General features: G+C 74.6%; 53 protein-coding genes, 1 tRNA gene and 1 pseudogene (1 of these 55 only partly in view). 29 read left to right on the forward strand and 26 right to left on the reverse strand.

Going from position 1 to position 57,166, the window contains the following annotated elements; all coding sequences use genetic code 11:
* Both purB and DMP15_RS00570 read right to left on the reverse strand, forming a co-directional pair.
* Positions 1-905, reverse strand: the 5' portion of a protein-coding gene (purB, locus tag DMP15_RS00565; protein WP_337825336.1) for an adenylosuccinate lyase. The gene continues 523 nt to the left of window position 1, outside the view; the window shows 905 of its 1,428 coding nt (coding positions 1-905); it begins with the start codon at positions 903-905; its stop codon lies beyond the left edge, outside the window.
* A 53-nt stretch (positions 906-958) separates the two neighbouring features.
* A complete protein-coding gene (locus tag DMP15_RS00570) occupies positions 959-1,543 on the reverse strand; it encodes a TetR/AcrR family transcriptional regulator (RefSeq protein WP_073575818.1) in 585 nt (194 codons plus the stop codon).
* A 222-nt stretch (positions 1,544-1,765) separates the two neighbouring features.
* On the opposite strand from DMP15_RS00570, the gene DMP15_RS00575 reads away from it, so the two are divergent.
* From DMP15_RS00575 to DMP15_RS00585, 3 genes are all read left to right on the forward strand, one after another.
* On the forward strand, positions 1,766-2,821 hold the full coding sequence (locus tag DMP15_RS00575; protein WP_073575938.1) for a threonine aldolase family protein: 1,056 nt from the start codon (positions 1,766-1,768) through the stop codon (positions 2,819-2,821).
* 354 nt (positions 2,822-3,175) lie between these two features.
* Positions 3,176-4,132, forward strand: coding sequence for an ATP-binding cassette domain-containing protein (locus DMP15_RS00580; protein ID WP_253068550.1), 957 nt, complete (start codon positions 3,176-3,178; stop codon positions 4,130-4,132).
* Positions 4,129-6,279 carry a YhgE/Pip domain-containing protein gene (locus DMP15_RS00585; protein WP_337825337.1) on the forward strand — a complete coding sequence of 717 codons (2,151 nt, stop codon included), beginning with the start codon at positions 4,129-4,131 and terminating at the stop codon, positions 6,277-6,279. The genes DMP15_RS00580 and DMP15_RS00585 overlap by 4 nt, the downstream gene beginning before the upstream one ends.
* A gap of 7 nt (positions 6,280-6,286) precedes the next feature.
* On the opposite strand, the gene DMP15_RS00590 is transcribed toward DMP15_RS00585, so the two are convergent.
* From DMP15_RS00590 to acs, 7 genes are all read right to left on the reverse strand, one after another.
* Entirely contained in the window at positions 6,287-7,405 is a 1,119-nt protein-coding gene (locus DMP15_RS00590) for an aminotransferase class I/II-fold pyridoxal phosphate-dependent enzyme (RefSeq protein WP_202416648.1), read from the reverse strand.
* A 166-nt stretch (positions 7,406-7,571) separates the two neighbouring features.
* Entirely contained in the window at positions 7,572-7,781 is a 210-nt protein-coding gene (locus tag DMP15_RS00595) for a hypothetical protein (protein ID WP_139282823.1), read from the reverse strand.
* Between the two features lie 198 nt (positions 7,782-7,979).
* Positions 7,980-9,248: a phosphoribosylamine--glycine ligase gene (gene purD, locus DMP15_RS00600; protein WP_337825338.1), complete on the reverse strand. Its 1,269-nt coding sequence runs from the start codon at positions 9,246-9,248 to the stop codon at positions 7,980-7,982.
* A 50-nt stretch (positions 9,249-9,298) separates the two neighbouring features.
* Positions 9,299-10,249, reverse strand: coding sequence for an alpha/beta fold hydrolase (locus DMP15_RS00605; RefSeq protein ID WP_337825339.1), 951 nt, complete (start codon positions 10,247-10,249; stop codon positions 9,299-9,301).
* A 6-nt stretch (positions 10,250-10,255) separates the two neighbouring features.
* Positions 10,256-10,777, reverse strand: a complete 522-nt coding sequence (locus DMP15_RS00610; protein WP_073575814.1) for a phage holin family protein — start codon at positions 10,775-10,777, stop codon at positions 10,256-10,258.
* Between the two features lie 133 nt (positions 10,778-10,910).
* Positions 10,911-11,336 carry an alternative ribosome rescue aminoacyl-tRNA hydrolase ArfB gene (arfB, locus tag DMP15_RS00615; RefSeq protein ID WP_073575813.1) on the reverse strand — a complete coding sequence of 142 codons (426 nt, stop codon included), beginning with the start codon at positions 11,334-11,336 and terminating at the stop codon, positions 10,911-10,913.
* 73 nt (positions 11,337-11,409) lie between these two features.
* Positions 11,410-13,386: an acetate--CoA ligase gene (gene acs, locus DMP15_RS00620; RefSeq protein WP_337825340.1), complete on the reverse strand. Its 1,977-nt coding sequence runs from the start codon at positions 13,384-13,386 to the stop codon at positions 11,410-11,412.
* Positions 13,387-13,722: 336 nt separating this feature from the next.
* Here acs and DMP15_RS00625 point away from each other — a divergent pair, with 336 nt between their 5' ends.
* Positions 13,723-14,475, forward strand: a complete 753-nt coding sequence (locus tag DMP15_RS00625; protein ID WP_073575811.1) for an oxidoreductase — start codon at positions 13,723-13,725, stop codon at positions 14,473-14,475.
* Between the two features lie 1,044 nt (positions 14,476-15,519).
* On the opposite strand, the gene DMP15_RS00630 is transcribed toward DMP15_RS00625, so the two are convergent.
* Positions 15,520-16,470, reverse strand: coding sequence for an HAD family hydrolase (locus DMP15_RS00630; protein ID WP_083658677.1), 951 nt, complete (start codon positions 16,468-16,470; stop codon positions 15,520-15,522).
* 673 nt (positions 16,471-17,143) lie between these two features.
* Here DMP15_RS00630 and ssd point away from each other — a divergent pair.
* The 7 genes from ssd to DMP15_RS00665 are packed head-to-tail and all read left to right on the forward strand — an operon-like array spanning position 17,144 to position 22,097.
* The gene (ssd, locus tag DMP15_RS00635; protein WP_073575935.1) at positions 17,144-18,235 is read left to right on the forward strand and encodes a septum site-determining protein Ssd; all 1,092 of its coding nucleotides are present in this window, start codon (positions 17,144-17,146) and stop codon (positions 18,233-18,235) included.
* A complete protein-coding gene (locus DMP15_RS00640; RefSeq protein WP_073575809.1) occupies positions 18,232-19,389 on the forward strand; it encodes a TadA family conjugal transfer-associated ATPase in 1,158 nt (385 codons plus the stop codon). The genes ssd and DMP15_RS00640 overlap by 4 nt, the downstream gene beginning before the upstream one ends.
* Entirely contained in the window at positions 19,383-20,204 is an 822-nt protein-coding gene (locus DMP15_RS00645; RefSeq protein ID WP_073575808.1) for a type II secretion system F family protein, read from the forward strand. The genes DMP15_RS00640 and DMP15_RS00645 overlap by 7 nt, the downstream gene beginning before the upstream one ends.
* Entirely contained in the window at positions 20,201-20,914 is a 714-nt protein-coding gene (locus DMP15_RS00650) for a type II secretion system F family protein (RefSeq protein ID WP_139282820.1), read from the forward strand. The genes DMP15_RS00645 and DMP15_RS00650 overlap by 4 nt, the downstream gene beginning before the upstream one ends.
* Positions 20,915-20,972: 58 nt before the next feature.
* Entirely contained in the window at positions 20,973-21,173 is a 201-nt protein-coding gene (locus DMP15_RS00655) for a DUF4244 domain-containing protein (protein ID WP_073575807.1), read from the forward strand.
* Positions 21,151-21,666, forward strand: coding sequence for a TadE family type IV pilus minor pilin (locus DMP15_RS00660; protein ID WP_073575806.1), 516 nt, complete (start codon positions 21,151-21,153; stop codon positions 21,664-21,666). Before DMP15_RS00655 ends, DMP15_RS00660 begins: the two co-directional genes overlap by 23 nt.
* Positions 21,663-22,097 (forward strand): Rv3654c family TadE-like protein, encoded by a 435-nt coding sequence (locus tag DMP15_RS00665; RefSeq protein ID WP_073575805.1) that lies wholly within the window; start codon positions 21,663-21,665, stop codon positions 22,095-22,097. Before DMP15_RS00660 ends, DMP15_RS00665 begins: the two co-directional genes overlap by 4 nt.
* A 374-nt stretch (positions 22,098-22,471) precedes the next feature.
* Here DMP15_RS00665 and DMP15_RS00670 read toward each other — a convergent pair whose 3' ends face one another.
* Positions 22,472-25,015, reverse strand: a complete 2,544-nt coding sequence (locus DMP15_RS00670) for a DEAD/DEAH box helicase (RefSeq protein WP_337825341.1) — start codon at positions 25,013-25,015, stop codon at positions 22,472-22,474.
* 367 nt (positions 25,016-25,382) lie between these two features.
* Between DMP15_RS00670 and DMP15_RS00675 the strand changes: the two genes are divergently transcribed.
* The 5 genes from DMP15_RS00675 (at position 25,383) to topA (ending at position 32,910) form a co-directional block, all read left to right on the forward strand.
* Positions 25,383-27,686, forward strand: a complete 2,304-nt coding sequence (locus DMP15_RS00675) for a sodium-translocating pyrophosphatase (protein WP_073575802.1) — start codon at positions 25,383-25,385, stop codon at positions 27,684-27,686.
* A gap of 119 nt (positions 27,687-27,805) precedes the next feature.
* Positions 27,806-28,411 carry a hypothetical protein gene (locus DMP15_RS00680; RefSeq protein ID WP_073575800.1) on the forward strand — a complete coding sequence of 202 codons (606 nt, stop codon included), beginning with the start codon at positions 27,806-27,808 and terminating at the stop codon, positions 28,409-28,411.
* A 74-nt stretch (positions 28,412-28,485) separates the two neighbouring features.
* The gene (locus tag DMP15_RS00685; protein ID WP_062399624.1) at positions 28,486-29,088 is read left to right on the forward strand and encodes a hypothetical protein; all 603 of its coding nucleotides are present in this window, start codon (positions 28,486-28,488) and stop codon (positions 29,086-29,088) included.
* A gap of 75 nt (positions 29,089-29,163) precedes the next feature.
* Positions 29,164-29,754: a hypothetical protein gene (locus tag DMP15_RS00690; protein ID WP_202417815.1), complete on the forward strand. Its 591-nt coding sequence runs from the start codon at positions 29,164-29,166 to the stop codon at positions 29,752-29,754.
* A gap of 231 nt (positions 29,755-29,985) precedes the next feature.
* The gene (gene topA, locus DMP15_RS00695; protein WP_073575796.1) at positions 29,986-32,910 is read left to right on the forward strand and encodes a type I DNA topoisomerase; all 2,925 of its coding nucleotides are present in this window, start codon (positions 29,986-29,988) and stop codon (positions 32,908-32,910) included.
* Between the two features lie 68 nt (positions 32,911-32,978).
* Here the strand turns inward: topA and DMP15_RS00700 are convergent, their stop codons facing one another.
* Positions 32,979-33,452: a GatB/YqeY domain-containing protein gene (locus DMP15_RS00700; protein ID WP_073575795.1), complete on the reverse strand. Its 474-nt coding sequence runs from the start codon at positions 33,450-33,452 to the stop codon at positions 32,979-32,981.
* Between the two features lie 38 nt (positions 33,453-33,490).
* Here DMP15_RS00700 and DMP15_RS00705 point away from each other — a divergent pair, with 38 nt between their 5' ends.
* Positions 33,491-34,441 (forward strand): metallophosphoesterase, encoded by a 951-nt coding sequence (locus DMP15_RS00705; RefSeq protein WP_073575794.1) that lies wholly within the window; start codon positions 33,491-33,493, stop codon positions 34,439-34,441.
* A gap of 37 nt (positions 34,442-34,478) precedes the next feature.
* Positions 34,479-34,552: transfer RNA gene (locus DMP15_RS00710), tRNA-Pro, on the forward strand.
* 53 nt (positions 34,553-34,605) lie between these two features.
* Here DMP15_RS00710 and DMP15_RS30245 read toward each other — a convergent pair.
* Positions 34,606-35,267, reverse strand: a pseudogene (locus tag DMP15_RS30245) (SDR family NAD(P)-dependent oxidoreductase).
* Between the two features lie 9 nt (positions 35,268-35,276).
* Here DMP15_RS30245 and DMP15_RS00725 point away from each other — a divergent pair.
* From DMP15_RS00725 to DMP15_RS00750, 6 genes are all read left to right on the forward strand, one after another.
* Complete coding sequence (locus DMP15_RS00725; protein WP_073575793.1) at positions 35,277-35,789, forward strand: polyketide cyclase; 513 nt, start codon at positions 35,277-35,279, stop codon at positions 35,787-35,789.
* A 57-nt stretch (positions 35,790-35,846) separates the two neighbouring features.
* Positions 35,847-36,179 (forward strand): hypothetical protein, encoded by a 333-nt coding sequence (locus tag DMP15_RS00730; RefSeq protein WP_073575791.1) that lies wholly within the window; start codon positions 35,847-35,849, stop codon positions 36,177-36,179.
* Positions 36,180-36,528: 349 nt separating this feature from the next.
* Complete coding sequence (locus DMP15_RS00735; RefSeq protein WP_020627798.1) at positions 36,529-36,732, forward strand: cold-shock protein; 204 nt, start codon at positions 36,529-36,531, stop codon at positions 36,730-36,732.
* A 103-nt stretch (positions 36,733-36,835) separates the two neighbouring features.
* Positions 36,836-37,666, forward strand: a complete 831-nt coding sequence (locus DMP15_RS00740; RefSeq protein ID WP_073575790.1) for a phosphotransferase — start codon at positions 36,836-36,838, stop codon at positions 37,664-37,666.
* Positions 37,667-37,675: 9 nt separating this feature from the next.
* The gene (locus DMP15_RS00745; protein WP_073575789.1) at positions 37,676-38,254 is read left to right on the forward strand and encodes a GNAT family N-acetyltransferase; all 579 of its coding nucleotides are present in this window, start codon (positions 37,676-37,678) and stop codon (positions 38,252-38,254) included.
* Between the two features lie 120 nt (positions 38,255-38,374).
* A complete protein-coding gene (locus tag DMP15_RS00750) occupies positions 38,375-38,740 on the forward strand; it encodes a DUF4345 family protein (RefSeq protein WP_139282818.1) in 366 nt (121 codons plus the stop codon).
* Here DMP15_RS00750 and DMP15_RS00755 read toward each other — a convergent pair.
* From DMP15_RS00755 to DMP15_RS00790, 8 genes are all read right to left on the reverse strand, one after another.
* Positions 38,683-39,486, reverse strand: coding sequence for a helix-turn-helix domain-containing protein (locus DMP15_RS00755; RefSeq protein ID WP_073575788.1), 804 nt, complete (start codon positions 39,484-39,486; stop codon positions 38,683-38,685). The genes DMP15_RS00750 and DMP15_RS00755 overlap by 58 nt on opposite strands.
* A complete protein-coding gene (lnt, locus tag DMP15_RS00760; RefSeq protein ID WP_073575786.1) occupies positions 39,456-40,940 on the reverse strand; it encodes an apolipoprotein N-acyltransferase in 1,485 nt (494 codons plus the stop codon). Before lnt ends, DMP15_RS00755 begins: the two co-directional genes overlap by 31 nt.
* Before the next feature lie 4 nt (positions 40,941-40,944).
* On the reverse strand, positions 40,945-42,333 hold the full coding sequence (gene mptB / locus DMP15_RS00765; protein WP_073575784.1) for a polyprenol phosphomannose-dependent alpha 1,6 mannosyltransferase MptB: 1,389 nt from the start codon (positions 42,331-42,333) through the stop codon (positions 40,945-40,947).
* Positions 42,334-42,341: 8 nt separating this feature from the next.
* Positions 42,342-44,372 carry a hypothetical protein gene (locus tag DMP15_RS00770; RefSeq protein ID WP_073575783.1) on the reverse strand — a complete coding sequence of 677 codons (2,031 nt, stop codon included), beginning with the start codon at positions 44,370-44,372 and terminating at the stop codon, positions 42,342-42,344.
* Between the two features lie 49 nt (positions 44,373-44,421).
* Positions 44,422-45,663, reverse strand: a complete 1,242-nt coding sequence (locus DMP15_RS00775) for an ATP-grasp domain-containing protein (protein WP_100879327.1) — start codon at positions 45,661-45,663, stop codon at positions 44,422-44,424.
* A gap of 99 nt (positions 45,664-45,762) precedes the next feature.
* Entirely contained in the window at positions 45,763-46,701 is a 939-nt protein-coding gene (gene whiA, locus DMP15_RS00780) for a DNA-binding protein WhiA (RefSeq protein ID WP_073575780.1), read from the reverse strand.
* Between the two features lie 106 nt (positions 46,702-46,807).
* Positions 46,808-47,002: a hypothetical protein gene (locus DMP15_RS00785; RefSeq protein ID WP_139282816.1), complete on the reverse strand. Its 195-nt coding sequence runs from the start codon at positions 47,000-47,002 to the stop codon at positions 46,808-46,810.
* 140 nt (positions 47,003-47,142) lie between these two features.
* Positions 47,143-47,856 (reverse strand): TetR/AcrR family transcriptional regulator, encoded by a 714-nt coding sequence (locus DMP15_RS00790; RefSeq protein WP_161152206.1) that lies wholly within the window; start codon positions 47,854-47,856, stop codon positions 47,143-47,145.
* A gap of 187 nt (positions 47,857-48,043) precedes the next feature.
* Here DMP15_RS00790 and DMP15_RS00795 point away from each other — a divergent pair, with 187 nt between their 5' ends.
* Positions 48,044-48,982 (forward strand): NADPH:quinone oxidoreductase family protein, encoded by a 939-nt coding sequence (locus DMP15_RS00795; protein WP_073575932.1) that lies wholly within the window; start codon positions 48,044-48,046, stop codon positions 48,980-48,982.
* Positions 48,983-49,086: 104 nt separating this feature from the next.
* Positions 49,087-49,941: an excalibur calcium-binding domain-containing protein gene (locus DMP15_RS00800; protein ID WP_083658646.1), complete on the forward strand. Its 855-nt coding sequence runs from the start codon at positions 49,087-49,089 to the stop codon at positions 49,939-49,941.
* Here DMP15_RS00800 and DMP15_RS00805 read toward each other — a convergent pair.
* Positions 49,893-50,498: a class I SAM-dependent methyltransferase gene (locus DMP15_RS00805; protein WP_073575777.1), complete on the reverse strand. Its 606-nt coding sequence runs from the start codon at positions 50,496-50,498 to the stop codon at positions 49,893-49,895. The two genes, DMP15_RS00800 and DMP15_RS00805, sit on opposite strands and share 49 nt — an antisense overlap.
* Before the next feature lie 48 nt (positions 50,499-50,546).
* Between DMP15_RS00805 and DMP15_RS00810 the strand changes: the two genes are divergently transcribed.
* Positions 50,547-50,978, forward strand: coding sequence for a DUF1707 domain-containing protein (locus tag DMP15_RS00810; RefSeq protein ID WP_073575775.1), 432 nt, complete (start codon positions 50,547-50,549; stop codon positions 50,976-50,978).
* 18 nt (positions 50,979-50,996) lie between these two features.
* Here the strand turns inward: DMP15_RS00810 and DMP15_RS00815 are convergent, their stop codons facing one another.
* Positions 50,997-52,163 (reverse strand): LLM class flavin-dependent oxidoreductase, encoded by a 1,167-nt coding sequence (locus DMP15_RS00815; protein WP_073575774.1) that lies wholly within the window; start codon positions 52,161-52,163, stop codon positions 50,997-50,999.
* Positions 52,164-52,322: 159 nt separating this feature from the next.
* On the opposite strand from DMP15_RS00815, the gene DMP15_RS00820 reads away from it, so the two are divergent.
* Entirely contained in the window at positions 52,323-52,913 is a 591-nt protein-coding gene (locus DMP15_RS00820) for a TetR/AcrR family transcriptional regulator (protein ID WP_073575772.1), read from the forward strand.
* 12 nt (positions 52,914-52,925) lie between these two features.
* On the opposite strand, the gene DMP15_RS00825 is transcribed toward DMP15_RS00820, so the two are convergent.
* Positions 52,926-53,336, reverse strand: a complete 411-nt coding sequence (locus DMP15_RS00825) for a hypothetical protein (RefSeq protein WP_073575771.1) — start codon at positions 53,334-53,336, stop codon at positions 52,926-52,928.
* 75 nt (positions 53,337-53,411) lie between these two features.
* Here DMP15_RS00825 and DMP15_RS00830 point away from each other — a divergent pair, with 75 nt between their 5' ends.
* On the forward strand, positions 53,412-55,250 hold the full coding sequence (locus DMP15_RS00830) for a prolyl oligopeptidase family serine peptidase (protein ID WP_337825344.1): 1,839 nt from the start codon (positions 53,412-53,414) through the stop codon (positions 55,248-55,250).
* Here the strand turns inward: DMP15_RS00830 and arsC are convergent.
* Together arsC and DMP15_RS00840 are read right to left on the reverse strand one after the other, a co-directional pair.
* Positions 55,247-55,591, reverse strand: a complete 345-nt coding sequence (gene arsC / locus DMP15_RS00835; protein ID WP_100879322.1) for an arsenate reductase (glutaredoxin) — start codon at positions 55,589-55,591, stop codon at positions 55,247-55,249. The genes DMP15_RS00830 and arsC overlap by 4 nt on opposite strands.
* Before the next feature lie 68 nt (positions 55,592-55,659).
* Entirely contained in the window at positions 55,660-57,117 is a 1,458-nt protein-coding gene (locus DMP15_RS00840) for a catalase (protein ID WP_073575767.1), read from the reverse strand.
* Positions 57,118-57,166 lie beyond the last annotated feature (49 nt).

Raw genomic sequence — 57,166 nt, forward strand, 5'->3', positions numbered from 1 at the left:
CGCAGGATCACCATGAGGCCGTTGATGCGTTCCGCGGAACGCGCGTTCATCTTGTGCGGCATGGCGCTGGACCCGACCTGGCCGGGGGCGAAGCCCTCGGTGGCGAGCTCGGCGCCCGCCATCAGCCGGATCGTCGTGGCCAGCGACGACGGCGCCGCCGCCAGCTGCACCAGAGCGGTGACGACGTCGTGGTCGAGCGAGCGCGGGTAGACCTGCCCGACGCTGGTGAACGCCTCGGCGAACCCCAGGTGGGTGGCGACGCGCTGCTCCAGCTCGTCGAGCTTCACCGAGGCTTCAGTGTCGCCGCCCAGTAGATCCAGCATGTCCTGGCTGGTGCCCATCGGGCCCTTGATGCCGCGCAGCGGATAGCGCGAACGCAGATCCTCCAGCCGGGCGTGCGCGACGAGCAGCTCGTCCGCGGCGGAGGCGAACCGCTTGCCCAGGGTGGTGGTCTGCGCGGCGACGTTGTGGCTGCGCCCGGCCATGACCAGCTCGGCGTACTCCGACGCGCGACGCCCGAGCCGCGCCAGGACCGCGACGGTCCGGTCGGCGACGAGCTCCAGCGACAGCCGGATCTGCAGCTGCTCCACGTTCTCGGTGAGGTCGCGGCTGGTCATGCCCTTGTGCACGTGCTCGTGGCCGGCGAGGGCGTTGAACTCCTCGATGCGGGCCTTCACGTCGTGCCGGGTGACGCGCTCGCGGGCGGCGATCGAGCCCAGGTCGACCTGCTCGACGACGGCCTCGTAGTCGTCGACGACCGACGACGGCACCTCGATGCCGAGGTCGCGCTGGGCGCGGAGCACCGCGATCCACAGCCGTCGCTCCAGCTGGATCTTGTACTCCGGAGACCAGAGGCGGACCAGCTCGGGGCTCGCGTAGCGCGCGGCCAGCACGTTGGGAATCACGTGGCGCGATGATAATGGCTGGTGGGGGCCCTGTGACCGGCGGGAGCGCGGCCTCACACCCGGGGCAGGGACTCCAGCACCTCGTGGAGCGCCTTCCGGCCGACCGCGCGCGGGTCGGGGTCGGCCTCGATCAGCGCGGTGAGCACGACGCCGTCGACGAGCGCGGTGAGCCTGCGAACCTCCCCCGGCCCCGGGCGACGGCCGGTCGCGCGGGTGAGCGCCTCGTCGAGCAGGGCGTCGAACTCGACGCGCTGGGCGCGCAGCAGCCCGGCCAGGAACGGGCGCCGGCCGGACCCGATCAGCCGCTCGAACCGGCCCAGGACGGCGTCGAGGCCGTCGGTGCGCGAGCGCGGCCCGAGGAGCAGGTCGAGCACGATCTCGGCCGGGTCGTCGCGCCGGGCGAGGCAGTCGTGGGCGTCGGCCAGCTCGGTGTGCGCGAGCCGGTCGAGCGCGGCGGACACCAGGTCCTCCAGCGAGGAGAAGTAGTAGGTCGTGGCCGCCAGCGGCACCCCGGCGCGCTCGGCGACGGCTCGGTGCCGGATCGCGTCGAACCCGCTCTCGGCGAGCAGCTCCGCGGCCGCCGCGACGAGCAGGGCGCGGCGACGCTCACCCTTCTCGGTCTGCTTCGGGGCCGCCATCGCCACATAGTGCCAAGACGGGGCCCGTCCGGACGAGTGAGATACCGGACTCGACGCCCAGGTCGGACGGGGTGACCGTGACCGTTTCGTGACCCTGCCGTTCTCACCGCCGCGGGGATGGAACACACTGGTGGTGTGCGTCCGTCACCCAGAAGCCGCTGGTCACCGCGCGGTGGTGCGCGCGGGGCGGCGGCCGCCCCGGCCCCCGGCGAGCCCGTCGACCTGCGATCGGACACCGTCACGCTGCCGACCGAGGCGATGCGCCGGGCGATGGCCGAGGCCGAGGTCGGCGACGACGTGCTCGACGGCGACCCCACCATGCGCGAGCTGGAGGAACGGGTCGCCGGCCTGCTCGGCGCCGCCGACGCGCTGTGGACGCCCACCGGCTCGATGGCGAACCTGATCGCGCTGATGAGCAGGCTCGGCCGCGGTGACTCCTTCCTCGCCCCCCAGGGCGCGCACGTGCTCGACTTCGAGCTGGGCACGGCCGCGTGGCTGGCCGGCGGGATGCCGCGGCCGCTGCCGCACGACGCGGGCCCCGGCAAGGTCACCGCGTCCGCTGTGCGCCGGGCCGCCGCCGACGACGGCTTCTACGCCTCCCTGCGCCCGGTGCTGCTGTGCCTGGAGAACACCCACAACTCCGCGGGCGGCACCGTGACCGCACCGGAGGAGCACGCCTCCGTCGCCGCCGCGGCGCGGGCCGCCCGGCTCTCGGTGCACCTCGACGGCGCCCGGCTGTGGAACGCCGCGGTCGCGCTCGGGGTCCCGCCGGGCGCGCTGACCGTCGGCGCCGACACGGTCGCGGTGTGCCTGTCCAAGGGGCTCGGCGCGCCGGTCGGGTCGGTCGTCGCGGGGTCGGCGGAGTTCGTCGAGTACGCCCGGCGGCTGCGCAAGATGCTCGGCGGCGGCGTCCGGCAGGGCGGGGTGCTGGCCGCGGCCGGGCTCGTCGCGCTGGAGGACATCGACCGGCTCGCCGAGGACCACGACCTGGCGACGCGGCTCGCCGCCGGACTGCGCGAGCGCGGCTGGCGGGTCCGCGAGCCGCAGACCAACATCGTGCTGGTGGACGTGGCCGACGTGCGCGGCACGATCGCCGCGTTCGCCGAGGCCGGTGTCCGCGCCGGCGCCATCGCGGGCAAGCTGCGGCTGATGACCCACCGCGACGTCGGCGACAAGCACATCAAGGCGGCGCTGGACCGGATCGGCGAGGTCGGCCCGTCCAGCACCGGCTCCCCCGGCGGCCCTGCGCCGCTGCCCCGCACCGCCCTCGGCGGCTGAACCCCCGGTCCCACCCCGCGCCGCCCTCCGCCGGCGCTCCGGGTCGCCCTCCGTCCCCGGCACCGGAGCGCCCGGGCCGGGCGCTCCGGACGTCGCTCGTCGCCGCCGTCACAGTGTCGCGCCGGGTCAAGTCACTGTCGTCCGAGGTCAAGTCGGCCCGCACGATCGGGTCCACACTGGGCGACGGCCGGACGCCGGAGCAGGCGTCGGCCTAGGCTTCCACCGCCGTCGCGCCCGTGCGTACGCACCGCCGGGCGCCGGTGGCTCCGACCCACGACCGGCGCCGGTGAGCTGCGCGGACCCGCGATCGCCGGGTGTCGTGCGGCCCGGGGCGCCCAGGACAGCAGGACCGTCATGACCAGCTCCGCCCCCTCGCCCGCACCCGATACCGAGGCCACCGCCGTCCCCGAGGGCGCCCCTGCCCCCGAGGCCGCGCTCGTCGCCGAGGGCGTCGCCGTCGACGGCACCCACGGGGTGTTGCTCGCGTCGACCTCGCTGCGCACCGTCCCCGGCTCGGTGCTGCTGGTCGCGGGCACCCCCGGCTCCGGGCACACCGCGCTGGCGCTGGCGCTGGCCGGGCGGATGCGGCCCGACCACGGCACCGTCACCCTCGACGGCGACGACGACCCGCGCCGCCTGCGTCGCGCCGTCGCCGTCGTCGACACGCCCGGGGTCAGCGAGCCGGAGCCGGTGCTGCCGCTGCGGACCGTCGTCGGCGAGGAGCTGGCGATGGCCGGGCGCGGCACCACCCCGCGGGCGGTGACCGAGTGGCTGGGCGCGCGGGGCGCGCAGACCTGGGTGCGCTCGCGGTTCGAGGACGTGCCCGCGCCCGTGCGGATCGGGCTGATGACCGCGCTGGCCGCGTCCCGGCCCGGGGTGCGGGTGCTCGTGCTGACCGCGCCGGACCGGCACGGCGGCACCCCGGTGACCTGGTGGCAGGTCGCCTCCGAGCACGCCCGCGCCGGGTTCGCCGTCGTCGTGACCTGCACCGAGGGGTCGGCGGCGCTGCTGGGGGTGCCCGCGGTGCGGCTCGGCGGGGGCGACGCCGGCGCGCTGCCGGAGCCCCCCGGGCGGCACAGCAGGCCCGAGGACCCGACGGGGCCGCTGACCGTCGTCGCACCGCAGGGGGCCGACGACCTGCCCCAGGGCTGGACCCGGCGGCTGCTGCGCCGCCGCCCCGCCGGGACCGCGGACGCTCCGCCGCCCGGCACCGGGGAGCCCCCGCGGGACGCGGGCACGGCGATCCTGCCCGGGGCCGACCTCACCCCCGGGGCCACCGACGGCGACGAGAGCACGGAGCGGACCTCATGAGCGCGATCAGGATGGCGATCAGCGAGCTGCGGCGGATCACCGCCGGGCGGCTGCCGGTCCTGGCCGTGCTCGCGCTGCTGATGATCCCGATGCTCTACGCGGGCTTCTACCTCTACGCCAACGGCGACCCCTACTCCCGCCTGGACCAGGTGCCCGCCGCGCTCGTCGTCGACGACGCGGGCGGCACCGACGCCGAGGGGAAGGCGCAGAACGTCGGCCAGGACGTCGCGACGGAGCTGACCGACTCCGGCTCGTTCGACTTCCACCGGGTCTCGGCCGCCGAGGCCGACCGCGGTGTCCGCGACAACGTCTACACCTTCGCCGTGACGATCCCGCGCGACTTCACCGCGGCCCTGCAGTCCTCCGGCGAGTTCACCCCGCGCCAGGGGATCCTCGTGCTCACCACCAACGACGCCAACAACTACCTGGCCCGCACGATCGCCGACACCCTCACCACCCGGGTCCGCGAGTCGGTCGCCAAGGAGGTCGGGACGCAGGCCGCGGACCGGTTCCTCACCGGCTTCTCCACCATCCACACCAGGACCCAGGAGGCCGCGGACGGCGCCGGGAAGCTCGCCGACGGCGCGGCCACCGCCCACGACGGGGCCGCCCGGCTGGCGTCCGGCGCCGGTGAGCTGGCGACCGGGCAGCGCACGCTCCTCGACGGCGCCCAGCAGCTCGCCGATGGCGCGGGCGAGCTCGCGACCGGAGCCGGGACCCTCGCCACCGGGGCGGGCACCGCCGCGTCCGGCGCGGACCGGCTGTCCGCGGGCACCGGGGAGCTCGCGACCGGGCTGGGCACCCTGCGCCAGGCCACCGCCGACCTGCCCGCGCAGTCACGGCAGCTGGCCGACGGCGCCCGCCAGGTCGCCGACGGCAACGCGCAGCTGGCCGCGGCCGGGGACCGGGTCGCGCAGGAGAGCGCCCGGCTGGCCGACCAGCTCGACGCCGCCGACGGCACCATCGCCGCGAACCTGCGCGAGCGCGGGTTCACCGACGAGCAGGTGCAGCAGGCCCTGGCCGCGCTGTCGACCGCGAAGCAGCCGCTGGTCGACGGCAACGCCCGCGTCCAGCAGGTGTCCGGGCAGCTCGACCGCCTCGGTTCCGGCGCGGGGCGGGTCGCCGACGGCGCCGAGCAGCTCGCCGCGTCGGCCCCGCAGCTCAGCAGCAGCATCGCGAGCGCCGCCGACGGCGCCGGGACCCTGCGCGACGGCGCGACCGAGCTGTCCGGCGGCGTCCGGAAGCTCTCCGACGGCGCCACGCAGCTGTCCACCGGCGCCACCGCGCTGCGGACCGGGGCGGACCGGCTCGTCGCCGGGGAGCGCACCGCGGTCGACGGGACCGACCGGCTCGCCGACGGGGCGCGCCGGCTCGACTCGGGCACCGGTGAGCTCGCCACCGGCGCGACGCGGCTGCACGACGGCCTGGCCTCGGGCCTGGACGACATCCCGAACCCGGCCCCGGGCGTCCGGGAGGCCACCGCCGCGAACATCGGCGACCCCGTCGCCACCCGCGACGTCGCCTACTCCCAGGCCGACACCTACGGCGCCGGGCTGGCCCCGTTCTTCATGGCACTTGCCACCTGGATCGGCGGCTACGTGCTGTTCCTGCTGGTCCAGCCCCTGTCCCGACGGGCGATCGCGGCCGGGCAGAGCCCGCTGCGGATCGCGCTGGGCGGCTGGATCCCGGCCGGCCTGCTGGGAGTCGTGCAGGTCACCGGCATGTACGCGGTGGTGTCGCTGCTGCTGGGGATCACCCCGGTGCACCCATTCGCGACGCTGGCGCTGCTGTGGCTGACCTCGATGACGTTCACCGCGATCGTGCACGCCCTCAACGCCCTGCTCGGCGCGGTCGGGCAGTTCCTCGGGCTCGTCCTGATGGTGCTGCAGCTCGTCTCGGCGGGCGGAACGTTCCCGTGGCAGACCATCCCCGGGCCGCTCTACCCGGTGCACCACGTGATGCCGATGGGCTACGCCGTCGACGCACTGCGCCACCTGATGTACGGCGGTGAGCTGGCGGGTGTCGTCGGGACGGCGGTGCCGGTGCTGCTGGTCTGGTTCGCCGGGGCGCTGGCGCTGGCGACGTTCGCGGCATACCGCAAGCGGGTGTGGACGGCGACGGCGGTGAAGCCCGAGCTGGTGCTCTGAGGCCGGCTCAGACCCAGGCCCGCAGCCGCTCCAGCGCCTCGGTGATGCCCTCGGGCGTCCCGGCGCCGGAAAAGCGGATGTAGGCGCCGCCGTCGACCGGGTCGAAGTCCTGCCCCGGTGCGACGGCGATGCCGGTGTCGGCGAGCAGCCGGTAGGTCAGGGCCATCGAGTCCTCGCCCTCGCGCAGCAGGTGCGCGATGTCGGCGTAGACGTAGAACGCGCCGTCGGCGGGGGCGAGCCGGGTGATCCCGAGCCCGCGCAGGCCGTCGAGCAGCAGGTCCCGGTTACGGCCGTAGCGCACGACGTGGGAGTCGGCCTCGGCGTAGCTCGCCTCGTCGAACGCGGCGAGCGCCGCGTGCTGGGGCAGCGCGGGCGGGCAGACGGTGAAGTTGCCGGCCAGCCCCTCCACGGTGCGGCGCAGCCGCGGCGGGCACACCAGCCAGCCGAGGCGCCAGCCGGTCATCGAGAAGTACTTCGAGAACGAGTTGACCAGCACGGCCTCCCGCGAGGTCTCCCAGGCGCTGCTCGTCGCGGGGCTGCCCGGGAACGTGATGCCGTGGTAGATCTCGTCGCTGACGAGCTGGATGCCACGCTCCTCGCAGTACGACGCGAGCGCCGCCAGCTCGGCGGGGTCGAGGACGGTTCCGGTGGGGTTCGCCGGGCTGGCCACGATCAGGCCCTTCACCGGCTCGTCGAGCGCCTCCAGCATCTCCACGGTGGGCTGGAACCGGGTCGCCGGCCCGCACGGCAGCTCGACGACCTCGCAGCCCAGCGCGGCGAGGATGTTGCGGTAGCAGGGGTAGCCGGGGCGGGCCATGGCGACGCGGTCACCCGCGTCGAACGCGGCGAGGAAGGCCAGCAGGAACCCGCCGGAGGACCCGGTGGTGAGCACGACGTCGCCCGGGTCGACCTCCAGCTCCCGGGTGCGCCGGTAGTGCCCGGCGACGGCCTCGCGCAGCTCCGCGATGCCGGGGGCGACGGTGTAACCGAGCACCTCCGACTGCACCGCGGCGACGGCGGCCGCGCGCACGGGTTCCGGCGCCGGGGTCGACGGCTGCCCGGCCGAGAGGTTGATCAGGTCGCCGTGGGTGCGGGCCCGTTCGGCGGCGGCCGCCCAGACGTCCATGACGTGGAACGGGGCGACGGCGGCACGGGCGGCGACGGTCAGGCGGGTCACGCCGCCGAGCCTAGGCGGCGGCCCGGCACGGGACCGGACCGCGCGCCCGGGCGGGAGCCCACTCCCGGGCGCGCGGTCGGTCACGAACCGGGGCGGGCGCGGGGCCCGCCCGGTGTCACTCGGCCTCGAAGCCCAGGGCGTCGACGACGGCGCCGATCTGCGCGTCGGTGTCGGCGACGGTGTCGTCGAGGTACTCGGCGACCGGGGTCAGCTCGGCCGCCTGCGCGGTGCCGGTGAGCGCCAGGGCGGCGAGCGGCGCGGCGACGACGCCACCCACGAGGGCGAGGGCGCGACGACGACGGGCCTGCTGGGGAGCGTGGGCCATGGTGATCCTCCTGTGGTTCAGGGACACGGGCTGTGTCCCTGTGCCACAGGACGATTCCTCGACGAACCGGTGGAGATCAAACCCTGGTGTCCGGTTTTACCGGCTCTTCATGATCATCGAACAATGAGGTACGGAGGCCCAGGTCAGGCCATTCGGACTATTGGGGTTACGCCATACGGCGGTAACGCCCGCGCAACGTCAGGCCTGCGCGACGGGCACGCTGACCTCTCCGCGCTCGGCCTTCAGCCCGATGTCGGTGCGGTAGTGCGAACCCGCGAGGCGGACCGGCTCCAGCCGGGCGTAGGCCTCGGCCCGGGCGGCGGCGAGGTCGGAGCCGGTGCCCACGACCGACAGGACGCGCCCGCCGGAGGAGACGACCGCGCCGTCGTCGCGGCGACGGGTACCGGCGTGCAGCACGCCCTCCCCGTCGGCGCCGCTGATGACGTCACCGAGCCGCGGGGTGGCCGGGTAGCCCTCCGCGGCGACGACGACCGTCACCGCCGACCCGTCGGCCCACTCGATCGCGGACTGGTCGGCGAGGGTGCCGGTCGCGGTGGCGAGCAGCAGCTGCGACAGCGGGGTGCGCAGCAGTGCCAGCACGGCCTGGGTCTCCGGGTCCCCGAAGCGGCAGTTGAACTCGATGACCGCAGGACCCTGCGAGGTCAGCGCGAGACCGGCGTAGAGCAGCCCGGTGAACGGGGTACCGCGGCGCACCATCTCCTCGGCGACCGGCGCGACGACCCGGGCGACCAACTCCTCGGCGAGGTCCTCGCCCGCCCAGGGCAGCGGGCAGTAGGCGCCCATGCCACCGGTGTTGGGGCCGGAGTCGTCGTCGCCGACGCGCTTGAAGTCCTGCGCGGGCAGCAGCGGCACCACGGTGGCGCCGTCGACGAGGCAGAACAGCGACGCCTCGGGCCCGTCGAGGAAGGACTCCAGCAGCGCCGGGTGGCCGGCGTCGAGCAGCCCGAGGGCGTGCGCGCGGGCCACCTCGATGTCGCCGGACACGACGACGCCCTTGCCCGCGGCCAGCCCGTCGTCCTTGACGACGTAGGGCGGGGTGAACACCGACAGCGCGGTGTCGAGGTGCGCCGGGTTGTCGACGACGACCGACGAGGCCGTCGGCACCCCGGCCGCGCTCATGACGGCCTTCGCGAACGCCTTGGACCCCTCGATCCGAGCCGCCTCGGCGCTCGGACCGAAGCAGGGGATGCCGGCCTCGCGCACCGCGTCGGCCGCACCGTTGACCAGCGGGCCCTCCGGCCCGACGACCACCAGGTCCGCCTGCCAGGTCCGCGCCACGTCGACGACGGCGCCGTTGTCGGTGACGTCGAGCCCGAGCTGCTCGGACACCGCGGCCGTCCCCGCGTTGCCGGGGGCGACAGCGAGCGCCGTCACCTCCGGGTCCTGCGCCAGAGCCACGGCGATGGCGTGCTCTCGCGCACCGCTTCCCACGATCAGGATCCGCACGGTGGCCGAGCGTATCCGTGCACGTCGGACGACGGGGAACCGGTGTCCGCTCAGCCGTCGCAGCGTCGCAGGTGGGCCCCGATCAGCGCGGTGACGTGGGTAGGGTGCTCCTGCTGCGGGAAGTGCCCGGTGGCCGGGAGCGTGTGGTGGGTCAGCCCGGCGCCGGCGAACCGCTCGTCGCCGCGCATGGTGGTGTCGAGCACGCACGGGTCGTCGGCGCCGTGCACCTGCAGCACCGGCACCCCGACCGGCCGGGAGAGCTCGCGGGCGAACCGGCGGCCGTCGGGGCGCACCTGGGAACGCATCGACCAGCGGTAGTACTCGAGGCTGCAGTGGGCGACGGTGGAGATCCGCATCGCCTCGGCGTTGCGGGCGACGGCGTCGGCGAAGTCGGTGGTGGCGGCCCACTCCGGCCCCGCCCACGCCCGCATGATCCGCCCGACCCGGGCGCCGCCGTCGGCACGCAGCGAACGTTCCGGCAGCCGCGGCAGCTGGAACCCGGCCATGTAGCGGCTCGCGCGGCCCTGCCCGAGCGGATCGCGCAGCACCGCGTCGCGCATGACGACCGGGTGCGGCGCCCCGAGCCCGGTGAGCGAGACGACCAGCCGCGGGTGCAGCGTGGCGACCGTCCAGCCGATGGCGGCACCCCAGTCGTGCCCGACGACGTGGGCACGCGGCTCCCCGAGCGCCCGGATCAGCCCGGCGCAGTCACCGGCGAGGGTCCACAGGTCGTAGCCGCGGGGCGTCTTGTCGGTGTCGCCGTAGCCGCGCAGGTCGGGCGCGACGACCCGGTAGCCGGCGTCGCCGAGGGCGAGGAGCTGGTGGCGCCAGGTCCACCAGAACTCCGGGAAGCCGTGCAGCAGCACCACCAGCGGGCCGGTCGGCGGGCCGTACTCGGCGAGGTGGATGCGGATGCCGTTGGCCGACACCGCGCGGTGCGTCCACGGACCGGGCACCCGGACGACCGAGGGGTCGGGCGGGGTACCGGTCGTCGCGGACACGCCGGATCAGCCCGCGGCGGCGTGCCGCCCGGAGGTGCCGTCGGCGATCTCGCGGACGTTGTCGCGGTCACCGCGGTGACCGCGCTGGGCGAGCACCTGGGCGGAGTCCTTGAGCGAGTCGATGGTGCGCTCCGGCTTGCGGATCTTGCGGACCCGCAGGTAGCCGAGGAAGCCGAACAGGCCGGCGACGAGCAGCATGAACAGGAACGTGATCCCGAAGCCCGCGGCGCGGTTGAGCCACAGCGACAGGAACTCGGCCAGGGTGAAGAACAGGTAGAACAGGCTGAACAGCCCGACCACCGCCGCGATCACGAAGAAGACGCTGCCCTGCACGCCCTTCTTCACCTCGGCCGTGACCTCGGCCTTGGCGAGCTCCACCTCCGACCGGACCAGGGTGGAGAGGTGAGTGGTGACGTCCTTCGCGAGGGCACCGAGGGACGCGTCGCGCGGCCCCGGCTCGTTGGTGAGCGGGATCGAGGGCAGGACCGGCGGAACCTCCGCGTTGCCCGACTGGCTGTTGCTGGCCACCGTCTTCCCTCCTGCTGGTGCACTCGCCTGCCCGGGGCGCTGGGGATCCCCCGGACGGCCGTCGTTCGGTGAGCCGCCATCGTGCCACGGGGCCCGGCGACCCGCTCGGCTGCGCCACGCCGGGGACACGGCCTCACTCGTCCGGGCGGCCGCGCAGTTTCTTGATCTGACCGCGCCGGTTCTTGGCGTCGAGCCTGCGACGCTGCGAACCGCGCGTCGGACGGGTCGGGCGACGGGTGCGCGGGCCCGCCGCGGTCGCCTCAGCGAGCAGGGTCGCGAGCCGCCCGCGGGCGGCCTCGCGGTTGCGGAGCTGGCTGCGGTGCTCGGAGGCGACGACGGTGAGCACGCCGTCGACGAGCCGGTTCGCCAGCCGTGACAGGGCGCGGTCGCGCAGGTCGTCGGGGACGCTCGGCGAGGCCGCGAGGTCGAAGGACAGCTCCACCCGCGAGTCGGTGGTGTTGACGCCCTGCCCACCGGGCCCCGAGGCACGGGAGAACCGCCAGTGCAGCTCGCGGGCGGGCACGACGAAGCCCCGCCGCACCTCGATCGGGTCGTCCACACCGACCAGTGTCGCCGATCGGCCCCGGGTCCCGTGCGGTGAGCACGGGCCCGGGGCCGCCGGGACCGGAGGGTCAGTCCTCCTTGGACTCGCTCATGCCGGACGAGATCAGGTCCATCACCGACGAGTCGGCGAGGGTCGAGACGTCGCCGACGTCCCGGTTCTCGGCGACGTCGCGCAGCAGGCGGCGCATGATCTTGCCGGAGCGGGTCTTCGGCAGCTCCTCCACGACCAGGATCTGGCGCGGCTTGGCGATCGGGCCGATCTCCTTGGAGACGTGGTCGCGGAGCGCCTTGATGGCCTCCTCGCCCTTCGCCTCGTCCTTCGACGCGCTCCCGCGCAGGATGACGAACGCGACGATCCCCTGGCCGGTGGTCTCGTCGGAGGCGCCCACGACCGCGGCCTCGGCGACCGTCGGGTGGCTGACCAGCGCCGACTCCACCTCGGTGGTCGAGATGCGGTGCCCGGAGATGTTCATGACGTCGTCGACGCGGCCGAGCAGCCAGATGGCGCCGTCGTCGTCGTACTTGGCGCCGTCACCGGCGAAGTAGTAGCCCTGCTCGGCGAAGCGGGACCAGTAGGTGTCCTTGTAGCGCTCGGTGTCGCCCCAGATGCCGCGCAGCATCGACGGCCACGGCTTGTCGAGGACCAGGTAGCCGCCCTCGCCGTTGCCGACCGGGGTGCCGGTGTCGTCGACGACCGTGGCGGAGATGCCCGGCAGCGCACGCATGGCCGAGCCCGGCTTGGTCGCGGTGACGCCCGGGAGCGGCGCGATCATCTGCGAGCCGGTCTCGGTCTGCCACCAGGTGTCGACGATCGGGCAGTTCTCCTTGCCGATCTTCTCCCGGAACCACATCCAGGCCTCGGGGTTGATCGGCTCGCCGACCGTGCCGAGCACCTTCAGCGAGGACAGGTCGTACTTCGCGGGGATGTCCTCGCCCCACTTCATGAACGTGCGGATCAGCGTCGGGGCGGTGTAGTAGATCGAGACCTTGTACTTGTCGACGATCTCCCAGTGCCGGCCCTCGTGCGGGGTGTTCGGCGTGCCCTCGTACATCACCTGCGTGGCGCCGTTCGCGAGCGGCCCGTAGACGATGTAGGTGTGCCCGGTGACCCAGCCGATGTCGGCGGTGCACCAGTAGACGCTCTCGCCCGGCTTGTGGTCGAACACCACGTGGTGGGTGTAGGCGGACTGCGTGAGGTAGCCGCCGGAGGTGTGCAGGATGCCCTTCGGCTTCCCGGTGGTGCCCGAGGTGTAGAGGATGAACAGCGGGTGCTCGGAGTCGAAGGACTCCGGGGTGTGCTGGTCGGAGGCACCGTCGACGGCGTCGTGCCACCACACGTCGCGGCCGTCGGTCCACGGCACGTCGGTCTCGGTCCGCTTCACGACGAGGACCTTCTCGATCGAGGTGCCCTCGACCGCCTCGTCGGTGTTCTCCTTCATCGGAGCCGGCTTGCCGCGGCGGTACTGGCCGTCGCTGGTGATCAGCACCTTGGCCTCGGCGTCCTCGATGCGCGCCTTGAGCGCGCCCGGGGAGAACCCGCCGAACACGACGCTGTGCAGCGCACCCAGGCGGGCGCAGGCCAGCATCGAGAACACGGCCTCGGGGATCATCGGCAGCTGGATGGCGACCCGGTCGCCCTTGCCGACGCCCAGCTCGGTCAGCGCGTTCGCGGTCTTGGAGACCTCGCGCTGCAGGTCGGCGTAGGTGATGGTGCGGGAGTCGCCGGGCTCACCCTCCCAGTGGATGGCGACGCGGTCGCCGTTGCCCGCCTCGACGTGCCGGTCGGCACAGTTGTAGGCGACGTTGAGCTCGCCGCCGGCGAACCACTTCGCGAACGGGGGCTCCCAGTCCAGGACGGTGTCCCACTTCGTCGTCCAGTGCAGACGGTCGGCCTGCTCGGCCCAGAACCCCTCGCGGTCGGAGTCGGCGCGGTCGTACCAGTCGGCGGTGGCGTTCGCCTGCGACGCGAACTCCTCCGACGGCGGGAACGCCCTGCTCTCGGTGGAGAGTGCGCTGAGCGCAGAACTCTTCTCGGACTCGGCCATGTCCTCGTGTCCTCCTCGACGCGGCGGGTCACTTCGGGCCGGCGTGGCGGCCTCGGGCGCACTCGGTGTGCGCGCACGTGTGCCGTATGACGCTAGTGAAACGTCGTGGCCCGTGCACCGTCTGTCGGGACAGGTACGGACAGGCCACAGGGGCCGCACCTGACCGTCCGCGCAGGTCGGTGGCCACTCCCCGGTGCGTCACGGAGGTTCGCGGGACCCTCGGCGGTGGACGGACGGGCGTCCGGCGGTCGGTGGATCACCATGACCGGTCGTCGAGCGGTCCGCACCGCAGGGGTACTACCCGACGGTAACCCACGGGTTGGGACGATGACGCCCATGGCCCGCCCCGCAGCAGCCGATCCGCTCGCCCCGCTCGCCGCCCTCCCCGGCGTCGCCGAGGCGGTCTCCCGCGCCCGCGACGCGGCCACCGAGGTGCACAACCAGCCGGTCAACCGGCGCGGGTGGCCCGCGACGGCCGCCGAGGCCGCCCTGCGCGCGGCCCGCTCGTCCGCCGCGGTCGACGGTGCCCCGCTGCGGCCGGTCACCGCCGACCACGTCTCGGACCCGGTCCTCGCCGGCGCCGTCCGGATCGCCGACGAGCGCGCGAAGCTCCTCGACACCTGGGGTCGCGCGCCGCTGCAGGGGCTCGCCCGGCTGCACGTCCTGGCCGCGGGCGACCTCGTGCCCGCCGCCGAGCACGAGCAGGTGCTGGGCAGGCCGCGTCCGGCGACGTCGGGACGGCTCGCGGCGCTGGCCGACCTGATCGGCGGGGGCACCTCCGTGCCGGCACCGGTGCTGGTCGCCGTCGTGCACGGCGAGCTGCTGACCCTGGCCCCGTTCGGCACCGCCGACGGCGTCGTGGCCCGGGCCGCGGCCCGGCTGACCGCGATGTCCACCGGGCTGGACCCGCGCGGTCTGTCGGTGCCCGAGGTGGGGTTCCTGCGCCGCACCGCGGAGTACCGGGAGGCCGCGGCGGCGTTCGCGTCCGGGACGCCCGACGGTCTGGCCCGCTGGATCGTCCACACCTGCGCGGAGTGGGAGGCGGGCGGCCGGGAGGGCCTGTCGATCGCCGCCGCACAGTCCGGCTGAGCCCACGGACTCGGCACGGGCCCCGCGCGCCCTCGGTCGAGCCGCTGCACCCCGACCGGGCCGACGCGCTCCGGCCGGGCTCGAACACGACAGAGCCGGGTGGTGCCCCGAGGGGCACCACCCGGCCCGACGTGGGAACCGGCGTCCTGGCGTGCACTACGTGCCGTGTTGTGCGGCCTCGGCGCCCGGCGTCCCGGTTCGCAGGCCCACGACGACATGCCTCCCGCGGCGTGCTCGGCGTGGACGTGATCCGGTTCCCACGTACGGAGCCCGGTCAGGGGAGACGCCTCTTCTCCTCCGAGACGCCTCTGGCCCGGCCGGGGTCCGTGTCTCCTTCGTAGACCTGGAACGTGATGCGGGCAACCCTCGCACCGGGATGCACCGGTTCAGCAGCACAGGGTGACCGTCGACGGCCGCCGGGTGGGTGCACGACGACGCCCGGACGGCGGTCGCGCGCGGCATCCGGGCCGCGTTCCGGACCGACACCGTCGGCGCCGGGTCGCCCACCGCTACCCGCACCGCCACCGCGCTGCCCGCATGGCCACCCCGCTACCCGCACCGGTGCGGCCGGCCCCACCGCCCGCACCGGCACGGCCGCCCCCACCGCCCGCACCGGCACGGCCGCCCCCACCGCTCGCACCGGCACGGCCGGCTACGCCGCACCGGCCGGATTCCGCCACCGAGCCGCACGGCTCCGTCGATCAGTGCATCAGCGCTGTCCGACGGCGATCGGGCAGCAGTCGTGTACTGATCGACGGTCGCTCCTCGGGGCGCTCCGCACCGTCCCGCGCCTCGCCCCCCCGGCAGTCCGCTCACCGCGTGTCGATCAGTACACGAGCGTGCTCGCAGGCTGCCCGGACAGCATCGGCGTACTGATCGACGGTCGCGACGCGGTCGGGTCCGCGGTGGTCGCGGCGGGGACGGGCGGGGGCGCGGCGGGGACGGGCGGGGTCGCGGCGGGGACGGGCGGGGGGCGCCGGACGAGCCGGGCAGCCCGCCGCTCGGCTCGTCCGGCGACGCCCTGCCCACAGGCCGGCCGTCGCGTCAGCGGCCACCGCGGGCGGACCGGGCGACGGCCGCCCCCGCCACCAGCGCCGCGAGCACCCCGCCGACCGCCGCCGCACCGAGCAGCGCCGGGTCCCGCCGGGGCCCGCCCGCGCCGACCCCACCGGTGTCCTCGCCGGCCCCATCGGTCGCCCGCCCGGCGTGGACGCCACCCCGGGCCCCGGCCGCGAACCGGTCGGACAGCCGGTCGCGCAGCCGGAACAGCCGGTCCCGGCGGGAGGCGGCGCGCACGAACGCGAGCACCGGCCACCCCCGCTCACGGGCGATCACCCGTAGCTCCCGGTCCGGGTTCACGACGGACGGCTGCCCGACCGCCTCCAGCAGCGGCAGGTCGGTGATCGAGTCGGTGTAGGCGGCGCACCGCGCGAGGTCGAGTCCCAGCTCCTCGGCGATCTCCCGGGCCGCGACGGCCTTGCCCTCCCCGTAGCAGTAGAACGCGATCTCCCCGACGTAGCGGCCGTCCTCGATGTGCATCCGGGTCGCCCGGAAGCGCGTGATCCCGACCAGCTCGGCGATCGGCTCGACGACCTCCAGCCCCGACGCCGACAGCAGCACGATCTCCGCCCCCTGCGCACGGTGGTGCTCGATCAGCCGGACCGCCTCGGGGTAGACGAGCGGGCCCACGATCTCCTGCAGCGTCTCGGCGACGATCGCGCGGACCCGCGCCACCTCCCAGCCCTGACAGATCAGCACCATCCGCCGGCGCAGGGTGTCCATCGTGGACGCGTCCGCCCCGGCGAGCACGAGCAGCAGCTGAGCCCACGCCCCGCGCAGGACGGTCGAGCGGTCGATCAGACCGGCGCGGGCGAACGGACGCGCGAACGCCAGCGCACTCGACCCGGCGATGATCGTGTTGTCGAGGTCGAGGAACACCGCCCGGGGGCCGGCGGTCCGGTCCGGTGCGACGGGGGCTGTGGAGAACTCGGGCACGACGTCCAGCCTGCCCGAACCGGGACGCGCCTCGTCCCCGGTCCCCGACTCTTCCACACCCCGCCGACCGTCGGCCCCACGACGGGCGCCGCCCGTCCCCGCACCGCCCGGCCGGGGGTACGAGCAGGCCGATGACCGGCAGCGGAGGGTGATCGAACGTACGCGACCGGTCGCCCGGACGCGCCCACCGGTCAGTGGCGGAGTTCACCCCGTCGGGGTCGAGAGCGACGTCGCCGCCGGTACCGGTCGGCGCAGGCCACGGCCGGAGTATGGGCGCGACCGGCATGTTCCGGCTACAGTTGACCGAGCTCGGACGTGGTCCGAGCGGGTTCAGCTCGACCCCCCGGGGCTGAACCGCCCGACGGCCCCCGCCAATCCCCCCTGGCGGGGGTCGTCCTACGTCCGGGGTCGGACGACACGGTCGTGTCGGTCGCCCGCCTCCCCGGTGAGCTGCCCGCCGCTCCGGTTCTGCTCCTCCGTGGCGCGCCCGCGAGGGCCCTCCCCCGTGCTCCATCCTCCCGCACGACACCGACGGAACCCGTGGGTTGTCCACAGGCCGGGCCGTTTCCACGACGTTGTCCACAGGCCGGCGATCGGGGCCGGCGGGGCCCTCCCGGGACCGCACGCTCGACACCGGGGCCCGCACCGGCGGGCCGGTGTGGAGGACGACGCGATGGACCGGCGCTGCCTGATCGTGGCCGACGATCCCGAGCTGCTCGACGCGCTGCTGCGACTCGCCGCGGCAGCCGACATGGACGCCCAGCGCGCGGTCGACGCGGCCGACGCCCGCCGTGCGTGGGCCCGCGCACCGGTCGTGTTGCTCGACCGGGCCGGGGCCCGGCGCTGCGGCGAGGCCGGTTTCCCACGCCGCGACGGCGTCGTGATCACCGTCCCCGGCGAGCCCGCCGCAGAGGACTGGCGGATCGCGGTCGCCCTCGGCGCGGACCGGGTCGTGCAGCTCCCCCAGGGCGAGGCCGGGCTGGCCGGGATCCTCGCCGACGCCCGGGAGCGCGCAGCGGGCGACGGGCGGGCCGGCCGGGTGCTGGCCGTGGTCGGCGGCAGCGGTGGAGCGGGCGCCTCGGTGCTCGCCACCGCCGTCGCGCTGACCTCCGCACGGGCCGGGGAGTCCGCGCTGCTGGTCGACTGCGACCCGCTCGGCGGCGGCCTCGACCTGATGGTCGGGCTGGAGCAGGAGGCCGGGCTGCGCTGGCCGGAGCTGTCGGTCGGCGACGGCCGGGTGCGCGCCGCGTCGCTGCACGCCGCGCTGCCGCGGGCCGGGTCCGGGCGCACCGCGCTGTCGGTCCTGTCCTGCGCGCGCTCCCCGCACGGCCCCGAGCCGGCCGCCGTCACCGCGGTCCTCGACGCCGGTCGTCGCGCGGGCGGCACCGTCGTGTGCGACCTGCCCCGCTACCCCACCGACGCCGCACTCACCGCTCTCGGCACCGCCGACCTGACCGTCCTGGTGGTCCCCGCCGGGCTGCGGCCCTGCGCCGCGGCCGCCCGGGTCGCCGACGTGCTCGCCGAGCACGCCCGGGCCGTGGAGCTGATCGTGCGCGGGCCGTCCCCCGGCGGCATCACCCCCGACGAGGTCGTCGCCTCCCTCGGGCTGCCACTGCTCACGACCATGCGCCCGGAGCGGGACCTCGCCGGTGCCCTCGAACGGGGGCGGACCCCCGGCTCCGGGCGGGGTCCGCTCGCCACCGCGGCCCGGGCCGTGCACGAGCGCCTCTGCGGCACGGCAGGCTCCCGGCGGGCGGCGTCGTGAACCCGCTGGTCGACCGGGTGCGGGCCCGGCTGGCCGACGCCGGCGGCGAGACCGGGCCGGCCGCCGTCGCCGCGGCGGTGCGGGCCGAGTCCGGTGGGGTCGCGTCCGATCTGGACGTCCTCGCCGCGCTCCGCACCCTGCGCCAGGAGTTCACCGGAGCGGGCCCGCTCGACGCGCTGCTGCGCGATCCGGCGACCACCGACGTGCTGGTCACCGCGCCCGACGCCGTCTGGGTCGACCGCGGCGACGGGCTGCGCCGCACCGGCATCACCTTCACCGACGAGGCCGCGGTCCGGCGGCTCGCCCAGCGCCTGGCGCTCGCCGCAGGCCGCCGGCTCGACGACGCGAGTCCCTGCGTCGACGGCAGGCTCCCCGATGCCGGGGTCCGGCTGCACGCCGTCCTGCCACCGGTGGCGGCCGCCGGGACCGCGATCTCGCTGCGGGTGCTGCGCCCCGCCGGACACGACCTGGCCGCGCTCCGGCGGACCGGCACCCTCGACGCGACCGGCGAGGCCCTGCTGCGCGCGATCGTCGCCGCCCGGCTGGCCGTGCTCGTGGCCGGTGGGACGGGCAGTGGCAAGACCACGCTGCTCAACTCGCTGCTGGGCGCGGTCGATCCGGGCGAGCGGCTCATCACCGTCGAGGACGCCGAGGAGCTCTCCCCGCGCCATCCGCACGTCGTGCGGCTGGTCGCCCGACCGCCGAACATCGAGGGCTCGGGTGGCGTGCCGCTGCGCGAGCTGGTGCGTCAGGCGTTGCGGATGCGTCCGGACCGGCTGGTCGTCGGCGAGGTCCGCGGCGCCGAGGTGTGCGACCTGCTGGCCGCGATGAACACCGGTCACGACGGTGGCGGCTGCACCGTGCACGCCAACTCGGTCCGCGAGATCCCGGCCCGGATGCGCGCGCTGGCCGGGCTCGGCGGCATGTCCCCCGCCGCGCTCGACGGGCAGCTGACCGCCGCCGTCCAGGTCGTACTGCACATGCGACGCCGCCCCGGCGCCGGCCGGACGCTCGACGAGATCGGCGTGCTGGGCCGCTCCGACGACGGCACCCCCCGCGTCACGGCCGCCTGGAGCCGCGGCAGCGGGGCCGGACCGGGCCGCGACGAGCTCGCCACGCTGCTGCGCGAGCGCGGGGTCGGTGTGCCGTGCTGAGCACACTGCCCGGGACAGCGCAGGGCGCGGCGGTCCCCGCCCTGCTCGCGCTGGCGGTGCTGACACTGCCCGCGGCGCCGGGCCGATCCCGGTGGCGGGCCCTGACCGGCACCGGGGCCGGCCTCCCGACGGCCCGGCTGCTCGCTCCTCCGTTACCCCTGCTCGCCGCGCCGCTGGGGTGGCTACTCCTGGGCCCCGCCGGTGCGGTGTGCGCGGCGGGGGTGGCCTGGGGTGTTCGGCGCCGGGTCGCCGCACGCCGCGCCGCGGAACGGGCCGGGTCGACGGCGGCCGAGCTCGCCGACGCGCTCGCCCGGGTCACCGACGAGCTGCGCACCGGCGCGCACCCCGCGGCCGCACTGGCCGGGCACGTGCACGACGGGCCGCTCGCCCGCGCCCTGCTCGAGCCGGCGGCCGTCGCCGCACGGATCGGTGAACCGGTACCGGAGGCACTGCGCCGGACGGCGCGAGGGCCCGCCCGGCGCGACGTCGAACGGGTCGCCTCGGCCTGGGAGCTCGCCGACACCCACGGCGCCCCGCTCGCCGACCTGCTCGCCGGGCTGCTCGACGACATCCGCTGGCGGATCGCGCACGGCGCCCGGGTGCGCGCCCAGCTCGCCGGACCCCGGGCGACGGCGTCGGTGCTGACCGGGTTGCCGTTGGCCGGGATCGGTCTCGGGCAGCTCATGGGTATCGCGCCGCTGACCGTGCTGCGCACCGGTCTGCACGGTCCGGCGCTGCTGCTGACCGGGGTCGTCCTCACGGTCGCCGGGGCGGCGTGGGCCGACCGGATCCTGCGTGCGGCGGTGCCGACGTGACCGCGGCCGCGCTCGGACTCGCCGCGCTCGCTCTGGCCGTCGGGGGCGGGCGTCCCGGGCCGGGACGGCTGCGTGGGCTGCGTGCCGTCGTCGGCACGGCTGCGGCCGCGGCGCCGCCCCGCACGGCGGTCCTCGCGGTGCTGGTCCCCGCCGGGGCCGCGCTCGGCGGAGCCCTCGGCGGGGCGGGTGGCGCGGTCGTCGGCGCGGCGACGGGTGGCGGGCTGCTGTGGCTCGGCCGGCGGGCGGCCCGCGGGCCGGCCGCGCTGGTGGACTCCGCGGACCTGGCCGCCGCCTGGGACCTCCTGGCGACGTGTCTGGCCGCCGGTCTCGCCGTCGCGGACGCCGTCGGAGCCGCGGCCCGGCGGCTCGACGGCCCGGCCGGGGAGGCGTTGCGCCGGGTCGCGGGCCTGCTCGCCCTGGGCGCCGACCCCGACGACGCCTGGGCCGCCGCCGGCTCGGTCCCCGAACTCGCCGGGTTCGCCCGCGCGGCGGGCCGGTCGGCCCGTACCGGTGCCGCCCTCGGACGCTCCGCCGCGGCGGAGGCGGCCCGGCTGCGCGCCGGTCTGGCGGACCTCGCCGAGGAGCGGGCGCAGCGCGCCGCGGTCCGCATCACCGCCCCGCTGGGGCTCTGCTTCCTGCCCGCCTTCCTGGTCCTCGGCATCGTGCCGGTCGTGATCGGGCTGGCCGGGGAGGCGTTCGCGCGGTGGTGACCACCGCCGCGCGGCGACCGGGTCCGCACCCCGCGGGCCCCCGACGAAGGAGACACCGATGACCCCCACCCGTTCCCTGCTGCACCGCCGGCTGCGCGCACTCGCCGCCGACGACGACGGTATGTCCACCGTCGAGTACGCCGTCGGCACCGTCGCGGCTGCGGCGTTCGCCGCACTCCTCTACGCGATCGTCAGCGGCGGCGACGTCCTCGCCGCCCTCACCGGGATCGTCCAACGTGCGCTGTCCACGACGCTCTGACCCCCACCGCACCAGCCGCGGTGGTCGCCGCACCATCGGCCGGGCTGCAGCCGTCGGCGCCACGAACAGCCTGGCGAGTTCCCCGGCGGACGACGACGGTGCGGTCACCGTCGAGGCGGCGCTGGCGCTCGGCACCCTGGTCGCGGTCACCGCGGCGGCGGTCGGAGCCGTCGCCGCGGTGGCGGCCGGGGTCCGCTGCGCCGACGCCGCCCGCGAGCTGGCCCGCCAGACCGCACGCGGCGACACCGAACGGGGCCGGGCCGTGGCCGCGCAGCTGGCCCCGGCCGGGGCCGAACCGGAGCTGCGCCTCGACGGCGATCTCGTCGTCGTGACGGTGCGGGTCCGGCCGGTCGGGCTGCTCCCGGTCACGATCAGCGGCACCGCGACCGCCGCGGTCGAACCCGGCGTCACGACCGCCGCGGAACGGTCCGGGGCCCGGGCCGCCCGGCCCGGCGTCACAGCCGGGTCGACCCCACCCGGCGGCGCGTCATGAGCCGCCCGGTCCCTCCGCGCCGGGGCGACGACGCGGGCGTCGCCTCGGTGTGGGCCGCGACGGCGGCGGCGGTGCTGCTGCTCGTCGGCATCGTCGGCGTCGACCTGGCCGCCGCCACCCGCGCCCGGCACGTCGCCTCCACCGCCGCGGATCTGTCCGCGCTCGCGGCCGCCGGCCGGTCGGTGGACGGCACGGCCGCCGCCTGCGCACGTGCCGCCGACCTGGCCGCCCGCAACGGCGCCGAGCTCCTGACCTGCAGCCTCGACGGCTGGGACGCCCTGGTCGAGACCCGGGTCGCCTGGTCGGGGCTGCTCCCGCTGCGCGGTCCCGCGCGGGCGAGGGCGCGTGCAGGCCCGGCTCCCGTGGACACCGGCCCGCCCCCGGCGAGCGGGACCGTGGACGGTTCCGGCCCCACCGCGGAGCCGTCGTGAACTCCCCCGGACGTGATCACGATCTCGGTGAGCGGTCCACGCCCCCGGATGAACGGACGGCGAACCCCGGAGCACGCCGTCATCACGATTGCCTACGACGAACGTCCCAGCGCGACCGCGTTTCGTCGTGGGGGCCTGACCGATCACCGACGTCGCGCGGTCCACATCTGGTCACCGTCGCGACACTCGGGCCTACTGGGAGTCGCAGGGACGGGCAGGGTCCGGTCCGGCCCCGCCACGAAGACCACGCTCCCCAGACAGCGACGACGTCGGAGCGCCCCTGGCGCCCCCGTCCGATGTCGTCGCACGTGGTTGCCACCGGCCCGCCCCCGCCCCCGACGGGCGGGCCGGTGGTACCCCGTCCGGTTCCGCGATCACCGCGAACCGGCCGGGGCACCGCCTTCCAGCGCGGCGAGGACCAGGTCCAGCACCTGCACCGCCCCCGTCTTGTCCAGCGGGTTGTTGCCGTTGCCGCACTTCGGGGACTGCACGCAGGACGGGCAGCCCGTGCGGCACTCACAGTCCCGGACCGCGGCGCGGGTCGCCGCCAGCCACCGCCCCAGCACCTCGTGGCCGCGTTCGGCCAGGCCCGCGCCGCCGGGGTGCCCGTCGTGCACGAACACCGTCGGGAGTCCGGTGTCGGGGTGCAGTGCGGTGGACAGACCGCCGATGTCCCAGCGGTCGCAGATCGCGAACAGCGGGAGCAGACCGATCGCGGCGTGCTCGGCGGCGTGCAGTGCGCCGGGGAGACGGGCCTCGTCGATGCCGGCGTCGGCGAGCGCGTCGGGGTCGATCGTGTACCAGACCGAGCGGGTGTCCAGGCTCTGCGGCGGCAGGTCCAGCGCCGTCTGGTCGAGCACCGTCCCGTCCGGGGTGCGTCGCCGGTAGGCGACGACCTGGCTGGTCACCGTGGTCGCGCCGAAGCAGACCTGCACCGGTCCGTACCGGCGGTGCTCCCTCACCTCGAGCACGGTGACGTCGGAGACCGACTGGGCCTCGGTGCGCCAGTCCGGGTCCTCGGCGTGGACGAGCGCGACGCCGTCGTCGAGGTCGAGCTCGTCGACGACGAAGCTGTCGCCGCGGTGCAGGTACACCGCACCGGAGTGGATCGTGCCCGGGGCCGAGCCGCCGTCGACGGTGCCGAGCATCCGCCCGGTGGCCGCTTCCACCACGGCGACCTGCCCGAGCCCGGAGCCCCGGATGTCGACGTGTGCGGCGGGGGCGTCGCCGGTGTCGGGCCAGAACCAGCCGTGCGGTCGTCGGCGCAGCACGCCCTCGCCGACCAGGGCGTCGAGGACCTCCACCGCGGGGGCTCCTCCGAAGATCTCCTCGACATCGACCGTGGTCAGTGGCATCTCCGCGGCCGCGCACGCCAGCTGCGGCGCGAGCACGTACGGGTTGACCGGGTTGAGCACGCAGCTCTCCACGGGCGCGCCGATCAGCGAGCGAGGGTGGTGCACGAGGTAGGTGTCGAGCGGGTCGTCGCGGGCGACGAGCACGACGAGCGCCTCGTCGGCGGCCCGTCCGGCACGCCCGGCCTGTTGCCAGAACGACGCGCGGGTGCCCGGGAACCCGGCCTGCACCACGGCGTCGAGACCGGAGATGTCGACGCCGAGCTCGAGCGCGTTGGTGGTCGCGACCCCGAGCAGCTCGCCCGACATCAGGTCGGCCTCCAGCGCGCGCCGTTCCTCGGGCAGATAGCCGCCGCGGTATGCGGCCACCCGCGCGGCCAGCTCCGGAGCGATCTCGGCGACCTGGCGCTTCGCACCGAGCGCGGTGAGCTCGGCGGCCCGCCGGGACCGGACGAACGCCAGGGTGCGGGCGTCGGTCAGGACGAGGTCGGCGAGCATCCGGGCGACCTCGGCGCCGGCGGAGCGGCGGACCGGCGCCCCGTTCTCCCCGGTGATCTCGGCGAGCAGCGGCGGCTCCCAGAACGCGACGGTGCGCCCGGCGTGCGGGGACCCGTCCTCGGTGACGGCGACGACGCCGCGTCCGGTCAGCCGGGACGCGAACTCCTCCGGGCGGGCCACCGTCGCCGAGGCGAGCACGATCACGGGGCGCGCGCCGTAGCGGGCGGCGAGGCGCAGCAGCCGGCGCAGCAGCAGCGCCACGTGCGAGCCGAACACCCCGCGGTAGGTGTGGCACTCGTCGACCACGACGTAGCGCAGCCGGCGGAGGAAGGTCGCCCAGCGTCCGTGCCGGGGAAGGATCGACCGGTGCAGCATGTCCGGGTTGGAGAACACCCACCGGCAGTGCCTGCGGACCCAGTCGCGCTGGTCCATGGGGGTGTCGCCGTCGAACGCGGCGGGCCGGACCCCGTCCGGGGCGAGCCCGTCGAGGGACCGCAGCTGGTCGGCCGCGAGTGCCTTGGTCGGGGCGAGGTACAGCGCCGTGGCCCGCGGGTCCTCGGCCAGCCCGGCGAGCACCGGCAGCTGGTAGACCAGCGACTTCCCCGACGCCGTCCCCGTCGCGACGACGACGTCGGCGCCGGAGTGCACCAGCTCCGCACCCTGCGCCTGGTGCGACCACGGGCGGGTCACGCCGCGGGCCGCCCAGGCCGTGCGCAGCGGCTCGGGCGTCCAGCCCGGCCAGTCGACCGGGTTCCCCGCCCGCGCCGGGATCCGCACGACGTGCCGCAACGGGTCGTCGACGGCGCCGACCCCGTCGTCGACGGCGCCGCGGGATTCGTGAGGACGGTCGGAACCGCGGAGACCGTCAGGACCGTCGAAGCCGTCCTGCGCGGCGAACGTCCCGGCACCCGGCCCCGGCCCCGGCGCGTCCGTGTCGGCGGCACCGGACGCCCACGTGGTGTCGGCACGGGCCGGGTCGAGCCCCGAGCCCGCCAGCACGCGACGCAGCAGCTCCACCCCGCGCTGCGACCCGTCCGGGCCCTGTGTGCTCTCCGCCGTCGCTCCCACGACCGACCACGATGGCACAGATGTTCGAACGCTCCGCCGTCGCTCCCGGTGGCCGACCCGGGCCGCCGGGCCGCGGCCGGTCGGATCGCGGAAGTCGTTGCACCGCAGTTGATCTGCAAGTTCCCGGATTGCGTCGCAACATCGTGTGGGATTGATCACTTTTGCCAGTTCGTTACGTCTTGTGATCCCAATCGCACTGAGGGATGCACCACACTCCTAGACTGCACCAGCCCGGTCACCGGTGGACGCCGCCCGGGCCCAGTCGACGCCGACGAGGCCGTCGCCGCCCGGACGGGCCGAGCCACACCGGCCCGTCCCGGCCGCCGGGGACCTCGCCGGCCGGATCCTTTCCACCGGGAGGACACGGATGTCCCAGCCCACCTACCTCGCCCAGGGCCTCGAGCTCGGCGGCGGGGACCTCGCCATCGTCGGCGTGGTCGCGGTGGTCGCCCTCGTCGCCCTGGTCGTCGGCGGTCTCCTGTTGCGGGAGGTGCTCTCCTACGGCGAGGGCACCCCGAACATGCAGGAGATCGGCCGCGCGGTCCAGGAAGGCGCCACGGCGTACCTCAACCGTCAGTTCCGCACGCTCGCGATCTTCGCCGCGATCGTGTTCGTCCTGCTCTTCGCGCTCCCCGCCGAGGACCTCGGCGAACGCATCGGCCGGTCGATCTTCTTCGTCGTCGGCGCGGTCTTCTCCGCGATCATCGGCTACCTGGGCATGTGGCTCGCGACGCGCGCGAACATCCGGGTCGCGGCCGCCTCGCGCGAGACGGGCGGCCGCGAGAAGGCGACCCGCATCGCGTTCCGCACCGGCGGCGTCGTCGGCATGTTCACCGTCGGCCTCGGCCTGTTCGGGGCCGCGATCGTCGTGCTCGTCTACGCCGGCCAGGCGCCCCGCGTCCTGGAGGGCTTCGGCTTCGGCGCGGCACTGCTCGCGATGTTCATGCGGGTCGGCGGCGGCATCTTCACCAAGGCCGCCGACGTCGGCGCCGACCTGGTCGGCAAGGTCGAGCAGGGCATCCCCGAGGACGACCCCCGCAACGCGGCCACCATCGCCGACAACGTGGGCGACAACGTCGGCGACTGCGCCGGCATGGCCGCCGACCTGTTCGAGTCCTACGCGGTGACCCTGGTCGCCGCGCTGATCCTCGGCACAGCGGCGTTCGGTCTGCAGGGACTGCTGTTCCCGCTGATCGTCCCCGCGATCGGCGTGATCACCGCGATCCTCGGCGTCTACCTGACCAAGGCCCGTGCCGGGGAGAACACCCTGCGCGCGATCAACCGCAGCTTCTACCTCTCGGCGCTGTTCGCCGGGGTGCTGTCGATCGTCGCCGCCTACGTCTACCTCCCGGGCACCTTCGGCGAGCTGCTGAACCCGACCGACACCAGCGTCGTCGGCCTCGCCGGCGACCCGCGCCTGATCGCCTCGGTCGCGGTCGTCATCGGCATCGTGCTGGCCGCGGTCATCCTCAAGCTGACCGGCTACTACACCGGCACCGAGGACCGTCCGGTCAAGGACGTCGGCGAGTCCTCGCTGACCGGCGCGGCCACCGTGATCCTGTCCGGCATCTCGATCGGCTTCGAGTCCGCCGTCTACACCGCCCTCGTCATCTCCGCGGCCGTCTACGGCGCGTTCCTGCTGTCCGGCTCGATCGTCGTGTCGCTGTTCGCGGTCGCGCTGGCCGGTACCGGCCTGCTGACCACGGTCGGTGTCATCGTCGCGATGGACACCTTCGGCCCGGTCTCGGACAACGCCCAGGGCATCGCGGAGATGTCCGGTGACGTCGAGGGCGAGGGCGTCGACATCCTCACCGAGCTCGACGCGGTCGGGAACACCACCAAGGCGATCACCAAGGGCATCGCGATCGCGACCGCGGTACTCGCCGCGACAGCGCTGTTCGGCTCCTACCGCGACGCGATCAGCCAGGCCCTGGCCGGGGTGAACATCGCCGCGCAGGACGCCGGGACGGCCTTCGCCTACGAGGTGTTCAGCCCGAACACCCTGGTCGGCGTGATCATCGGTGCCTCGGTGGTCTTCATGTTCTCCGGCCTCGCGGTGAACGCCGTGACCCGCGCCGCGGGCGCGGTGGTCTACGAGGTGCGCCGCCAGTTCCGCGAGCACCCCGGGATCATGGACCGCACCGAGCGCCCGGAGTACGGCCGCGTCGTCGACATCTGCACCCGGGACTCGCTGCGCGAGCTGGCCACCCCCGGCCTGCTCGCCATCTTCGCCCCGATCGCGGTCGGGTTCGGTCTCGGTGTCGGCCCGCTGGCCGGCTACCTGGCCGGTGCCATCGCGACCGGTGTCCTGATGGCGATCTTCCTGGCCAACTCGGGCGGCGCCTGGGACAACGCCAAGAAGCTCGTCGAGGACGGCAACCACGGCGGCAAGGGTTCCGACGCCCACGAGGCGACGATCATCGGCGACACCGTCGGCGACCCGTTCAAGGACACCGCGGGCCCCGCGATCAACCCGCTGATCAAGGTCATGAACCTGGTCTCGGTGCTGATCGCCCCGGCGGTCGTGGTGCTGTCCACCCCCGACGCCAACCCGGTGATCCGGATCGTCATCGCGATCGTCGCCGTGGTGATCATCGCGGCCGCGGTGGTGGTCTCGAAGCGTCGCACCTCGGCGATCACCGACGCCCCGGCCGAGAGCTCGGTCGGCTGACCGACACCTCGCAGGACCACGGCGGCCGCTCGTCCCATCGGGACGGGCGGTCGTCCTGCGTCGCGGGACGATTCGGATACTCTCCGCCGGACGGCAGTGATCACCCCGACGGAGGAGCGATGCGGACATCGCGAGGTCTCGCCGGACTCCTCGTCGCCCCGGCCGTCCTGCTGGCGGGCTGCGGCCCCTCCGGGCCGACCGTCGAGCACTGGACCGAGTCGATGTGCGCGGCCGTGCTGCCCTTCGTCCGCATCGCCGTCGACACCCCCGGTGAGACCCCGGACCCCGCGCAGCGGCTGCGGGCCCTCTCGGACTACCTGACCCGCACCACCCAGGCCGCCGACGGCGCGCTGGGCGACCTGGACCGGCTCGGCCCGGCCCCCGTCGACGACGGCGAGGCCCTCTCCGCACGGCTCCAGGGCGGGCTCGGCGAGATCCGCTCGGCGTTCTCCGGGGCGCGTTCGCGGGTCGACGCCATCGACCCGGCCGACCCGGCCGCGGTGCAGCGCGACCTGCCCGCCGCGCTGGAGCCGCTCGCCCGCCTCGGCGGCACCACCGGCCCCCTCGACGAGGTCACCGGCAACCCGGCGATCGCCTCGGCGTTCCGGGCCTCGACAACCTGCACAGATCTCACCCGGTCGGCGGAGCAGGCCCGCGCCACACCACCGCCCGGCGCACCCGCTGCTGCTCCGAACGGGCCAACCGGGGAGGGTGGAAGCAGCTGACCGGCGACGGCGTCCTACCGTCGACCACTGTCCGTGCCCCGGGCCCCGACGGGCCCCGACCCTGGAGCCCGACGATGGCCACCCCCCGCCCGGCGCGAACCGCCCGGGTCCTGCTCCCCACCCTGCTCGCCGCGCTCCTGGCCGGCGGCTGCGCGTCGAGCGTGGCCGGCACCCCCGCGGCGGACCCGGCCCCGCGGCCGACCGCGGGCGTCGGCGCCGACCCGGTCGCCTGGGGCGACAAGGTCTGCGGCGCGACCCTGGCCTACTACCAGCCGCTCAACACCCCGCCGAACTACGACGGCGCCGACCTCGCCGGCATCAAGACGCGGCTGTCGGAGTACCTCGGCAAGGTCGCGGCCGGCATCGACACCGGCAAGAAGCAGCTGACCGCGGCCGGCGAGTCCCCGGTGAGCGGCGGCGACGCGTGGGCGACCGCGGTGCGCGACATGCTCGACCGGTCCGGCACGACGATCGCCCAGGCCAAGAAGGACGTCGACGCGATCGACCCGAACGACGTCCAGGGCTTCAAGGGCAAGCTCGACGGCGCCCAGCAGAAGCTGCGGACGATCTCCGGCGCCCAGGGCCTGGACAAGATCGGCCCCACCCCGCGGTTGGACAAGGCGTTCGCGACCGCGCCGAAGTGCGTCGCCCTCAAGAAGATCAACGGTCCCGCCTGACCCGGCGCGTCACCCGTCCGGCGCTCCCTGCTGGGCAAGCTCGAACATGCGTTCTATGCTTCGCGGGTGCCGCAGATGTCGCTGTTCTCCGCGGAGGCCCGGCCGGCCGGGCTGACCGACCTGGCCGGGCTGCTCTGCGGGCCCGGGCGGATCGAGCGGTTCGGCGCCGGTGACACGGCCCGGTTCGACGTCCCGCTGCCGATCGAGGGGCGCGAGACGGCGCTGGCCGCGCTGGCGGCGGCCCGCGGCGTCACCCTCGCCCCCGGCGCGTCCGGGATGCGCAGCGCGTTCCGGCGCGACCTGGTCCCGCTGGCCCGCGCCTGGTGCACGCCGGACGGTCGCAAGCAGATCCCGCCGGACTTCCAGCTCGACGGCGCCACGCTCCGGCTGTGGGCGCTCTCCGCGGGCACCCCCGACCTGCGGGGCGGGCACCTGCTGCTGCTCGATCCGCAGGCCCCGTGGACGCACGGCCCGCTGATCGCCGCCGCCACCCGGGCCGGCCTTCCCCCGGCACGGCTCGCCCCGGGGGAACACGGCGCGCCCGGCCCGGCGTTGCGTCTGCACGGAGCGCGCCGACTGGCCCGACTGGTGGAACTGGTGGGCCCCGCGCCGCGGATGACGAGCCCGACCGAGTGGCCCCGGCACCACGGCCGACCGGCCGCCTGACCTGCCGAACCACGGCCGGGTCTACGCTGGCGGCTCGCCCGCTCCCAGTGGCACGAGCCACGACACGGGGCGACGACGGTGTGAGATCGTGCGATCGTCGACCCCGAAGAAGACGCTCAGCGCAACCGTCCCGGCACGCTCCGGGACCGCACGGTGTAACAGTGCGGGGTCGGGAAACGGCTACGACGTCGCAGGGACCGCGACGCAGCCGAGGAGATGAGGTAGGACCACGTGGCAGCAGCGACAACGGGAACGACGGGTTCGGCACGCACGTCGGGGGGCAGCACGCGCAAGCCGACCTCGACGGCGAACGCATCCGGCCGCCCGACGCGCCGCCTGGTGATCGTCGAGTCCCCCAGCAAGGCGAAGAAGATCCAGCCCTACCTGGGCAACGACTACGTCGTCGAGTCCTCGGTCGGTCACATCCGTGACCTGCCGCGCGGCGCGGCGGACGTCCCGGCCAAGTACAAGGGCGAGTCCTGGGCGCGGCTCGGCGTCGACGTCGACAACCAGTTCAGCCCGCTCTACATCGTCACGCCGGAGAAGCGCAGCACCGTCTCGGAGCTGCGCGAGGCGCTGAAGACCGTCGACGAGCTCCTGCTCGCGACGGACCCCGACCGTGAGGGCGAGGCCATCGCCTGGCACCTGCTGGAGACCCTCCAGCCGAAGGTCCCGGTCCGGCGGATGGTCTTCCACGAGATCACCGAGTCGGCGATCCGCGCGGCCGCCGAGAACACCCGCGAGCTCGACCAGCACCTCGTCGACGCGCAGGAGACCCGCCGCATCCTGGACCGCCTCTACGGCTACGAGGTCTCCCCCGTGCTGTGGAAGAAGGTCATGCCGAAGCTCTCGGCAGGCCGCGTCCAGTCGGTCGCGACCCGGCTGATCGTGCAGCGCGAGCGGGACCGCATCGCCTTCCGCTCCGCGGAGTACTGGGACATCGCCGCGACCCTCGACGCCGGGGAGAAGGCCACCCCGCGCTCGTTCGGTGCGCGGCTGCTGCAGGTCGACGACAAGCGCGTCGCCACCGGCCGCGACTTCGACTCGCTCGGGCAGCTGAAGAAGGGCTCCGCGGAGGTCGTCACCCTGAACGAGGCCGAGGCTCGCCGCCTCGCCGAGGGGCTGCAGGACCGCCCGATGGAGGTCGCCTCCGTCGACTCCAAGCCCTACACGCGCAAGCCGTACCCGCCGTTCATGACCTCGACGCTGCAGCAGGAGGCGGGCCGCAAGCTGCGGTTCTCCTCCGAGCGCACGATGCGCAGCGCGCAGCGTCTGTACGAGAACGGCTACATCACCTACATGCGTACGGACTCGACGACGCTGTCGGCGACGGCCATCGAGGCGGCCCGCTCGCAGGCCCGTGAGCTGTACGGCGACGCCTACGTCGCGGACTCGCCCCGCCAGTACACGCGCAAGGTGAAGAACGCCCAGGAGGCCCACGAGGCCATCCGTCCCGCCGGCGAGACCTTCCGGACCCCGGGTGCCATCGCCCGCGAGGTCGACGGCGACGACTTCCGCCTCTACGAGATGATCTGGCAGCGGACCATCGCCTCGCAGATGAACGACGCCCGCGGGACCACCGTGAGCGTCCGGATCGCGGGCACCGCGGGGACCGGCGAGAAGGTCGTGTTCGCGTCCTCGGGCCGCACGATCACCTTCCCCGGCTTCCTCAAGGCCTACGTCGAGACCCTCGACGACGAGGCGTCGGGCCAGCAGGCCGACGACGCCGAGTCCCGGCTGCCCGAGCTGACCGAGGGCCAGCCGCTGACCGCCACCGAGCTGGTGCCCGACGGGCACTCCACCAGCCCGCCGTCGCGGTTCACCGAGCCCGCGCTGGTCAAGGCGATGGAGGAGATGGGGATCGGCCGGCCGTCGACGTACGCGTCGACGATCAAGACGATCCTCGACCGAGGCTACGTCTGGAAGAAGGGCTCCGCGCTCGTCCCGTCGTGGGTGGCGTTCGCCGTCGTCGGGCTGATGGAGGAGCACTTCGGCCAGCTCGTCGACTACGACTTCACGGCCGCGATGGAGGACGATCTCGACTCCATCGCCTCCGGTGACGACTCCCGTGTGCACTGGCTGTCCGGGTTCTACTTCGGCACCGACGGCGCGAGCAGCGGCTCGGAGATCGCCCGGGCCGGGGGGCTGAAGAAGCTCGTCGGATCGAACCTGGAGGAGATCGACGCCCGCACGGTGAACTCGATCCCGATGTTCGCCGACGCGGCGGGCAACGACGTCGTCGTCCGGGTGGGGCGTTACGGCCCGTACCTGGAGCGGATCGTCGACGGCGAGTCCCAGCGCGCGAACCTGCCCGACGACCTGGCCCCGGACGAGCTGTCCGAGGAGATCGCCGAGAAGCTGTTCTCGGTGCCGCAGGAAGGCCGCAAGCTGGGCACCGATCCGGTCACCGGACACGAGATCGTGGCGAAGGAGGGCCGCTTCGGTCCCTACGTCACCGAGCTCCTGCCCGAGCCGGAGGTGCCCGAGGGCGCCAAGAAGAAGCCGGCCAAGCCGAAGCCGCGCACCGGCTCGCTGTTCAAGTCGATGACGGTCGACACCATCACCCTCGAGGATGCGCTGCGGCTGCTGTCGCTGCCGCGGATCGTCGGCACGGACCCGGACTCCGGTGACGAGATCACCGCGCAGAACGGCCGCTACGGCCCGTACCTGAAGAAGGGCACGGACTCGAGGTCGCTCTCCGGCGAGGAGCAGCTCTTCACGGTCACCCTGGAGGAGGCCCTGGAGATCTACAAGCAGCCCAAGCAGCGGGGCCGCGCCGCCGCGGCGCCGCCGCTGCGCGAGTTGGGCGAGGACGCCTCGACCGGTAAGAAGATGGTGATCAAGGACGGCCGGTTCGGCCCCTACGTCACCGACGGCGAGACCAACGCCAGCCTGCGCAAGGGCGACTCGGTCGAGGAGATCACCGACGACCGGGCCTCCGAGCTGCTCGCCGAGCGGCGGGCGAAGGCCCCGGCGAAGAAGAAGACGACGACCCGCAAGCCGGCGGCGTCGAAGAGCACGGCGGCCAAGAGCACCGCGGCCAAGACCGGGACCCGCACCGCCGCGGCGAAGAAGACGACGACCCGCAGCACCGCGGCCAAGACCACGCCGACGAAGTCGACCGGAACCCGGACGCGCACGACCCCGACGACCTGAGACCGGTGACGACGACGGGCCCCGCTCCGGATGATCCGGTGCGGGGCCCGTCGCGTCGGCGGGGCCGGTCAGCCGGCGGCAAGGGCCTTCTTCACGGCGGCGGCGACGCGGCCGCCCTCGGCGCGGCCCGCCGCGGCGGCGTTCGCCTTCTTCATGACCTGGCCCATCTGCTTCATGCCGGGCTTCTCCCCGGTCTCGGACTCCACCTCGGCGACGGCGGCGGTCGCCAGGGCGGCCACCTCGTCGTCGTCGAGCTGGGTCGGCAGGTACCGGGCGAGGACCTCGCCCTCGGCGCGCTCACGCTCGGCGGACTCGGGGCGGCCGCCGTCGGCGAAGGCCTGGGCGGACTCGGCGCGCCGCTTGGTCTCCTTGGTGATGACCGCGCGGACCTCGTCGTCGGAGAGCTCCCGGGCGGTGTCACCGGCCACCTCGGCGTTGCCGACGGAGGTCAGGACGGATCGCAGGGTCGTCCGCACCAGCTCGTCCCTGGCCTTCATCGCGGTGGTCAGGTCGGCCCGCAGCTGCTCCTTGAGGGTGCTCACGGGTCGCCACGATAGTCCCGCGACGTAGGCTGGATCGCGTGAGTATCGCCGGGACCCTCGCCCGTACCGCCGCCGGCGCCGCCCTGCTCGGAGCGTCGGGCATCGGGTACGCGGCGGGGATCGAGCGGCGGCACTGGACGCTGCGCCGGGTCGAGCTGCCCGTCCTCGACGAGGGTGCGCGGCCGCTGCGGATCCTGCACCTGTCGGACTTCCACCTCACGCCGGGCCAGCGCAGCAAGATCCGGTGGATCGCGGCGCTGGACGAGCTCGACCCGCACCTGGTGATCGACACCGGGGACAACCTGGCGCACCCCGACGCGGTCCCGGGCGTGCTGACCGCGCTGGGGAGGCTGCTGGAGCGGCCGGGCGCGTTCGTGTTCGGCAGCAACGACTACTACGGCCCCACCCCGAAGAACCCGGCCCGCTACCTGCGCCGCGGGGACACGAAGCGGGTGCACGGGGCGGACCTGCCCTGGACCGACCTGCGCGCCGCGTTCCGCGAGCACGGCTGGGTCGACGCCACCCACACCCGGCACGTGCTCGAGGTCGACGGCCGGACGGTCCGGATCGCGGGCGTCGACGACCCGCACCTGAACCTGGACCGCTACCCGCGCATCGCCGGCCACGACGCCGACGCCGACCTGCGCATCGGGCTGACCCACTCCCCCGAGCCGCGGGTCCTCGACGGCTTCGCCGCCGACGGATACGACCTCGTCCTCGCCGGGCACACCCACGGCGGCCAGCTGCGGGTGCCCGGCTACGGCGCACTCGTCACCAACTGCGGGATCGACCGGTCCCGGGCCCGCGGGGCGAGCCGCTGGGGCAGCCGGATGCGGCTGCACGTGTCGGCCGGGCTGGGCACCTCGCCGTACGCGCCGGTGCGCTTCGCCTGCCCGCCGGAGGCCTCGCTGCTGACCCTCGTCCCCCGCACGACCGGCCCCGATGCGCGGACGGGAACCCCCGCGCAGGCCTCGGAGGGCATCGGGTAGAGTTCTCCACGGCTCACGGGGAGACCCGGGTGTCCATCGGGGTGTGGCGCAGCTTGGTAGCGCGCTTCGTTCGGGACGAAGAGGTCGCAGGTTCAAATCCTGTCACCCCGACAACACGAAGGCCCAGGTCCGGCGGACCTGGGCCTTCGTCGTGTTCCACGGCCTCACCGGAGGGCCGGGCCGAGCAGCAGGCCGCCGTCGCTCACGTACTCCGAGCCCGTCACGAAGGACGCCGCCGGGGAGGCGAGGAACAGCACCAGCGCCGAGATGTCGGCCGGCTCTCCCAGCCGCGGCACCGCGAAGGGGTCGGGCGAGTAGAAGTCGGCGATGGGGGCGGCGGCTCCGGCGACGGGCTCGGTGATGAACGGCGTCGCGATGACCCCCGGGTGGACGACGTTGACCCGGATCCCGTCGCGGCCCAGCTCGAGCGCCGCGGTCCTGGTCAGGCCGCGCAGCGCCCACTTGGCGGCGACGTACGGCGCGTAGTGGGCGGTCCCCCGGTCCCCATGACGGAACCGATGTTGGTGATGGACCCGCCGCCCGCACGGCGCAGGGCCGGCGTCACCGCCTTGATGCCGAAGAACGCACCGGTCAGATCGATGTCGAGCACACGCCGCCACGTGGACGCCTCGGTCGTCTCGATCGGTGCGGGCGGGTTCTGGACGCCGGCGTTGTTGACCAGAACGGTCAGCCGGCCGAACCGGTGCTCGGCCTCGGCGACGGCCGCGCTCCACGACGGCGCGGTACGCGGTCCGGGCCACCGACCCCGGGTCGTGACGACGACCGCGCGGTTCGTGGCGCGGACGGCGGGCGGCGTCGGGTGCACGATGGACCCGTGATCGGTGACCGCTGGGGCGTGACCGACGCCGAGACCACCCGCCCCTACCCGTGCGACGAGCTCGTCCCGGCCCCCACGCTGCAGGCGTGGCGGGGCGTCTCCGTCGCCGCGCCGGCCGCCGTCGTCTGGCCGTGGGTCGCCCAGATCCGGCTCGCCCCGTACTCCTACGACTGGGTCGACAACTTCGGACGCCGATCCCCGCAGGAGCTCGTAGGACTCCCGGAACCGCAGGTCGGGGACACCTTCACCGCGACCGGCGGACGGCGGCTCGGCCGGATCCTCTCGGTCGACCCCGGCGTGCAGCTCACCGGCAGCGTCCTGGGCGCCGTCATGTCCTACGTCCTCGCGCCGCAGGGGGCGGACACGACCCGTCTGCTGCTCAAGGTCGTCATGGGCGGCACCCGCGCGCTCGCACCGCTGGTGTCGGTCGGCGACCTCGTGATGGCCCGGCGGCAGCTGCTGAACCTGGGACGGCTCGCCGAGCGCCACAGCCGGCCACGGGGTCGTTGACGACACACCGGGCACGGTGGGGTGCGACGACGGGGTGTGATGCGCGATCCTGACGGGATGAGTGAGAACCCGGTAGCGCTCGATCTCGACGACGCGGGACTGGCCGGTGGCCTCCCCCGCCCGGCGCACCAGCTCGACGGGATCCAGGACGTACCGTTCCGCCCGGTCCAGTTCCGCGACAACGACCTCCCGACCGCACTGGAGCGCGCCGCGCAGTGGCTGCGGGAGACCCAGTCCTGGCTGGGCGAGCCGGTCGACGTGATCGCCATCCACCTCGACTACAACGAGGCGTCCGAGGCGGCGTACTACGAGCTCAAGCTGATGTGCAACGAGGAGGACCTCGCCGGGGCACCCATCGCGGTGCGCCAGCGGGCCGCCGCCGACGCCTGACCACACCCCGACGGGTCGTCGCCCCGGCACCGACCGTGCCGGGGCGACGCCCATCCAGTGATCAGAGTCACGCCGAGCATGACGATCAGCAGGTCGCGACCCTCCGGAACGGCCGCGGGAGCGTCTCAGGGCGGACGGCTGTTTGGCCGACACCGGGCCCTGCGGTAGCGTCCTCCTCGGTCACCGTAGTTCTGAGTTTCGTGTCTCAAGCGCGCTCGCAGAATGATGATGCGGGCGGATCCGCTGTCTTTGGTGTAGCTGAAGCTGGCTGCCGTCTGGGAATTCCTCTGACCCGGGCAGCCGCACGACGTGGTTGTTCCGTCCGAAAGCTGCATGACAAGGAGTCACCATGACCAACGGAACCGTGAAGTGGTTCAACGCCGAGAAGGGCTTCGGCTTCATCGCCCCCGAGGACGGCGGCGCCGACGTGTTCGTCCACTACTCGGCCATCGAGGGCTCGGGCTTCAAGGAGCTCCAGGAGAACCAGGCCGTGTCCTACGAGGTCACCCAGGGCGCCAAGGGCCCGCAGGCCTCCTCGGTGTCCCCCCGCTGACACCCCCGCCCGGCCGTGCGGCCGGGCACTGTTCCTCCGTCCGATGGCGGCATCCCCACGCGGGATGCCGCCATCGGCGTCTCCGGGCCGCTAGCGTGGCGGAGTGCCGCTGTCCGCCCGCCAGACCGCGCTGCTGGCGGACCGGTTACCCGGACACGAGGTCGTCGCCGACCACGGCTGGGGTCTGGTCGGGACCACCGTGCTGCAGATCCGCCACGCCGGTGCCGACCTCATCGTGAAGGCCGGCGACGACGCCGACACCCACATCGCCCGTGAGCTGCGCGCCCACCGCGAGTGGCTGGCCCCGCTCGTCGCCCGCGGCCGCGCGCCGGAGCTGCGCCACGCCGACGCCGACGCGAAGCTGCTGGTCACCCGCTACCTGCCCGGGGCCCTGGTGCAGGACACGCCCGCCGAGCACGAGCCGTCGACCTACCGCGGCGCCGGGGAGCTGCTGGCGCTGCTGCACGACCGGCCCGCCGTCGTCGACGAGGGGTACGGCGCCCGGCTGCGCGACACCGTGCTGGCCAGGCTCGGGCGTCCGCACCGCATCGCCCCCGGGCTGCTCGCGCGGCTCCGGGCGGAGGTGGCCGGCTGGTCGACACCGGCGGCCCGGCTCGTCCCCACCCACGGCGACTGGCACCCCCGCAACTGGCTGGTGCACGACGGGGTCGTCGCCGTGATCGACCTGGGCCGTGCGGCGCTGCGCCCGGCGCCCACCGACCTGGTGCGTCTCGCCGCCCGCCAGTTCCGGTGGGACCCGGCGCTGGAGACCGCCCACCACGACGGCTACGGCGGCGACCCGCGCGAGCCCGGCCCGTGGCGCCGGGAGTGGATAGCCGAGGCCGTCGGCACCGCGACCTGGGCCCTGAAGGTCGGCGACGAGCCGTTCGAGGCCCACGGACACCGGATGCTCGCCGAGGCGTTCCCCGACTAGCCTGCGCCGGTGCCCCTCGTCGTCGGTCCGGCCACCTCGTTCGACGACCTCGCGACCCTGCTGGGCCCGAAGCGCGACCCCGACGCGTCGGTCTGCTGGTGTCTCTCGCACCGCCTGCCCGCGGCGACGCACCGCGCCCTGACCGGCCGGGCCCGGGGCGAGTACGTGCGGGAGCTGACGACCCGCGCGGTCGCACCCGGCGTCGTCGCCCACGACGACGGCGAGCCGGTCGGCTGGGCCGCCGTCGCGCCACGCTCCGAGCTGCCGTTCGCCCGCTCCCGCACCATCCCGCACGTCGACGACCTCCCGGTCTGGTCGGTGTGGTGCTTCCGGGTCCGCGCCGGGCACCGGGGCCGTGGCGTCGCGCGTGCCCTGCTCGCCGGAGCCGTCGCGTACGCCCGGGAGCAGGGGGCGCCGGCCGTCGAGGGCTACCCGGTGGACAACCGGGGCGCCCGGGTCGACCTGACGATGGCCTACGTCGGCACCCGCGCGTTGTTCGAGGCGGGCGGGTTCACGTTCGCCGCGGCGACCACCGGGGTGTCCGGCGGGTTCCCGCGGGTGGTCATGCGCCGCGCGCTGACCGGCTGACCCGGCACCGCCCCGGGATCGCGCAGATCCGTGACGGCGGACCGCTTCCGTTCCCGGCAGGCTCGCCCACGTCCTGACGAGCCTCCGGTCGCCGCGGGGTCGCACCGAGACGGAGGAGCGATGATCGTGGTCATCGTCGTGGTCGGCATCTTCTTCCTGCTCATGGGCGGGTACGCGCTGGCCGCGCCGGCCGCGCTGGTCCGGCCGTTCGGGCTGGTGGCCGACGGCCCGGAGAGCAGGTCGGAGGTGCGCGCCGTCTACGGCGGGTTCGGCCTGGCGATCGCGGCCGTGCTCGGACTGGCCCTGGCCGTCCCCGGGCTCCGCATCGGCGTGGTGCTGACCGTCGCCTTCGCGCTCGGCGGGATGGCCGTCGGGCGCGTGCTGTCCCGGATGGTCGACCGGCCCACCGCGTTCTACCCGATCTGGTTCTACGGCCTGGTCGAGGCGGTCGCGGCCGGTGCGCTGGTCGTCGTCGCCGCGACCTGACCGGGCACGACCCGGATGTCGAGCCCCGACCGGAAGAGCCGTCCGGGCGGCAGGCCGAACATCCGGCGGAACGCCAGCCCGAGGTGCGACGGCGTCGCGAAACCGGCGTCGGCCGCGGCCCGGGTGAGGTCCCCGCCGTCGCGCACGACGCCCGCGACGATCTGCATCCGCGCCCACCTGCGGTAGGCCCGCAGGCCTGCCCCCGTCTGCCGGGTGAACAGGCGCGCGAAGTGGCCAGGCGACAGCCCGGCCGCCGCCGCGAGGTCACCGGTCGGCAGGTCCGGGCCGCCGGGCCGGTGCAGGGCCTCGATCGCCCGCGCGATGCGGGCGTCGGGCTCGGCGCGGGCGTCCGGCGCCGTACCGCTGTCGACCAGGATCCGCCGCAGCCCCGGCCCGTCGCCGTCGACCGCGCAGGCGACGAGGTCGGGCTCGGCCGGGTGCCCGGTCACGATCCCGGCGGGCCCGCGACCGGGCTCGAGGAACACGAAGGCCGCCCGGTGCGCGCCGCCGGTGATGCGGTGGCGCAGTCCGGCCGGGACCAGCAGGGTCCGCGCCGTGCGGTCCGGCGCGCCGTCGACGCGCACGGTCAGGTCGTCGTCGACACCGACCGCGAGGCACGCCACCGCACCCCGGTGTGCGTCGAGTCCGAGCATCGGCCCCAGGTGGACGGCCCAGCAGGGCCCCACCCACAGCCGTGCCGGGCCCGCCGCCACGGTCACCGGACGCCCGCCCGCCGGCGTCGCCACCCGAATCCGGCGGCCGCCGCGAGCAGCCCGGCGAGCGCCAGACCGTGCTCGAACCACGCCCCCCAGCGGGTCGCGAACGTCAGGTCGGTGCGCAGCGGCACCTGTTCGACCAGGGTGTCCGCGGTGTACAGCCCGGTCTCGGCGACGACGGAGCCGTCGGGCCGGATCACCGCACTCGCCCCGGACAGCGCCGCGACGACCGCAGCCCGCCCGTGCTCGACGGCCCGCAGCCGCGACATCGCGAGGTGCTGCCAGGTCATCTCGCCCCGCCCGTACCAGGCGTTGTTCGTCGGGATGACCAGCAGCGAACCGCCGTCGGCGACGCCGTCGCGCAGCACGTGGTCGTAGGCGGTCTCGTAGCAGATCGCCGTCGCCATCCGGGTGCCCGCGACGGGCAGCACCGCGGGCGCCGTACCGGGGGTGAAGTCGGCCAGCGCGACGAACGGGGTCAGGTACTGCGTGACCGCCCGCAGCGGGATGCGCTCGCCGAACGGCACGAGCTCCTGCTTGGCGTAGCGCTCCCCCACCCCGGTCCCCGGGTTCCAGACGGCCACCGCGTTCTCGGTGTCGGTCGCGCCCGCCCTGTAGTTGGTGCCGACCAGGAACGGCACGCCGAGCGCGTCGACGACCCGGTCGACCGCCGGGTCGACGCCGTCGGTCGACAGCGAGCTCTCCGGCCACACGACGAGGTCGGGCCGCGGGACCGCGCCGGACCGGACGCGGTCGATCAGCACGGAGGTCTCGGCGAGGCTGTTCGCGCGCAGGGTCCGACCGGCGTCGAACAGGCCGAGCCCGATGTCGGGGGCGTTGCCCTGCACGACCGCGACGGTGCGGGTGCCGTCCTGCGCGTCGACGGGCGGGGTCGGCACCGCGAGCAGCACGAGCACGACCGCCACGACCGGGACGAGGCCGACGACCCGGCGGGGACGCTGCAGGAACGCCGCCACGCAGAACCCGGCCGCGACCACCGCGACCGACACCAGCGGGGCCCCACCGATCGCGGCGAGCGGTAGGAACGGCCCCTCGACCTGCCCGAACGCGACCCGGCCCCAGGGGAAGCCGTTGAGCGGGAACCGGCTCTGCAGCCACTCCTGCGCGGCGAAGGCGAGCGCACCCCACACCGGCGCGGCGGGCAGCCGGGCGGCGAGGGCGACGAGCGCACCGCCGAGCGCCGGGAACCCCGCCATCACCAGCGACAGCCCCACCCACGGGAACGGGCCGTAGTCGCGGCCGAGGAAGTCCTGGATCCACATCAGGTGCGTCAGGTAGAAGGCGAACCCGAACACCGCACCGAGCAGCGCGGCGCGGCGCACCCGGACCCCGGACAGGGCCCACCAGAGCAGCGCGAACGCCACGATCGCGGTCCACCACACGGTGCGCGGCGGGAACGCCAGGTGCAGCAGCACCCCGCCGACGACGACCGCTGCGATCCGCAGCGCGAGTGCCTTCACCACACGGTCAGCATGATCCGGCCGCGGCGCGGGCCCGCGCGCGGGTCCCGGCGGTCACCGCCCCCACCACCGCGACGACGAGCAGCCCGCCCGCGTAGGCGGCGACGAGCTGCATCGGCCGCCCGGAGAAGTCCCCCGCGAGCGGCGGCACCAGCACCGCGAACAGCGCCACGACGCCCGTCAGCGCCGCCCGTGGCCGCCGCGGGAGCGGCACGCAGGCCAGCGGGGTCAGGGCCCACAGCAGGTACCACGGGTGCAGCACCGGCCCGAGCACGACGACGGCGCCGAGCAGCAGGCCGAGCGCCGTCGTCGCACCGGTCCGGCCGCGGGCCTGCGCGACGAGCACCCCGGCGGCGAGGAGCGCGGCGAGCACCGTCCCGGCGGTCCGCGTCGCCGTCAGTGCCGTGGCCGGGTCGGCGCCGAGCACGCCCGCGACCGCCGCGGCCCAGTTGGTGGGCGCCATCCAGCTGAACAGCTGCCCGGGCGCGGAGACCGCGCCGAGCCAGCTCCCCCCGCCGGCGTCGACGGCCGACACCGCTACCGCGACCGCCGCGGCCACCCCCGCGACCAGTACAACCGCCCCCCACCCGCGGGTACGGCCGGGCGCGGACCGGGCCGCGGCGACCGCCAGGACCACGAGCCCGACCGCTGCGGGGGCCTTCACCAACGCCCCCAGCACGACGAGCACGGCGCCCGCGGCGAGCGCCGCCCACGGCCCGCGCAGACCGACGGCGAGACCCACGAGCAGCAGCGCGAGCATCGGGCCGTCGTTGTGCATCCCGCCGACGACGTGCCAGAGCACCAGCGGGTTCGCGACCCCCCACGCCAGCGCCGTCCCCGGTGGGATCCCGTGGGCACGGGCCAGGCGCAGCACCGCCCACCCGATCCCCACCACCGCGACGACGGCGAGCAGCCGGTATGCCGCCACCCCGGCGACCACCCCGTCCCCGGCGACGGCGGCGACCGCCTTCTGCCACAGGTCGGTCACCGGCCCGTACGGCGACGGCGTCTCCCTCCAGTAGCCGTCGACCCGCGCGAGGACCGGCGACCCGGCGGGCAGCCCGGCCGCCGGACCGGTCCGGTGCGGGTCGGCGCCGCCGAGCGCGACCATCCCCTGGGCGAGGTAGCTGTACACGTCGCGGGAGAACAGCGGCGGTGCGACGAGCAGTGGCGTGGCCCAGGCGAGCAGCGCCCGCACCGCCTGCACCGGGAGCACCGGAGCGCGCACCAGCAGCACCCAGGCCACGACGACCAGCCCCGTCCCGGCCACCGCGGCGCCGAGCGCCACCGTCGACCCGGGGCGGAGCACCACCGCCCAGGCGCCGCCGGTCAGCAGCACCGCCCCGGCTGCGCCGAGCGCGGTCGGTGCCGCGACCGGGCGGCGTCGCTCCCCCACGGCCGGGGTCAGGCGGTCGGGGCCGCCGGGCCGTCGGAGGCCTGGAGTGCGCCGGCGGGGAGCCGGTCGGCGCCCCAGCTGCGTTCGATGTAGCCGACGATCGTGGCGATGTCCTCCGCGGGCACGCGCTCGGGCTCCCCGTGCTCCAGCGGGTCGCCGTGGAAGATGTAGAGCCGCGACGCGAACTGATCGAACGGCAGCGACGCCTCGCCGAAGCGTTCCCCGTTGCCCGCCGTCGAGACGACGACGCCGTCGCCCCAGTCCTGCCCGCTGTCGTTGTTCGGGTTGTAGAAGTACACCCGCATCACGTCGTTCGGGTCCGGCGCGACCCGCAGGATGGCGATGGCGTGCCAGCCGACGTAGCGGGCGGCGCTGTCGGTGACCGCGATCCCGGCGGGCTGCGGGTGGATCAGCGGCTGGCCGCCGTTGTACCCGGGGTGGTACCCGGCGTGGAACTGACGCAGGAACGCGTCGAGGTCGGTCAGGTTGCCGGTCCCGACGTCGACGTTGATGTGGAACCCGCGGGCCGCCCACCAGCCGTGGAACTCGGGGTTGACCCAGCGGTGCGGGTCCCCGGGCCGGTCGGAGCAGCGGCGGCCCATCTCGGCGTAGATCCGGTCCAGGTGCGGGACGACGACCAGCGACACCGGGTCGAGGTCGATCGGCAGCTTCTCCGCGACCCCGGCTCCGCTCTCCTGCGACGAGATCCGCTGCCCCTCGAAGTGCATGACGATCTCGTCGTCGCGGGCCGCCCAGACGACCATCTGCAGCAGGTAGTCCGGGTCGTTGTAGGCCCACATGGACAGGGCGCGCGCGGACTGGCAGGTCGGGTTGTCGCCCTGCCCGACGCCGAGCGGCTGGCCCAGCATCGACAGCACACCGGCCAGCAGCCGCACCTCGGGTGCGGGCTCCTCGCCGAACGCGGCGACCAGGCGCTCCCGCGCGGCCGGGCCGATCTCCAGCGCGATCTGGCGCCAGAGCCCGGGCACGACCGGCGGTTCGTAGAGGATGCCGCGGTCGAGCAGCAGTGCCAGGCCGTAGATGCACTGCGCGGTGTGCGGGGTGACGGCCTCCTCGATCAGCCGGTGCACCAGGTCCCGGAAGCGCAGCAGGCAGTTCTTGCCGGTGTCGGACAGGCCGAGCGCCTCGGCGAGCAGGTAGTCGCTCTCGTGGCGCAGGAACTGCAGCAGCTCCGCGTGGTACGGCGACACGAGCCCGGTGTCGTGCATGGCCCGGGCGAACCCGGCGGCCTCGTACTGCAGGCCTCCGGTGTCCATCGCCTCCAGTCGGGAGCGGAAGACGTCGATGCCCGGGTCCTCGCGGCTCGCCTCGGTGGTCCCGAACAGCGCGGTGATCAGCCGGTCGAGTCCCTGCCCGGAGGACAGGTCGACGCTCGGGTCGCCGCGCCACACCGACAGCCGGGTGATCAGCGACGACACCTGGTCGACCTGGATCGGGCGCTGGCGCAGGATCCGCCAGATCTCGTCCACCAGCTTGTCCAGGACGCTGTCGTAGCCGATGCCCTCGGCGATGTGGCGGAACAGGTCGCGGATCATCTGGGCCGTCCGGCCCTCGTGGACCCGCTCCGCCTCGGTCGGCGGGGTGAACAGCAGCTCGAGGTTCATCGCCAGCACCTGGGACAGGAACTGACGGGCCTCGTCGGCAGAGATCGCGGGGTGGTCGTACTCCCCCAGGGCGACCGCGAGCATCCGCAGCTCGCTGGTCGCCTCCATCACCACCGTGTCGGCGACGCCGCTGTGCAGCCCGGCCCCGACGAAGGTCGGAACCAGGATGTCCGGCTGCGCCCAGTCGGTGCCCGCGAACACGCCGGCGTCCTCCAGCTCACGGGCGCGGGCCTGCACGGCGGCGGGCCCTCCGTCCTGCAGCAGGACGCGGCGGAGCTGCTCCAGAACCCTGCGGATCTTCGTCGTCTTGCCGAAGTCCGGGGTCCGGGCCAGGTCCCGGGTGGCGTCGTCGAGCGAGACCAGGCGCCTGTCCAGCACCGAGGTCCCACTCGCGACGTCGACGGTCGGTTTCACACGGCTTCCCTCGTTCGGGCTCCACGGCCAGGGGCGGGGGTACCCGCCCTCAGACGTAGAAATCGAGTTCTTCCTGCTTCTTCAACAGATCGCGCATCCGGTAGGGGTCGTCCCCGAAGAAGTAGAGCAGACCCCAGTGCGTGCCGAACGCGGTCCTCTTCGTCACGGTCTCCTCGACCGGCGACGTGAGGTCGTGCGACTCGTAGTAGTCGTCGTCCTCGGTCTCCTCGGGGATCTGCAGGCTGCTGACGACGCGGCGGCGCGGGTAGACGCCGAAGCAGCCGGCCACGCCGGAGGCACCCTCGACCTCCTTCGGGAAGAAGGCGTCGATCTCCTCCTCGGTGGTCTTCGGGTCGAAGGCCAGCACCATGCCCTGGTAGGCGTTGAAGCCGTAGGAACGCTCGAGCAGCTCGAAGACCTTGAAGCCCGGCGGGCGGTAGGCCACCTCGCCGAAGTACATCTCGCCGTCGGAGGTGACGAAGTACTCCGGGTGTACGAAGCCGAACTCGATGTCGAAGGTCTTGATCAGCTTCTCGATCTGCGCGGTGATCGCGGGCCGGTACTTCTCCAGCTCCGGAGTCGCCGGCACGAACACCGAGTAGCCGAGGGTGACGTACTCGGAGATGTTGAGGAACTTGATCTTCCCGTTGTGCACCCACGCCTCGACGGCGAACTCCCACCCGTCGAGATGGGACTCCATCAGGAGCGGGAACTCCTCGTCCGGGATGTTGTCGATGTCCTCGTAGGTGCGCACCACGCGGTGCCCGAGGCAGCCCGCCTTGTCGAACGCCTTGATGTGGATCGGGTCGTTCGGGTCACCGTCGAGCTTCAGCAGGGTCTGGTTGACGCGCTTGAGGAAACGGACGATGTCGTCGCGGTCGTGGGCCTCCTCGAAGATGCCCACCCGGATCCCGCCGAGCTGTGCGCGACGCTTCATCAGCGCCTTGTCCCGGAGCAGCATCGCCTGCCCGAACAGCCGCGGGTTGTCGAGCAGCACGGAATTGATCGCGCCGGCCCATTCCACGGTTTCCTCGAACAGTGGGATGGCGACGTCGACGCCCATCTCCTGCAAGGTCTCCGCAATCTCCATCGATCGGTCGTTCAGCCGCTCAAAGTTCCACGGGACGTACGGGATCTCGTGTTCCTTGCAGTACTCCTCGGCCCAGTCCGGGGCCACGACGACGTACCGGCGGTCGAAGCGGTCGATCGCCTCCACCGCATTGAGACTCCACCCGAGAAGTGCGACGTATCCCTTTTCTGGATTCTTGGCGGCTGAGTCGGACCGAGGCATGGAAAAGCAACCTCCCGATGTCGACGAATTAAGGCGGCAAATGCTTGAGTCCACACCGTACCCTGAGTACGCCGCAGCGGCGGATCGTGGCGGCGGGACTCAGTCGTCGTCGGGTCCGGCGACACCGGAGAGCCGGACCAGCCTGCGCAGCCGCCCGGCGACCGTGTCCTTCGTCAGCGGCGGGTCGGCGAGACGGCCGAGCTCCGCCAGCGACAGCGACGGGTGCTCCAGACGCAGCAGCGCGGTCTCCCGCAGGTGAGGGGCGACGTCGTCGCCGAGCGCGCGCAGCGCCGCCCGGACCCGCTCGGTCGTCGCGGCGGCGGCCGTCGCCGCCCGGCGGGCGTTCACCGTCTGCAGCGACCCGTCCGCGGTGGTCGCGCCCCGCGGGGCGACCGGGACCCGGCTCAGCACCTCGGCCACGCCCGGCGCGCCGACACTGCGCAGCAGCGCTTCGGCGCTCTCCGGGTCCCGCACGACGACGCGGTGCTCGCTCACCGTCTCCTGCGGCGCGGCGAGCACCCCGAGCCCGCGGGCCGCTCCGACCAGTGCGAGCACGACGGCCGGACCCGGGCAGGTGACCACCAGGCGGACCCGCCCGGCCGGCCGCACGACCCGGCCCCGCGCGATCAGCGCCCCGCGCCACACCCCGGCGGCGACGGCGGGCCCCGCCGCGACGACGGCGGGTGGCAGGCCGAGCACCGGCCGTCCGGTCCGGTCGACCAGACCCGTCGCCCGGGCCAGGTCGGTCCCCGGCGCCGTGACCCGCACCTGGTAGCGCAGGATCGCCCCGCCGCCGGTCACGACCTCGGCCCGCAGCCCGCCGCGACCGTGCAGCGCCCCGAGCTCGGAGCGCATCCGCAGCGCGGGGGCCGGGGCGTCGAACTCGGCGTGGATCGTCGTCCTGCCGTCGCGGACGCCGACCTCCCCCGCCAGACGCAGCTGGGTGACGAGCCCGGCATGCCGGACACCGGGGCGTTCCTCGCGGACCACGCCGAGTTCACGGTGCAGCTCTGCGGTCACGCGCTCCAGGTCGAACACGATCGTCTCCTGCGGATGGGAGGCGGCAGGGCGGGGACACATCCCCCGAGGTGAACCCCGCCCTGCCCGGAAGGGCGGAGCGCCGGGGCGCCCCACCGTGGTGGGATCAGTCCTCGGACGGGTCGGCGTGCATCGGGCAGCGCGGGTCGATACAGGGCCTGCTCTCGGCCCCGGCCCGGAACGCCGCGTTCGCCAGTACCGAGCACAGGCAGCCCTGGGCCTTCGCCCGCGGACCGCCCGGCGCCAGATCGTCGACCGGCACAGGACCGGGCCGGCCCCCGCCGTTAGCCCCCTCGGACATGGCTCCCCCTCCGCACGACTGCGCGCCCGGAGTTCCCCGGCGACGGGGCCCGTGCGCAGATACATCCGGCGGTCGCCACGAGGGTCCGGGACCTGCCGGGGCGGCCGGCTCGCGACGGTACCCTATACGCTGAGTAACGCCTATTTCGGCATGACTCTCACAGGGAGTAGTGATTCGCGACTCAGAGTCAACCCCCGCTGTCGCCCCACCCCCTCGATCTGGGTCCAGATCAGGTCCGTCAGGTGGGTGGTGACGATGTCGCGCCCGGGGGCGTTCCCGGTCGCCCGGCCCCGCAGCCACCACTCCGCGGTCCCCTGGACCGCGCCGACCAGCGACTGCGACCACACCCGGACCAGCTCGGGATCGTCGAGGCCGAGCACCTCGGCGTAGGACCCGAGCAGCCCGGTCAGCGCGGAGGCGATGAACTCCCGGCCGGCGTCGACCACCTCCCCCCGCTGCCCGGGCAGGCGGCGGCGGAACAGCAGGTCGACGCCCGGTGAGTCGTCGAGGAAGCCCATGACCGCGTCGACCGAGTCGTAGATCCGCTTCCAGGCCGCGCACTCCCGGTAGAGGGCGGGCATGAGCCGTTCCATCAGACGGTCGGTCGCGCGCTCCGCCATCGCGTCGAGCAGCGCGGCCCGGTCGCCGAAGTGCCGGTAGATCACCGGCTTGGTCACGCCCGCCTCGTGCGCCACCTGGTCCAGGCCGAAGTCCTGCCCATCGCGGCCCAGCACGACCAGTGCGGCGTCGACCACCTGTTCCCGACGGCGCGCGCGGTGCGCGTCCCAGCGCGTACTGCGGCCGTCGGACCGGAGGTCGTCCGCGGCCCCGGGTTCCGTGCGGTCGGACGACACGCCCACCATGCTCCTCCCTCGGCGGACCCGGCGGGAGGAAGGCCGGGCCCCGGGCGACAGTGGATCACGAAGGCTTCCGGGGCCGCGCCCGCCGCCCCGCCATGACCGCGGCCACACCGACGATCACCGCCGGGCACCCCCGTGCGAGGCTCGCCCACGGACGCAGTGGGCGACGCGAGGAGGCGTGGTGCGACGGGTGCTCTGCCGGGAGTTCGCCGATCCGGAGCGGTTCGAGCTGGTGGAGGAGCCGGACCCGGAGCCGGGACCGGGCGAGGTGCTCGTCGCCGTCGAGGCCGCCGCGGTCAGCTTCGTCGACGGGCTGATCGCCCGCGGCGGCTACCAGCTACGACCGCCGCTGCCGTTCACACCCGGCACCGCGGTCGCCGGGACGACCCCGGACGGCAGGCGGGTCGCCGCCCTGCTCACGAGCTTCGGCGGGTTCGCCAGCCACGTCGTCGTCCCGGAGGAGCGCCTGGTCCCGGTGCCCGACGGGGTCGACGCGGGCGTCGCGGCCAGCTCGATGGAGAGCCACGGGACGATCGCCTTCGCCTTCCGGGACCGGGTCACCGTCCGCCCGGGCGAGTGGGTCGTCGTGCTCGGGGCGAGCGGGGGGATCGGGCAGGCCGCGGTCGACCACGCCCGCGCCGCCGGGGCGCGGGTGCTCGCCCTCGCGTCCACACCGGACAAGCGCGCGGCCGCGCTCGCCGCCGGGGCCGAGGCCGCCGTCGGCTACGACGCCCTCAAGGACACGATCCGCGAGCACACCGGCGGTGGCGCGGACGTCGTGATCGACCCGGTCGGCGGCGACGCCGCGGAGGCCGCGCTGCGGGCGCTGGGCGCCGGCGGCCGGTTCTGTGTGCTGGGCTTCACCTCCGGCGCGATCCCGAAGCTGCCCGCGAACGTCGTGCTGCTGCGGAACCGGACCGTCGTCGGCGTCGACTGGGGCGACTGGTCGCGCACCGACCCCGCCGCGTCGCGGGACCTGGCCGAGGACGTGCTGCGCCGGATCGGTGCCGGGGAGCTGCACCCGGCCCGCCCGCGGGCCCTGCCGCTGGCCGACGCGGCGACCGCGACCCGCGCGTACGCCGAGCGCTCCGCGGTCGGGAAGCTCGTGCTCACTCCCTAGTCATCAACCCTGATGACGGGCGGTAATGGCCGCGTCACGCCCCTCGATAGGCCGTTCGTCGGAGCGGGAGCAGCTCCGGTCGGGCCACCACGAGGGGACCAGTCATGACCGCCACCCAGCCCTGGACGACCGTCGCCGAGCCGGTCCCGGCGACCCGCGGGAACACCCCCGCCACTGCCGGCTTCTGGCTCTCGGTGCTGGGGATGGTGGTCGGGTTCGTGCCGGTGCTCGGCCTGCTGGTCACGGTGCCCGCCGCGCTGCTGTCGCACGCCGGCCGCGCCCGTTTCCGGGCCGGCGGGGCGTCGACGCCGGGCCGCTCGACGGTCGGCATCGTGCTCGGCTGGACGGCCACCGCGCTCTGTGTGCTCATGACCGTCCTCGGGATCGTGGGCGCGGCCACCGCTCCGGTGCGTCCGCTCGCGGCGGCCCCGGCCGCTCCCGCCGCCCCGGCGGCACCGGTGCTGCTGACGGTGCCCAACGTCGTCGGGATGACCGACGTGCAGGCGCGGGACACGCTCCGTGCCGCCGGATTCACCCAGGTCGTCCTCGGCCCGTCGACCGGCTCGGTCGCCGGGGTCGCCGCCGGGACCGTCACCACCCAGCTGCCCGGCCCCGCGGCGCTCGCCTCCGCCGGTGACCCGATCACGATCGGCGAGGCCGCCGCCCCGCCGGTCCCGCCCGCTCCGGTCGTGGTGCCGCAGAGCGCCCCGGTCACCGAGTCCGCCCCGCAGGCCGCGCCGCTGGTCGCCGACACCGACGTCGACCGGCCCTACGTCCCGGCCGCGCCGCAGCCCCTGGTCTCCTCCGGCTCGTCGTCCTCCGGCTCGTCCGGCGGCGGCTCGGCCTACTACACGAACTGCGCCGCGGCCCGCGCCGCCGGAGCTGCCCCGCTGAGCAGCGGCGACCCGGGCTACCGCTCGGGCCTCGACCGCGACGGCGACGGCGTCGCGTGCGAGTGAGCCGACCCACGTGACCCGGTGCCCGGCGGGACCGCCCCGCCGGGCACCGTCGCGTCTCGGGTCGGCCGGGCCGTCACCCCGGCCCCGCCGTCGCCGGACACCGGAACCGGGTCCCAGCCGTTGCGGCGGAGCCCCGACGCAACGGCCGCGGGTGGGGTGCCCTCGTAGAGCACGTGCAGCACCCCGCCCGGCGCGAGCACCCCGCGCAGCACCGCCAGCTCGGGCCCGGGGTCGCGGGTCCAGAACAGGTTGACGTTCAGCGTGAACGCGACGTCCACCGAGCCCGCCGCGAGCCGCAGCCCGGCCAGGTCCGACCGGAGCACGGTGAGCACGCCGTCGTCGACGGCGGCCGCGCAGCGTTCGGTGGTCCGCGCGACGGCGACGGCCGAGCGGTCCACCGCCCACATCGCGCCGCCCGCGACCCGGTCGAGACGGGGGCAGACCAGCGACGCCACGGCACCCGGCCCGCAGCCCACCTCCAGCACCCGGGTGCCCGGACGCGCGCCGACGACGCCGGCCGCGAACCGCGCCCGCGCCGGGACCGCCCTCGCCGCCACAGCGGTCATCCTGGCACGGACCGGGCACCGACAGGCATCATCGAGGAGGTGGACGAGGTGGTGGGACCCGAGCAGATCCGTATCTCCGACGCCGAACGCCAGGCCGTCGCCGACCGGCTGCGCGCCGCCCACGCCGAGGGCTACCTCGACCTCGCCGAGTACGACGAGCGCGTGACCGAGGTCTGGCGGATGCGCACCCGCGGCGACCTGGGCCGGGTGACCCTGGACCTGCCCGCCTCCTCGGCCCCGTCCCGGCGCGACGGCCTGGTGTTCTCCGCGACGGCCGGGGGCGTCGCGATGCGGGTCCTGACGGTCATCTGGCTGTGCATCACCGCCGCGGCCGCCGCCGGGACCTCGGTGCTGGCATTGCTGACCGACCTGAGCCCGTGGTGGTTCCTGGTCTTCTCCGCGCCGACCGGGGCGGTGCTGCTGACGTTGTGGGTGGCGGGCGCGGGGCGCCCGCGGCGCGGCGGCCGGTAGCCGCCGCGCCGGGACCCGTCAGCCGCCCGCCTTCTCCTGCTCGTAGCGCTTGGTCATGGTGTCGACGGCGTCGAGCTGGGTCTGCGCGTGCTTCTCCCGGGTCGAGCTGGCCCGGTCCCTGGCCGCCAGCGTGCCCGCGGCCTGCCCCTGGAACTCGGGCATGACGTGCTGGGCGATGAGCTCGTAGGAGCGCTTGGTCGCGACCGGGTTGGCCCACTCGTGGCCGAGCAGTAGGAAGGCGCCGAACCCGCCGGACTGGTCGACGAGCTTCTGCACCTGCGCCTTCGCGTCCTCGACGGTGCCGATCGCGCCGATCCCGGCGTCGTTGATGAAGTCGATCATCTCCTTGACGTCGCCGCCCGCGACCGCCATCTGCGGGAACGCCGCGACCTTCTGGAAGTAGCGGAACCAGTGCTCGATGCCGTACTCGACCTCGCGGTAGGCCTGTTCACGGGTCTCGGCGACGTGCATGAGGCCGACCAGGCGCCACGTGCTGCGGTCGGGCGCGGGCTGCCCGTGGTGGGCGGCGCGCTCCTCGACGACGCTCCAGTGGTGGGCCAGCGCGTCGAAGCCGTCCTGGGTGAGGGTGGCGCCGATGGACAGCAGACCGACGCCGTGCTGCCCCGCCATCCGCGGCCCGGTCGGGGACGCGACGGCGGCGACCGCGATGTCGAAGCACGGGTCGCTGTAGGGCGCGAGCTGCAGCTGGGCGTCGATCAGCGTGTGGGTCCTGGTCTCGGCGTTCACGACCTCGCCGCGCAGCAGCCGCATGATGATGTCGAGGTTCACCTCGAGCAGCTCACGGGTGTCGGTGGGGTTCAGGCCGATCATCGACGAGTCGGTGGGCAGCGAACCGGGCCCGCAGCCGAGCATCGTGCGGCCGCGGGTGAGGTGGTCGAGCATCACCATGCGGTCGGCCACCCACAGCGGGTTGTGGTAGCTGATGGAGGTGACGCCGGTCCCGAGCTTGATGTTCCGGGTCCGCTCCGCCGCCGCGGCGATGAAGATCTCGGGCGAGGCGATGATCTCCGAGCCCGCGGAGTGGTGCTCGCCGATCCACGCCTCGTCGAAGCCGAGCCGGTCCAGGTGTTCGACGAGCTCCAGGTCGCGCTGCAGCGCAAGGGTGGGGTTCTGCCCGGGCTGGTGGAACGGGGCCAGGAAGGTGCCGAATCGCAGTCTGCTCACGGTGACTCCTCGTCGCTCCGGCGCCCGCTCCGTCGGGGGCACCGCCACGACAGTCCTTACCCGTCGTGACCGGCGTCACGCAAGCGTTGCACGACAGTGGCAGACCGGGTGAACGGCCGGTGTACGGACGTCCGTGACGACCCGATAGGTTCCGCGATCATGGGACACCGCGAGGAGCTTCTGGACGGGGCCGCGCAGTGCCTCTACGAGAAGGGGTTCGGCCGCACGACCGCACGGGACGTGGTGGCCGCGTCGGGGACGAACCTGGCCTCCATCGGCTACCACTTCGGTTCCAAGGACGCCCTGCTCACCGAGGCCCTGCTGCGGGCGACGACGGCCTGGGGCGAGGAGCTCGACCGGGCGCTCGCCGAGCCCGCGGGAGGGACCACCGACCCGCAGCGCCGGGTCGAGGAGACCTGGAGCCGGGTGGTCGGCCTGTTCTCCACCCAGCGACGCCTGTGGGCCACCCACGTCGAGGCGCTCGCCCAGGCCGAGCGGCTGCCGGAGCTGCGCGCGAAGCTCGCCGAGGCCCAGCGGGAGGTCCGTGAGGGCCTGGCCCTGACCTTCCACACGCTGCCCGACGACCCGGCCGCCGCGGACCGCCGCGTGCACGTCCTCGGCTCCGTCTACCAGGCGCTGCTCACCGGGCTCATGGTCCAGTGGATGCTCGACCCCGGCACCGCGCCGTCCGGTGTGGACATCGCCGAGGGGCTGCGCGCCATCGCCGACCGGGCCGACGCCTTCGCCTGATCCCCCGGCGGGTCAGTGCCAGGGCTCGACCCGGCCGATGATCGTCCCGCCGCGGACCGCACCGGGCTCGGCCACCCGCACGGTGAACGTCCCCAGCGCGAGGAAGCGCAGGGTGACCGTGCCCCCGGCGCTGACGTCGAGGGCACGGCCCTGCTCCGGGACCAGCACCCGGCGCGCGACGTCGCTGCCGACGGTGAGCACCACCGTCGTCCCGCGGCGCACCCGCACCGTCGGGACGGCGGGCTCCGGATGCGTCGCGGAGTGGTCGAACCGGACCGCGGTGAGGCCCTGCGAGTCGGCCCTGGCGGTGACCGTCGGACCACTCACGACGGTGCCGGCGGTCGATCCGGCCGCACCGCAGCCCGCGGCGGCCGGGAAGAGGACGAGCACCCCGGCGAGCAGCAGCCGGGCCGGTCTCCGCATGCCTCCATGCTGCCGGATGCGCGTCCGACGACCCCGCCCGGTGCACCCGTTCGTGGCGTTCGGCACGATCGGGGCGTGAGCCCGCACCCCAGCGCACCCGTTCCCCCGACGCTCTTCGACGACGAGCGCGAGCAGCGCTGGCGGTCCCGGTTCACCGCGGTGCGCATGTCGCGCCCCGGCTGGGCCCGCGACGCACCGGCCCGCTCGGTCTACGTGTCCAACGCGACCGGGACCTTCGAGATCCACGCCTGGGACCGCGACTCCGGGGAGCACCGCCAGGTCACCGACCGGCGCAACGGCACCACCTCGGCCGTGCTGCCGCCGGACGGCGGGCACGTCTGGTGGTTCGCCGACACCGACGGCGACGAGTTCGGCCACTGGGTCGCCCAGCCGTGGTCCTCCACGGCGGGCACCGACACCGTGCCCGCCGTCCCCGGCGCCGGCGACGGCTACCCGGCGGGCCTGGAGATCGGCCGCCGGGTCACCGCGATCGGGGTGTCCACCGACGACGGCACGGTCCTGGCGGTGCACGAGCGCGGCTCCGGCACCGACGCCCGGGAGATCTACCGGCACACCGAGGACGCGGGCGTCGGCGCGCTGTCGGAGGACGAGACGCTGCTGGCGATCTCGCACTCCGAACACGGCGACTCGCGGCACCCGTCGCTGCGGGTGCTCGACGTCGCCACCGGGGACACCGTCGCCGAGCTGCACGACGGGCCCGGCCGCGGCCTCGCCGCGCTGGAGTTCTCCCCCGTCGCGGGCGACCAGCGGCTGCTCGTCGGCCACGAGCGCCGCGGCCGTGACGAGCTGCTGGTCTGGGATCCGACCACCGGTGAGGTCACCGAGCTCGCGGTCGACCTGCCCGGCGAGCTGGTCGGCGGGTTCGTCCCGGACGCCTCCGCGCTGCTTATCGCGCACACCCACGCCGCCCGCACCCGGCTGTTCCGCTACGTCCTGGCATCCGGCGAGCTGACCAAGCTGCCCACCGCGCCCGGCTGCGTCGGGTCCGCCGAGGTCCGCGACGACGGCACCGTCGAGTACTCCGCGTCGTCGGCGGCCACCCCGTCGCAGATCCGGGCACTGCGCCCGGACGGCACCGACGAGGTGCTGGTCGCCCCGCCCGGGGAGCGCCCGCCCGGTTCGGTCGCCGTCCGCGACGTGTGGACCGGGGTCCCGGCCGGGCAGGTGCACAGCCTGGTCGCCGAGGCGCCGCGCGTCGACGGCCGTCCGGCGCCCGCGGTGTTCGTGCTGCACGGCGGTCCGCATGCCGCCGACGAGGACCGTTTCGACGCCGGCCGCGCCACCTGGGTGGAGGCGGGGTTCACCGTCGTCGAGGTGAACTACCGCGGTTCCACCGGCTACGGCTCGGCCTGGCGGGACGCGATCGAGGGCAGGCCGGGGCTGACCGAGCTGGAGGACGTCGCCGCCGTCCAGGACGCGCTGGTCGCCGACGGCACCGTCGACCCGGCCCGCTGCGCCGTCGACGGCTGGTCCTGGGGCGGGTACCTGTCGCTGCTCGCCGCCGGGACACAGCCGCAGCGGTGGGCCGCGGCCGTCGCCGGGGTGCCGGTGGCCGACTACGCCGCCGCCTATGCCGACGAGATGGAGCAGCTTCGCGCGTTCGACCGTGCGCTGTTCGGCGGCTCCCCCGACGAGCTGCCCGACCTCTACCGGGAGGCCTCGCCACTGACCTACGTCGACGAGGTCCGCGTGCCGGTCCTGGTGCTGGCCGGGGAGAACGACCCGCGCTGCCCGATCCGGCAGATCGACAACTACCTGGACGCGCTGGCCGGACGCGGGGACGTGACCTACGAGGTCAGCCGGTTCGACGCCGGGCACGGCTCGCTGGTGGTGTCCGACCAGCTGGACCTGATCGCGACCGAGGTCGACTTCGTGCGGCGGGCTCTGGGCTAATCGCCGAGCAGACCCAGCACGTTCTCCGGCGGCCGGCCGACGACGGCCCGGTCGCCGTCGATCACCACGGGCCGCTCGATGAGCTTCGGCTCGGCGGCCAGCGCGTCGAGCAGGGTGTCCCGGTCGGCGCCGGCGAGGCCCTGCCCGCGGAACGCGGGCTCGCCGGTGCGGGTGATCGCGAGTGGGTCCTCGGTGCCGAGCGCGGCCAGGGCCCGCTCCAGCTCGGCGCGGGTCGGCGGGTCGTCGAGGTAGCGCCGCACCGTCGGTTCGACGCCGCGGTCGGTCAGCAGCGCGAGGGCGGCGCGGCTCTTCGAGCAGCGCGGGTTGTGCCAGATCTCCACACCCCGAGCCTAGGACGCACGACGGCCCCGGGGGTGTCCCCGGGGCCGTCGGTCGGTGCGCGGAGCGGTCAGCCGCCGTTGCGGACGGCCTGCTCGATCCGGTCGCCGATGTTCTTGTCGACGTTGCGCCAGTACTCGAAGGCGCGCTGCAGCACGGGCTCGGTCACGCCGTCGAGCAGGTGCCCGGCGACGTTGCCGACGAAGCGCTCGCGGGCGGCGTCGTCGAAGACCTCGCGGACCATGATCCCGGCCTGGCCCCAGTCGTCGTCGGACTCGCGCAGGGAGTACGCGCTGCGGACCATCTCACCGTCGGCGTACCAGAGGGCCTCGGAGACGCGCTTCGGGTCGGCCGCCGGGCCGCCGTAGGAGTTGGGCGCGTAGATCGGGTCACGGGTGTTCGTGATCCGCATGGCGCCGTCCTTCTGGTAGTTGTTCACCTCGCTGCGGGGCGCGTTGACCGGGATCTGCTTGTAGTTGACCCCGAGCCGGGCGCGGTGGGCGTCGGCGTAGGAGAACCCGCGGGCGAGCAGCATCTTGTCCGGCGACAGCCCGGTGCCGGGCACCAGGTTGTTCGGCTCGAACGCGGCCTGCTCCATCTCGGCGTGGTAGTCCTCGACGTTCCGGTCCAGCGTCAGCTTCCCGACCTTGATCAGCGGGTAGTCGCTGTGCGGCCACACCTTGGTCAGGTCGAACGGGTTGTACCGGTAGGTCTTGGCGTCGGCGAACGGCATGACCTGCACGTACAGCGTCCAGGACGGGTGGTTGCCCGCCTCGATCTCGTTGTAGAGGTCGGCCTGGTGGTAGTCGGGGTCCGAGCCGGCGAGGGTGTCGGCCTCGTCCTGGGTCAGGCACTCCACGCCCTGGTCGGACTTGAAGTGGTACTTCACCCAGACCATCTCGCCGGCCTCGTTGATCCAGCTGTAGGTGTGGCTGGAGTAGCCGTTCATCTGCCGCCAGGTCTTCGGGATGCCCCGGTCGCCCATGAGCCAGGTGACCTGGTGCGCCGACTCCGGCGACAGCGTCCAGAAGTCCCACTGCATGTCGTGGTCGCGCAGGTTGTTCGCGACGCGCCGCTTCTGGCTGCGGATGAAGTGCTGGAACTTCATGGGGTCGCGGACGAAGAAGACCGGCGTGTTGTTGCCGACCATGTCCCAGTTGCCCTCGGTCGTCCACAGCTTCAGCGAGAAGCCGCGCGGGTCGCGCCAGGTGTCGGGGCTGCCGCGCTCACCGGCGACGGTCGAGAACCGGATCACGCCACGGGACTCGACGCCCGGCTGGAGGAACGCGGCCTTGGTGTACTGCGAGACGTCCTCGGTGGTCTCGAACCGCGCGAACGCCCCACCGCCCTTCGCGTGCGGCTGACGCTCCGGGATGCGCTCCCGGTTGAAGTTCGCCATCTGCTCGATGAGGTAGTGGTCGTTGAGCAGGAGCGGGCCGTCGGGGCCGATCGTCAGCGAGTGCTCGTCGCTGGCGACCGGGCTGCCGGAGTCCGTGGTGGTGGGCTTGGGCTGGTGCGACGTGGTCACGGCCGAGCCTCCTCGTACGCGTGGTGGGTGGGGCGGGCGGTGCCCCGCC

The organism is Pseudonocardia sp. UM4_GMWB1 (assembly GCF_017312155.1).
Lineage (GTDB): Bacteria > Actinomycetota > Actinomycetes > Mycobacteriales > Pseudonocardiaceae > Pseudonocardia > Pseudonocardia alni.

Excerpts from the sequence above, each read along its gene's own strand:
- DMP15_RS00825 (WP_073575771.1), bottom strand. The coding sequence starts at position 53,336 with ATGCGGAGACCGGCCCGGCTGCTGCTCGCCGGGGTGCTCGTCCTCTTC.
- DMP15_RS00680 (WP_073575800.1), top strand. The coding sequence starts at position 27,806 with ATGCGGACATCGCGAGGTCTCGCCGGACTCCTCGTCGCCCCGGCCGTC.
- DMP15_RS00735 (WP_020627798.1), top strand. The coding sequence starts at position 36,529 with ATGACCAACGGAACCGTGAAGTGGTTCAACGCCGAGAAGGGCTTCGGC.
- DMP15_RS00585 (WP_337825337.1), top strand. The coding sequence starts at position 4,129 with ATGAGCGCGATCAGGATGGCGATCAGCGAGCTGCGGCGGATCACCGCC.
- DMP15_RS00785 (WP_139282816.1), bottom strand. The coding sequence starts at position 47,002 with ATGTCCGAGGGGGCTAACGGCGGGGGCCGGCCCGGTCCTGTGCCGGTC.
- DMP15_RS00800 (WP_083658646.1), top strand. The coding sequence starts at position 49,087 with ATGACCGCCACCCAGCCCTGGACGACCGTCGCCGAGCCGGTCCCGGCG.
- DMP15_RS00685 (WP_062399624.1), top strand. The coding sequence starts at position 28,486 with ATGGCCACCCCCCGCCCGGCGCGAACCGCCCGGGTCCTGCTCCCCACC.
- DMP15_RS00730 (WP_073575791.1), top strand. The coding sequence starts at position 35,847 with ATGAGTGAGAACCCGGTAGCGCTCGATCTCGACGACGCGGGACTGGCC.
- DMP15_RS00820 (WP_073575772.1), top strand. The coding sequence starts at position 52,323 with ATGGGACACCGCGAGGAGCTTCTGGACGGGGCCGCGCAGTGCCTCTAC.
- DMP15_RS00775 (WP_100879327.1), bottom strand. The coding sequence starts at position 45,663 with ATGCCTCGGTCCGACTCAGCCGCCAAGAATCCAGAAAAGGGATACGTC.
- ssd (WP_073575935.1), top strand. The coding sequence starts at position 17,144 with ATGGACCGGCGCTGCCTGATCGTGGCCGACGATCCCGAGCTGCTCGAC.
- DMP15_RS00580 (WP_253068550.1), top strand. The coding sequence starts at position 3,176 with ATGACCAGCTCCGCCCCCTCGCCCGCACCCGATACCGAGGCCACCGCC.
- DMP15_RS00625 (WP_073575811.1), top strand. The coding sequence starts at position 13,723 with ATGGCCCGCCCCGCAGCAGCCGATCCGCTCGCCCCGCTCGCCGCCCTC.
- acs (WP_337825340.1), bottom strand. The coding sequence starts at position 13,386 with ATGGCCGAGTCCGAGAAGAGTTCTGCGCTCAGCGCACTCTCCACCGAG.
- DMP15_RS00590 (WP_202416648.1), bottom strand. The coding sequence starts at position 7,405 with ATGGACGTCTGGGCGGCCGCCGCCGAACGGGCCCGCACCCACGGCGAC.
- DMP15_RS00595 (WP_139282823.1), bottom strand. The coding sequence starts at position 7,781 with ATGGCCCACGCTCCCCAGCAGGCCCGTCGTCGTCGCGCCCTCGCCCTC.
- DMP15_RS00675 (WP_073575802.1), top strand. The coding sequence starts at position 25,383 with ATGTCCCAGCCCACCTACCTCGCCCAGGGCCTCGAGCTCGGCGGCGGG.
- DMP15_RS00570 (WP_073575818.1), bottom strand. The coding sequence starts at position 1,543 with ATGGCGGCCCCGAAGCAGACCGAGAAGGGTGAGCGTCGCCGCGCCCTG.
- DMP15_RS00665 (WP_073575805.1), top strand. The coding sequence starts at position 21,663 with ATGAGCCGCCCGGTCCCTCCGCGCCGGGGCGACGACGCGGGCGTCGCC.
- DMP15_RS00690 (WP_202417815.1), top strand. The coding sequence starts at position 29,164 with ATGTCGCTGTTCTCCGCGGAGGCCCGGCCGGCCGGGCTGACCGACCTG.
- DMP15_RS00655 (WP_073575807.1), top strand. The coding sequence starts at position 20,973 with ATGACCCCCACCCGTTCCCTGCTGCACCGCCGGCTGCGCGCACTCGCC.
- DMP15_RS00750 (WP_139282818.1), top strand. The coding sequence starts at position 38,375 with ATGATCGTGGTCATCGTCGTGGTCGGCATCTTCTTCCTGCTCATGGGC.